This is a genomic window from Pseudomonas sp. R15(2017) (genome assembly GCF_002112685.1).
GTDB lineage: Bacteria > Pseudomonadota > Gammaproteobacteria > Pseudomonadales > Pseudomonadaceae > Aquipseudomonas > Aquipseudomonas glycinae.
The window spans coordinates 346,030-390,361 of the sequence record NZ_NEII01000006.1 but is presented as its reverse complement, the minus strand read 5'-3'; the positions used below and the strand labels follow the sequence as shown (position 1 = coordinate 390,361).

The 44,332-nt window shown below is 59.4% G+C and carries 42 protein-coding genes and 5 tRNA genes (1 of these 47 cut by a window edge); 16 read left to right on the top strand and 31 right to left on the bottom strand.

Going from position 1 to position 44,332, the window contains the following annotated elements:
- Positions 1-108 precede the first annotated feature (108 nt).
- Positions 109-933 (bottom strand): tRNA 2-thiocytidine(32) synthetase TtcA, encoded by an 825-nt coding sequence (gene ttcA, locus CAF77_RS15295; protein WP_011335493.1) that lies wholly within the window; start codon positions 931-933, stop codon positions 109-111.
- A 289-nt stretch (positions 934-1,222) separates the two neighbouring features.
- Between ttcA and CAF77_RS15290 the strand changes: the two genes are divergently transcribed.
- Both CAF77_RS15290 and CAF77_RS15285 read left to right on the top strand, forming a co-directional pair.
- Positions 1,223-1,825: a Yip1 family protein gene (locus tag CAF77_RS15290; RefSeq protein WP_007957761.1), complete on the top strand. Its 603-nt coding sequence runs from the start codon at positions 1,223-1,225 to the stop codon at positions 1,823-1,825.
- A gap of 158 nt (positions 1,826-1,983) precedes the next feature.
- Complete coding sequence (locus CAF77_RS15285; protein WP_007957760.1) at positions 1,984-2,478, top strand: SprT family zinc-dependent metalloprotease; 495 nt, start codon at positions 1,984-1,986, stop codon at positions 2,476-2,478.
- A 110-nt stretch (positions 2,479-2,588) separates the two neighbouring features.
- On the opposite strand, the gene CAF77_RS15280 is transcribed toward CAF77_RS15285, so the two are convergent.
- Together CAF77_RS15280 and CAF77_RS15275 are read right to left on the bottom strand one after the other, a co-directional pair.
- Entirely contained in the window at positions 2,589-3,770 is a 1,182-nt protein-coding gene (locus tag CAF77_RS15280; RefSeq protein ID WP_085654902.1) for a CaiB/BaiF CoA-transferase family protein, read from the bottom strand.
- A gap of 145 nt (positions 3,771-3,915) precedes the next feature.
- Complete coding sequence (locus tag CAF77_RS15275; RefSeq protein WP_064383574.1) at positions 3,916-5,250, bottom strand: dicarboxylate/amino acid:cation symporter; 1,335 nt, start codon at positions 5,248-5,250, stop codon at positions 3,916-3,918.
- A 353-nt stretch (positions 5,251-5,603) separates the two neighbouring features.
- Between CAF77_RS15275 and CAF77_RS15270 the strand changes: the two genes are divergently transcribed.
- Positions 5,604-6,602: an AraC family transcriptional regulator gene (locus CAF77_RS15270; RefSeq protein ID WP_085654900.1), complete on the top strand. Its 999-nt coding sequence runs from the start codon at positions 5,604-5,606 to the stop codon at positions 6,600-6,602.
- 234 nt (positions 6,603-6,836) lie between these two features.
- Here the strand turns inward: CAF77_RS15270 and CAF77_RS15265 are convergent, their stop codons facing one another.
- The 3 genes from CAF77_RS15265 to CAF77_RS15255 all read right to left on the bottom strand — a co-directional run bounded on the left by CAF77_RS15265 (position 6,837) and on the right by CAF77_RS15255 (position 9,567).
- Complete coding sequence (locus CAF77_RS15265; RefSeq protein ID WP_041475405.1) at positions 6,837-8,183, bottom strand: ATP-binding protein; 1,347 nt, start codon at positions 8,181-8,183, stop codon at positions 6,837-6,839.
- Positions 8,180-8,857: a response regulator transcription factor gene (locus CAF77_RS15260; protein WP_007957754.1), complete on the bottom strand. Its 678-nt coding sequence runs from the start codon at positions 8,855-8,857 to the stop codon at positions 8,180-8,182. The genes CAF77_RS15265 and CAF77_RS15260 overlap by 4 nt, the downstream gene beginning before the upstream one ends.
- A gap of 104 nt (positions 8,858-8,961) precedes the next feature.
- Positions 8,962-9,567, bottom strand: a complete 606-nt coding sequence (locus CAF77_RS15255) for a hypothetical protein (RefSeq protein ID WP_064383578.1) — start codon at positions 9,565-9,567, stop codon at positions 8,962-8,964.
- A 142-nt stretch (positions 9,568-9,709) separates the two neighbouring features.
- On the opposite strand from CAF77_RS15255, the gene CAF77_RS15250 reads away from it, so the two are divergent.
- Both CAF77_RS15250 and CAF77_RS15245 read left to right on the top strand, forming a co-directional pair.
- Positions 9,710-10,501, top strand: coding sequence for a dienelactone hydrolase family protein (locus CAF77_RS15250; protein ID WP_064383580.1), 792 nt, complete (start codon positions 9,710-9,712; stop codon positions 10,499-10,501).
- A 167-nt stretch (positions 10,502-10,668) separates the two neighbouring features.
- Positions 10,669-11,394: a 4'-phosphopantetheinyl transferase gene (locus CAF77_RS15245; RefSeq protein ID WP_064384158.1), complete on the top strand. Its 726-nt coding sequence runs from the start codon at positions 10,669-10,671 to the stop codon at positions 11,392-11,394.
- Positions 11,395-11,548: 154 nt separating this feature from the next.
- On the opposite strand, the gene CAF77_RS15240 is transcribed toward CAF77_RS15245, so the two are convergent.
- Both CAF77_RS15240 and CAF77_RS15235 read right to left on the bottom strand, forming a co-directional pair.
- The gene (locus tag CAF77_RS15240) at positions 11,549-13,159 is read right to left on the bottom strand and encodes an ATP-binding protein (protein WP_085654898.1); all 1,611 of its coding nucleotides are present in this window, start codon (positions 13,157-13,159) and stop codon (positions 11,549-11,551) included.
- Complete coding sequence (locus tag CAF77_RS15235; protein ID WP_085654895.1) at positions 13,156-13,878, bottom strand: response regulator; 723 nt, start codon at positions 13,876-13,878, stop codon at positions 13,156-13,158. The genes CAF77_RS15240 and CAF77_RS15235 overlap by 4 nt, the downstream gene beginning before the upstream one ends.
- Positions 13,879-14,613: 735 nt before the next feature.
- Here CAF77_RS15235 and CAF77_RS15230 point away from each other — a divergent pair.
- On the top strand, positions 14,614-17,508 hold the full coding sequence (locus CAF77_RS15230; RefSeq protein WP_085654893.1) for a ribonucleoside-diphosphate reductase subunit alpha: 2,895 nt from the start codon (positions 14,614-14,616) through the stop codon (positions 17,506-17,508).
- 216 nt (positions 17,509-17,724) lie between these two features.
- On the opposite strand, the gene CAF77_RS29520 is transcribed toward CAF77_RS15230, so the two are convergent.
- From CAF77_RS29520 to CAF77_RS15200, 7 genes are all read right to left on the bottom strand, one after another.
- Entirely contained in the window at positions 17,725-17,853 is a 129-nt protein-coding gene (locus tag CAF77_RS29520; protein WP_256576157.1) for a hypothetical protein, read from the bottom strand.
- A 335-nt stretch (positions 17,854-18,188) separates the two neighbouring features.
- Positions 18,189-19,502, bottom strand: coding sequence for a flagellar hook protein FlgE (flgE, locus tag CAF77_RS15225; RefSeq protein ID WP_064383586.1), 1,314 nt, complete (start codon positions 19,500-19,502; stop codon positions 18,189-18,191).
- 30 nt (positions 19,503-19,532) lie between these two features.
- A complete protein-coding gene (gene flgD / locus CAF77_RS15220; protein ID WP_064383587.1) occupies positions 19,533-20,261 on the bottom strand; it encodes a flagellar hook assembly protein FlgD in 729 nt (242 codons plus the stop codon).
- Positions 20,262-20,276: 15 nt separating this feature from the next.
- Complete coding sequence (gene flgC, locus CAF77_RS15215) at positions 20,277-20,720, bottom strand: flagellar basal body rod protein FlgC (RefSeq protein WP_007960329.1); 444 nt, start codon at positions 20,718-20,720, stop codon at positions 20,277-20,279.
- A 3-nt stretch (positions 20,721-20,723) separates the two neighbouring features.
- On the bottom strand, positions 20,724-21,131 hold the full coding sequence (gene flgB, locus CAF77_RS15210; RefSeq protein WP_007960328.1) for a flagellar basal body rod protein FlgB: 408 nt from the start codon (positions 21,129-21,131) through the stop codon (positions 20,724-20,726).
- Positions 21,132-21,367: 236 nt separating this feature from the next.
- Positions 21,368-22,195, bottom strand: a complete 828-nt coding sequence (gene cheR / locus CAF77_RS15205) for a protein-glutamate O-methyltransferase CheR (protein WP_007960327.1) — start codon at positions 22,193-22,195, stop codon at positions 21,368-21,370.
- 47 nt (positions 22,196-22,242) lie between these two features.
- Positions 22,243-23,175: a chemotaxis protein CheV gene (locus CAF77_RS15200; protein WP_011335509.1), complete on the bottom strand. Its 933-nt coding sequence runs from the start codon at positions 23,173-23,175 to the stop codon at positions 22,243-22,245.
- Between the two features lie 82 nt (positions 23,176-23,257).
- Between CAF77_RS15200 and flgA the strand changes: the two genes are divergently transcribed.
- From flgA to CAF77_RS15180, 4 genes are all read left to right on the top strand, one after another.
- Positions 23,258-24,019 (top strand): flagellar basal body P-ring formation chaperone FlgA, encoded by a 762-nt coding sequence (gene flgA / locus CAF77_RS15195; protein WP_085654891.1) that lies wholly within the window; start codon positions 23,258-23,260, stop codon positions 24,017-24,019.
- 206 nt (positions 24,020-24,225) lie between these two features.
- A complete protein-coding gene (gene flgM, locus CAF77_RS15190) occupies positions 24,226-24,552 on the top strand; it encodes a flagellar biosynthesis anti-sigma factor FlgM (protein WP_007960324.1) in 327 nt (108 codons plus the stop codon).
- A gap of 48 nt (positions 24,553-24,600) precedes the next feature.
- A complete protein-coding gene (locus CAF77_RS15185; RefSeq protein WP_011335511.1) occupies positions 24,601-25,068 on the top strand; it encodes a flagella synthesis protein FlgN in 468 nt (155 codons plus the stop codon).
- 95 nt (positions 25,069-25,163) lie between these two features.
- Positions 25,164-25,898 (top strand): flagellar brake protein, encoded by a 735-nt coding sequence (locus CAF77_RS15180; protein ID WP_085654889.1) that lies wholly within the window; start codon positions 25,164-25,166, stop codon positions 25,896-25,898.
- A gap of 59 nt (positions 25,899-25,957) precedes the next feature.
- On the opposite strand, the gene CAF77_RS15175 is transcribed toward CAF77_RS15180, so the two are convergent.
- From CAF77_RS15175 to CAF77_RS15160, 4 genes are all read right to left on the bottom strand, one after another.
- Positions 25,958-27,316, bottom strand: coding sequence for an MFS transporter (locus CAF77_RS15175; protein ID WP_085654887.1), 1,359 nt, complete (start codon positions 27,314-27,316; stop codon positions 25,958-25,960).
- Between the two features lie 68 nt (positions 27,317-27,384).
- Entirely contained in the window at positions 27,385-28,626 is a 1,242-nt protein-coding gene (locus tag CAF77_RS15170) for a glutamine synthetase family protein (RefSeq protein ID WP_170928962.1), read from the bottom strand.
- Between the two features lie 219 nt (positions 28,627-28,845).
- Entirely contained in the window at positions 28,846-29,538 is a 693-nt protein-coding gene (locus tag CAF77_RS15165; RefSeq protein ID WP_011335515.1) for a sensor histidine kinase KdpD, read from the bottom strand.
- Positions 29,535-31,139: a tetratricopeptide repeat-containing response regulator gene (locus tag CAF77_RS15160; RefSeq protein ID WP_064383597.1), complete on the bottom strand. Its 1,605-nt coding sequence runs from the start codon at positions 31,137-31,139 to the stop codon at positions 29,535-29,537. The genes CAF77_RS15165 and CAF77_RS15160 overlap by 4 nt, the downstream gene beginning before the upstream one ends.
- Before the next feature lie 215 nt (positions 31,140-31,354).
- On the opposite strand from CAF77_RS15160, the gene CAF77_RS15155 reads away from it, so the two are divergent.
- Positions 31,355-32,737, top strand: a complete 1,383-nt coding sequence (locus tag CAF77_RS15155; RefSeq protein WP_064383599.1) for a lysozyme inhibitor LprI family protein — start codon at positions 31,355-31,357, stop codon at positions 32,735-32,737.
- A gap of 81 nt (positions 32,738-32,818) precedes the next feature.
- Here the strand turns inward: CAF77_RS15155 and CAF77_RS15150 are convergent, their stop codons facing one another.
- The 3 genes from CAF77_RS15150 to CAF77_RS15140 are packed head-to-tail and all read right to left on the bottom strand — an operon-like array spanning position 32,819 to position 36,408.
- Complete coding sequence (locus tag CAF77_RS15150) at positions 32,819-34,453, bottom strand: GMC family oxidoreductase (protein ID WP_064383602.1); 1,635 nt, start codon at positions 34,451-34,453, stop codon at positions 32,819-32,821.
- Positions 34,450-35,004, bottom strand: coding sequence for a sugar dehydrogenase complex small subunit (locus CAF77_RS15145; RefSeq protein WP_064383604.1), 555 nt, complete (start codon positions 35,002-35,004; stop codon positions 34,450-34,452). The genes CAF77_RS15150 and CAF77_RS15145 overlap by 4 nt, the downstream gene beginning before the upstream one ends.
- 3 nt (positions 35,005-35,007) lie before the next feature.
- On the bottom strand, positions 35,008-36,408 hold the full coding sequence (locus CAF77_RS15140) for a cytochrome c (protein WP_064383605.1): 1,401 nt from the start codon (positions 36,406-36,408) through the stop codon (positions 35,008-35,010).
- A 363-nt stretch (positions 36,409-36,771) separates the two neighbouring features.
- Between CAF77_RS15140 and CAF77_RS15135 the strand changes: the two genes are divergently transcribed.
- Positions 36,772-38,412 (top strand): methyl-accepting chemotaxis protein, encoded by a 1,641-nt coding sequence (locus CAF77_RS15135; protein ID WP_064383607.1) that lies wholly within the window; start codon positions 36,772-36,774, stop codon positions 38,410-38,412.
- A gap of 55 nt (positions 38,413-38,467) precedes the next feature.
- Here CAF77_RS15135 and CAF77_RS15130 read toward each other — a convergent pair.
- Positions 38,468-38,544 (bottom strand) — tRNA-Arg (locus CAF77_RS15130).
- A 283-nt stretch (positions 38,545-38,827) separates the two neighbouring features.
- On the opposite strand from CAF77_RS15130, the gene CAF77_RS15120 reads away from it, so the two are divergent.
- A complete protein-coding gene (locus tag CAF77_RS15120; RefSeq protein WP_064383609.1) occupies positions 38,828-39,055 on the top strand; it encodes a hypothetical protein in 228 nt (75 codons plus the stop codon).
- A 20-nt stretch (positions 39,056-39,075) separates the two neighbouring features.
- The gene (locus tag CAF77_RS15115) at positions 39,076-39,255 is read left to right on the top strand and encodes a PA3371 family protein (protein WP_064383611.1); all 180 of its coding nucleotides are present in this window, start codon (positions 39,076-39,078) and stop codon (positions 39,253-39,255) included.
- Here the strand turns inward: CAF77_RS15115 and phnN are convergent.
- The gene (gene phnN / locus CAF77_RS15110) at positions 39,230-39,799 is read right to left on the bottom strand and encodes a phosphonate metabolism protein/1,5-bisphosphokinase (PRPP-forming) PhnN (RefSeq protein WP_085654885.1); all 570 of its coding nucleotides are present in this window, start codon (positions 39,797-39,799) and stop codon (positions 39,230-39,232) included. The genes CAF77_RS15115 and phnN overlap by 26 nt on opposite strands.
- A 389-nt stretch (positions 39,800-40,188) precedes the next feature.
- On the opposite strand from phnN, the gene CAF77_RS15105 reads away from it, so the two are divergent.
- The gene (locus CAF77_RS15105) at positions 40,189-40,515 is read left to right on the top strand and encodes an Arc family DNA-binding protein (protein WP_003178899.1); all 327 of its coding nucleotides are present in this window, start codon (positions 40,189-40,191) and stop codon (positions 40,513-40,515) included.
- Between the two features lie 116 nt (positions 40,516-40,631).
- Here the strand turns inward: CAF77_RS15105 and mgtE are convergent, their stop codons facing one another.
- Positions 40,632-42,074 carry a magnesium transporter gene (gene mgtE / locus CAF77_RS15100; RefSeq protein WP_064383614.1) on the bottom strand — a complete coding sequence of 481 codons (1,443 nt, stop codon included), beginning with the start codon at positions 42,072-42,074 and terminating at the stop codon, positions 40,632-40,634.
- A gap of 320 nt (positions 42,075-42,394) precedes the next feature.
- Here mgtE and CAF77_RS15095 point away from each other — a divergent pair, with 320 nt between their 5' ends.
- The gene (locus CAF77_RS15095) at positions 42,395-42,913 is read left to right on the top strand and encodes a cell envelope protein SmpA (RefSeq protein ID WP_085654883.1); all 519 of its coding nucleotides are present in this window, start codon (positions 42,395-42,397) and stop codon (positions 42,911-42,913) included.
- Between the two features lie 19 nt (positions 42,914-42,932).
- Here CAF77_RS15095 and CAF77_RS15090 read toward each other — a convergent pair.
- From CAF77_RS15090 to CAF77_RS15065, 6 genes are all read right to left on the bottom strand, one after another.
- Positions 42,933-43,009 (bottom strand) — tRNA-Arg (locus CAF77_RS15090).
- Between the two features lie 72 nt (positions 43,010-43,081).
- Positions 43,082-43,158, bottom strand: a tRNA-Arg gene (locus CAF77_RS15085).
- Between the two features lie 72 nt (positions 43,159-43,230).
- Positions 43,231-43,307 (bottom strand) — tRNA-Arg (locus CAF77_RS15080).
- A gap of 107 nt (positions 43,308-43,414) precedes the next feature.
- Positions 43,415-43,505, bottom strand: a tRNA-Ser gene (locus CAF77_RS15075).
- Between the two features lie 62 nt (positions 43,506-43,567).
- Positions 43,568-43,756: a carbon storage regulator CsrA gene (gene csrA / locus CAF77_RS15070; RefSeq protein WP_002554426.1), complete on the bottom strand. Its 189-nt coding sequence runs from the start codon at positions 43,754-43,756 to the stop codon at positions 43,568-43,570.
- 186 nt (positions 43,757-43,942) lie between these two features.
- On the bottom strand, positions 43,943-44,332 hold the end of the coding sequence (locus CAF77_RS15065) for an aspartate kinase (protein ID WP_085654881.1). Its footprint extends 852 nt past the window's final position; the window shows 390 of its 1,242 coding nt (coding positions 853-1,242); its start codon lies beyond the right edge, outside the window; it ends in the stop codon at positions 43,943-43,945.

Genomic DNA, 44,332 nt, shown 5'->3' with positions numbered 1-44,332 from the left:
TAAGCTTTGCCGGGTGGCATTCGCCCTCATGAAAAATCAGAGCGAATACCAACCCAATTTAAGGTTGCAGGGTTCCCCTGCAACATAGAATCTCCCACAGTGACGGTGTTACAGGTTCACCACATTGACGAAACGCGAAGCCGCCGTCTCGTCGATCTTCAGGCTGGTGAAGTCAAACAGGTTGCGGTCAGCCAGTTGCGACGGGATCACGTTCTGCAGGCTGCGGAAAATGCTTTCGGTGCGGCCCGGGGTCTTGCGTTCCCAGTCCTGGAGCATTTCCTTGACCACCTGACGTTGCAGATTTTCCTGGGAACCGCAGAGGTTGCACGGGATGATCGGGAATTGCTTGAAGTCCGAGTAGGCCTGGATGTCTTTCTCGTTGCAGTAGGCCAGCGGACGGATCACCACGTTGCGCCCGTCGTCGGCGCGCAGCTTCGGCGGCATGGCCTTGAGACTGCCGTTGAAGAACATGTTGAGGAAGAATGTCTCGACGATGTCGTCGCGATGATGACCGAGGGCCATTTTGGTCGCGCCGATTTCGTCGGCGAAGGTGTACAGCGTGCCGCGACGCAGGCGCGAGCACAGCGAGCAGGTGGTCTTGCCTTCCGGGATCAGTTCCTTGACTACCGAGTAGGTGTCCTTCTCGACGATGTGGTACTCGATGCCCAGCTCTTTCAGGTAGGCCGGCAGCACGTGCTCGGGGAAGCCCGGTTGCTTCTGGTCCATGTTCACGGCGACGATCTCGAACTTGATCGGTGCAACCTTCTGCAGGTGCATCAGCACGTCGAGCATGGTGTAGCTGTCCTTGCCCCCGGACAGGCAGACCATGACCTTGTCGCCGTCTTCGATCATGTTGAAGTCGGTGACGGCTTCGCCGGCCAGGCGGCGCAGGCGCTTTTGCAGTTTGTTCTGGTTGACCGTAAGAGTGCCCATGACGCGAAATCCGTGAGGTGTGACGAAAGGCGGGCATTTTACGCAAAAACACTTGGCTTGTGGCCACAGGTTGTCGCCCCCTCGAATGCCCGTTTGCACAGACCCCGACGCGATTACCCCGAAGTTTTACAGCGCGATTTGCTCTAAGCCCCTACCACCTGTGCGGTTAAGACCTTTCTATACTGCGACATAAGGTCGCACACAATCTGAAGACCTGTATTTGCTCGGCCGCATTGGCCCGTAGGCGCTCCGCTGGGGGGCGATGGCAATAACGAGAGGAGTGACTGGCATGATCCATCACGTAGTGGGACTTTTTACCCACCCCGATCAGGAATGGAAGGAAATCCGTGGCGACCAGGAAGAAAGCATCAGCCACATGTACCTGACGCACACGCTGATTCTGGCGGCGATCCCCGCTGTTTCGGCATTTATCGGCACGACTCAGGTCGGCTGGGTGATCGGCAACCGCGCACCGGTGATGCTCACCGTCGAAAGCGCGTTGTGGATGACGATCATGTCTTACCTGGCGATGCTCGGCGGGGTCGCGGTCATGGGTGCCTTCGTGCACTGGATGGCCCGCACGTATGACGCCAACCCGAGCCTGGCCCGTTGCGTGGCATTTGCCACCTACACCGCGACACCGTTGTTCGTCGGTGGGCTGGCGGCGCTTTATCCGCACATGTGGCTGGGGATGATCGTCGGCACGGCGGCCATCTGCTACACGGTGTACCTGTTGTATGTGGGGCTGCCGACCTTCATGAACATTCCGTCCGACGAGGGGTTCCTGTTTTCCAGCTCGGTGCTGGCGGTGGGTCTGGTGGTGCTGGTCGCCATCATGGCGTTTACCGTGATTGTCTGGGGACTGGGCGTGGGGCCCGTCTACACCAACTGACGACCGATCCAACCCGAGAAGAACAAGATCCGCCAACACAGGCCGCCGCAAGGCGGCCTTCTCATGCCTGGAATAAACGTCGCGACCATTCGGCAGTTTGGCGATACGCAACGCCGAAAGGTTGCGGCATACTCCAAATCTCTGGAGATCCATCAAGCATGCCCGAGCAACTCAATACCCGCGTCGAAGACTGTTTCCAACTCGCTGAATCCTTTTTCAAACGTCCCTTCAAACGCCCCGTGGTGAGCCTCAAGCTGCGCGGGCAAAAAGCCGGGGTCGCGCATCTGCACGAGAACCTGCTGCGCTTCAATCCGCAGCTGTACCGGGAAAACACCGAACATTTCCTCAAGCAGACCGTGGCCCACGAAGTCGCGCACCTGATCGCCCATCAGCTGTTCGGCGATCGCATCCAGCCCCACGGCGAGGAGTGGCAACTGATCATGCGCGGCGTTTACGAATTGCCGCCGGACCGTTGCCATACCTATGAAGTCAAACGCCGCAGCGTGACCCGCTACATCTATAAATGCCCGTGTGCGGATAGCGATTTCCCGTTTTCGGCGCAGCGTCACAGCCTGGTCAGGCAGGGGCGGCGATATTTGTGCCGGCGTTGCCGGAACACATTGGTGTTCAGTGGTGAAATGCGGGTGGAATAAGACCCCATCTCGTTCCCACGCTCTGCGTGGGAATGTATTCCGTGACGCTCTGCGTCACAGTGGACGCGGAGCGTCCATGGCGGCATTCCCACGCAGAGCGTGGGAACGAGCTACAAAACCACTTTCGCGGCACGCAGTTCGGCAATCCGCTCAGGGCTCAACCCCAACTCCGCCAACACCTGATCCGTATGCTGCCCCAGCGCCGCGCCGACATGCCGCGGCGCCGGCAATGCTTCGGAAAACTTCAGCGGACACGCGATCTGCGCCTGCACCGAGCCATCTCCACGCGGCACCTGCGTCACCAGTTCCCGCGCCTGCAATTGCGGATGCTGCACCGCCTCGCCCAGGTTCAACACCGGTTCGACACAGGCATCGATCCCGGCGAACAGCTCGCACAGTTCGGCAAAGTCATGCTTCTCGAACTCGACCTTCAAGTCGTCCTTGAGTGCCCGCTGCTGCTCGGGTTTGGGCGACAAACCCTGCGCCGCCAGTTCCGGCCGGCCCAGCGCCGCACACAATTGCTGCATGAAGGCCGGCTCCAGACTGCCCACCGACATCCAGCGCCCGTCGCGGGAGCGGTAGTAATCGTAGAAGCTGCCGCCATTGAGCATCTGATCTTCCCAGCGCGGCTCCTCGCCGCAGGCCAGATACCCGGCACCGGCCATGGCATTCAGGCTGAATGCACAGTCGGTCATGCTCACGTCCAGATGGGTGCCCTGCCCGGTTTGCTGACGGGAAATCACCGCTGCCAACAGGCCGATCACCCCGTGCAGCGAGCCGCCCGCGACATCCGCCACCTGCATGCCCAACGGCAACGGCCCGCTGTCGGCGCGCCCGGTGTAGCTGGAGAGCCCGGCCAGCGCCAGGTAGTTGATGTCGTGGCCGGCGCGATCCTTGTACGGTCCGGTCTGGCCGTAACCGGTGATCGACACGTAAATCAGCTTCGGATTGATCGCCTTCAGCGTCTCGTAACCCAGCCCCAGGCGCTCCATCACTCCGGGTCGGAATTGCTCCAGCACGATGTCGTAATCCACCAGCAACTGCTTCACCAGCTCCAGCGCCTCGGGCTGCTTGAGGTCCAGGGCCAGGCTGCGCTTGTTGCGATTGAGATAAGCGTGACTGGCCGAGACACCGTGATCGTGGGGCGGCAACACCCGCACCAGGTCGAGACGGGTCGGCGACTCGATGCGCAGCACTTCGGCGCCCATGTCCGCCAGCAGCAGCGAGGCGAACGGCCCCGGCAGCAGGGTCGAGAAATCCAGTATCTTCAGTGAGGCCAACGGTGCAGACATGGGCAATCTCCATCAACGATGCATGCAGCCTAGGCAGCCCTCGGCGATGGGGCAATTACCGGATGCATCAGTTGCGCTGACCGTTGCGCTCAAACAGCAGGCAAGAAAAAACCCGCTGAAGCGGGTTTTTCCATTCAAGCGATGCTTACTTCACATTGCTCGGGGTCGGGCCTTCGGCCACACCCAGGTCATCTTCTTCACGCTCGTCGGAGATACCGCGACCGCCCGAGGCCAGCTCGGATTGCAGCACGTCGGTGTCCAGCTCCTTGACCCACTTGGCCACAACGATGGTGGCAACGGCGTTGCCGACCAGGTTGGTCAGGGCACGGGCTTCGGACATGAAGCGGTCGATACCCAGGATCAGCGCCAGACCGGCCACCGGCAGGTGACCTACCGCCGACAGGGTGGCCGCCAGCACGATGAAGCCCGAACCGGTCACACCGGCTGCGCCTTTGGAGGACAGCAGCAACACCACCAGCAGGGTGATCTGATGAGTGATGTCCATGTGGGTGTCGGTCGCCTGAGCGATGAACACGGCCGCCATGGTCAGGTAGATTGCGGTGCCGTCGAGGTTGAACGAGTAGCCGGTCGGGATCACCAGACCCACCACCGATTTCTTCGCGCCCAGACGCTCCATCTTGATCAGCATGCGTGGCAGTACCGATTCCGAAGAGGAAGTACCCAGTACGATCAGCAGCTCTTCTCGGATGTAGCGGATCATCTTCAGCACGCTGAAGCCGTGCATGCGAGCGATACCGCCGAGCACGATCAGGATGAACGCCAGGCAAGTGATGTAGAAGCAGATCATCAATTGACCCAGCTGCACCAGCGAGCCGACACCGTAGGCACCGATGGTGAACGCCATCGCACCGAAGGCACCGATTGGCGCGAGCTTCATGATCATGTTGATGATGTTGAACATCACGTGGGCGAAGCGATCGATGAAGTCCAGGATCGGCTTGCCGTAGGCACCCAGGCGGTGCAGGGCGAAACCGAAGATCACCGAGAACATCAGCACTTGCAGGATGTCACCGGTGGCGAACGCGCCGACGATGGTGGTCGGGATCACGTTGAGCAGGAAGCCGACAACGCTCTGGTCTGCGCCTTGAGCAACATAGGTCGCGACTTTCGAGGCGTCGAGGGTGCTGACGTCGATGTGCATGCCGTTGCCCGGTTGCACGATGTTGACCACGATCAGGCCGACCAGCAGGGCGATGGTCGAAACGATTTCAAAGTACAGAAGTGCGTAACCGCCGGTCTTGCCGACCGATTTCATGTTCTGCATGCCGGCGATACCGCTGACCACGGTGCAGAAGATGATCGGGGCGATGATCATTTTGATCAGTTTGATGAACCCGTCACCCAGCGGCTTTACGGCCACGCCGAACTGCGGGTAGTAGTGGCCGAGCGCAATACCGATACAGATTGCGACGATCACCTGGAAATACAGGGATTTGTACAGTGGCTGACGAGTCGTCATTGCAAAGTTCCTCAAGAGTCCCGCGCGGCAACATCCATCTGTTGAACGCGACACCTGAATTGCGAACCCTCCTGCACTGGAGGGATTTGTTGTGTCGAACGGCGCTGTTCCGGACCGGCTCGGCGCACGCTTCTGTCGCTCTTATCGCAAACGTCGTGCCACTTTGGTGCAAATCGCTGCAAGCCTTTTGATATCAGGGGATACGGCATTTTCTGTGTCACCGTTCGGTTACTCAAGTGTGGCGGATTTCCGCCAACTCGCCCGACCTCGTCCTACAATTTGGCGGAAATCCGCCTTGTTACCGATCAAAGGCAGCCGCTACCATCGGTCGCCAGAGGAAGGATCTGCCGCTCATGCGCGAACGCACCATCGCCAGTCACTTTGCCCGCGCCGCCCTCGGTGGCGCGCGGCGCTCGGGTTACGACTATTCGGACCTGCTGCAGCAACTGGGCATCAGCCCCGAACTGCTCGACGAGCCGCGCGCGCGGATCGCCCCGGAACAATTCACCCAACTGATCCAGAACCTGTGGCTGGCCCTGGACGACGAATACCTGGGCTTCGGCAACGCGCCGAGCAAACCCGGCAGCTTTGCCATGATGTGCCACGCCATCATCCATTGCCGCAGCCTGGAGAAGGCTCTGCAACGCGGCTTATTGTTTTATAGCCTATTCCCCGAAGCCCCGCGCCTGACCCTGACCCATGAAGACGAATGGGTACGTCTGAGCCTCGACGATGCGCAATTGTGGGATCCGGATCACTTTCTCAGCGAGAGCCTGCTGGTGATCTGGCATCGCCTCGGCAGCTGGCTGATCGGCCAGCGGATTCGTCTGGAACAGGCGAGCTTCAGCTACCCGAAACCGGCGCACGGGGCGGAATACGATCTGCTGTTTTCCTGCCCGCTGGAATTTTCGGCAACGCAAAGCAGCCTGGTGTTTCACAGCCGTTATCTGCACATGCCGCTGTTGCAGGATGAACGCACCCTCAAGCATTTCCTCGAACGCTCCCCCGCCGACCTGCTGTCACGCCCGGACGACGGCAACAGCCTGAGCAGTCGGCTACGGCGCTTGCTCAGCCACGACAGCGCACGCTGGCCGGACCTCGAAGCCGTGGCCGCGCACCTGCACATCAGCCCGCAAACCCTGCGCCGGCATCTGCGCGAGGAAGGCACCAGTTTTCAGGAATTGAAGGATCAGTTGCGCCGGGACATCGCAATTTATCACCTGGGGCGGGCCGATCTGTCGTTGCAACAGATCGCCGAACAGCTCGGGTTTTCCGAGCCGTCGGCGTTTCACCGGGCGTTCAAGAAGTGGACGGGGCTGACGCCGGGGGCGTATCGGGCGCAGGAGCAGTGAGGCCAAAGATCAAAAGCCCCCTCACCCTAACCCTCCCGAAACGTCAGACCGCCCAGAGGGAGAGGGGACTGATTGGGGGATGCTCAATAAATACGCCGACCTGAAAGCTTGCTGTTGAATCCATATTCGATGCAAATCGCTCAGGTCGATCATTTTCTAGAGACACTTCGATCAGTTCCCTCTCCCTCTGGGAGAGGGTTAGGCGGGCGGCGTTCCGATGAGGGCCGATCGTTTTCACACCGCAGGAAAATGAATCCTGAACGCCGCCCCACCCATCGGTGAATCCCCCAGGGTCAACTTGGCGCTGTAGCTCTCGATGATGTCCTTGACCACCGCCAGCCCGATCCCCTGCCCCGGGTGCTGACGGTCCAGGCGTTCGCCGCGTTCGAGAATCCGTGCGCGCTGATCCGGCGGTACGCCGGGGCCGTCGTCTTCGATGCACAGTTCGATTCCGTCCAGACTTTCGCGCACGCTGATGCGCACTTCGCCCAGGCACAGGCGATAGGCGTTTTCCAGCAGGTTGCCCATCATCTCCAGCAAGGCGCCCTGCTCGATCGGCACATAACAGTGCTCCGGCAGATCGAAGGCGACGCGCACGTGTTTGTCGCGGTAGACCTTGTCGAGGGTGTCGCACAGGCTTTGCAGCACCGGGCGCAGGCGCACCTGATGGCGCACCAGACCGCTTTTGCGCAGGCTGGCGCGTTGCAACTGGTAGCCGATCTGCTGGCTCATGCGTTCGATCTGCGTCTGCAGCACCCATGCCTGGTCGCGATCTTCGGGGCGCTGGGCCATGTCTTCGCTTACGCCTTGCAACACCGCCAGCGGGGTTTTCAGGCTGTGGGCCAGATCGTCGAGGGAGTCGCGGTAACGGCTGCGCTGCTGACGTTCGCTGTGCAGCAGGCGGTTGAGGGAGCCGGTCAGGCGCAGCAGTTCGCGCGGGTGTTGTTCGCTGAGGCTTTCGAGGGTTCCGCCTTCGATTTCGTCGAGTTCCTGACTGAGCCGGCGCAAGGCTTTCAGGCCCCAGGTCAGGCCGATCCACAGCAATGCGAGCAGCACCAGCAACGCTGCGCCAAAACCGAGGTAGAGATTTTCCCGCAGCCCTTCGAGGGTGGTTTCGTATTCGCGCACCGGTTGCAGGGCCACGATACTGAAGGCCGCGCTCTTGCCACCAAGCAGTTTGACTTCAACGTCGTAGACGAAGAATTCCTGGCCGTTGGCTTCACGGATCCGCGCGAACTCGTTGCCGAGGCCGTCGTAACGCGGCGTGTAGTTGATCTTCTCTTCCTGGGTGCCCTTCGAGCGCCAGACCAGGTGCCCTTCACGGTCATAGATGTAGCCGAGCAGGCGATTGTCCGTGAGGTTGAAGCGCTCGTCGGGCAACTGTGCCGGCATCATCAGGCGGTTGTTTTCAACCCGCGCGGCGGAGATCAGCGTGGTGACATCGGACGCCAGCCGTTGCTCGATCGAGTCCTGCAGCGCCAGACTGAAAGCGCCCTGCATCGCCGGGAGCAACGCGAGCATGAACAACACCGCCAGGGTGGTGGCGGCGAGCATCAGCCGGACGCGAAGGGAACGGATCAAGTGCAGCGCTCATTGAACAGGTAACCGAGGCCGCGCACGGTGTCGATCGGCTTGAACCCGGCCGGGCCTTCGAGCTTGCGGCGCAAACGGCCGACCAGCACTTCGATCACGTTCGGATCGCGCTCGTCGTCATCCGGGTACAACTGCTCCATCAAGCGATCCTTGGGCACCACTTGCTGGTGATGGCGCATGAGGTATTCGAGAATCCGGTATTCGTAGGCGGTCAGCGCCAGCGGTTGCTCGTCGAGGGTCGCCTGCTTGCGATTCAGATCCAGCAACAGCGGGCCGGCGACGATGGTCGACTGGGTGAAACCGCTGGAGCGGCGCAGCAAGGCATTGAGCCGCGCTTCAAGCTCTTCGAACTGGAACGGCTTGACCACGTAATCGTCGGCGCCAGCGGCCAGGCCTTCGACCTTGTCCTGCCAGTTGCCGCGCGCGGTGAGGATCAGGATCGGAAACGTCTTGCCACCCGAGCGCAGCTGGCGGATCAGGTCAAGCCCACCCATGCCCGGCAGGCCAAGGTCGATCACCGCCAGGTCAAAGTTGAATTGCCCGGTCTGGTACAACGCCTCTTCGGCATTGGCCACGGACTCGACCACGTGACCGCTCTCCGTCAGGCGGGTTTGCAGGTGATGGCGCAACAGCGCTTCATCTTCGACAACCAACAGTTTCATGACGCTCTCCCGGGTAAATCGACAACTCCAAAGGCTTTCGCCTCACATGGCTACGCCGGGTCGCCCCTCGAAGGACGACCCGGCGCGGGCCTGACGCCAATCGCTTAGAAAGCGTAGTTGGCCGACAGGTAAGTCTGGGCGCTGCTGGTCAAGTCCAGCGAGCCTTGCTTGCTGCCGCCGCTCTCTTTCATCTCGGTGCTGGCGTTGCTGCGCAGGTAACGGTAACCGAGTTCGACCGAGGTGTTCTGCGAGACTTGCTGCAGCACACCGAACTGTCCGCCGACCGCGTAACCGATGTCGCTGTCGCGGCTGTAGCCCGGCGAATCCTGGGTCAACTTGGTCAGACCGGCCGTGGCACCGCCGAACAGCTTGGTGCTGCCGCCCACCGGGTAGAACAGATCGTAGCTGCCCAGCAGGTTTTCCTGGCGCAGTTTAATGCCATTGTGCGAGCCCGACACGTTGTCGTAGGTGGCGTAGTAGCGACCCTGGCTGTTTTGCTGACCCAGGCGCAGGCCGTAGGTGTTGTTGCCGTCGATGGCCGCAGTGGCGTCCGGGTGGTCGAGGTTGTCGTTCAGGGCGTTGGATTTTTTGATCTTGTCGCTGGTCTGGCCAAAGGTCAGGCCGGCGAAGTTGCTGGTGGTGTCGGCATGGGCCGCGATACTGGCGCTCATTACGGTAAAAGCCAGCAGCAGTTTATTTAAACGAGTCATGGAGTTTCCTCTTTCACAGTGCTGTTTGGGTATGGCGCAAGGTTACTGCCCCTCCCCTGTACCGCCCCTGAACGCTCTCTGAACCTGGCCTGAATGAAATGAACTAGGCTGTTTTGACCCTTTATTGTCAGGAGACCCGATCATGCGCCTGCTTCTAACCCTCGCCCTCCTTGTCTTCAGCGGCCTCAGCCAGGCTGCGATCAAGACCGAGGAAATCCCCTATCAGAGTGCTGACGGCACGAAGCTGATCGGTTACTACGCCTACGACGACGCGATCAAGGGCCCGCGCCCCGGCGTGGTGGTGGTGCATGAATGGTGGGGACTGAACGACTACGCCAAGCGTCGCGCCCGGGATCTCGCCGGGCTCGGCTACAGCGCGCTGGCCATCGACATGTACGGTGAAGGCAAGAACACCGAGCACCCGAAAGACGCGATGGCCTTCATGCAGGCGGCCACGCAGAACGCCGATGCAGCGAGCAAGCGCTTTCAGGCCGGGCTGGATCTGTTGAAGAAACAGCCGCAGACCGATAAGGATAAAATCGCCGCCATCGGTTACTGCTTCGGCGGTGGCGTGGTGCTGAATGCCGCGCGTCAGGGTGTGCCGCTGGCCGGCGTGGTGAGTTTCCACGGTGCGTTGGCCACCAAGACCCCGGCTGCGCCGGGCAGCGTGAAGGCGAAAATTCTCGTCGAACACGGCGCGTTGGACAGCATGGTCACCCCGGACAACGTCGCGGCGTTCAAGTCGGAAATGGACAAGGCCGGCGCCGACTATCAATTCGTCAGCCTCGACGGTGCCAAGCACGGCTTCAGCAATCCTGACGCGGATCGCCTGAGCCACGGCGATCACGGTGGCCCGGATATCGGCTACAACAAGGCCGCTGATGAAAAATCCTGGTCGGACATGCAGGCGTTCTTCAAGAAAATCTTTGGCTGAACCCCTGTTGCTGATCGTTCCCATGCTCCGCGTGGGAATGCATACAGTGACGCTCTGCGTCACACGGCGAAGGGACGCGGAGCGTCCCGGGCTGAATTCCCACGCAGAGCGTGGGAACGATCATGTCGGCACTATCCAGCCTGAAGACAACCCGGCAAAATGCCGACATGACTGCCAGCCCTTTCCTCCCCGCCTGCTGCACTCCGCTCGATGCCCATTGGCCGCTGCCGAAGGTATTGCCTGACACCGTGCTGTTGAGCACCCATTTCGACCCGTCGCAGCTGCTCGGCGATGACTTCCGCCGCAGCGCCATCGAGCCGCCGCCGAGCATTCAGCGTTCGGTGGCCAAGCGTCAGGCGGAATTTCTTGCCGGGCGGATTTGTGCACGGGCGGCGTTGCAGCAGCTGGAAGGCTCGAGCATTGTTCCGGCGATCGGCGAGGATCGCGCGCCCATTTGGCCGGCGCACATCTGCGGCTCGATCACCCACAGCACCGGCCGTGCAGCGGCGATTGTCGCCAACAGACAGCACTGGCGCGGACTGGGCATGGATCTGGAGAACCTGCTCAACGCCGAACGCGCCGAACGACTGGCCGGAGAGATCCTGACCCCACCGGAATTGCAGCGCATGGCCGCCGGCTCCCGGGATCAGATCGCGTTGTGGGTGACCCTGACCTTTTCGGTGAAAGAAAGCCTGTTCAAGGCGTTGTACCCGATCGTGCAGCAGCGCTTCTACTTCGAGCACGCCGAGGTGCTGGAATGGAATGAACAGGGTCAGGTGCGGCTGCGGCTGCTCACGGATCTGTCCAGCGAATGGCGCAACGGTACGGAGCTTGATGCGCAATTCGGTGTGCAGGACGGGCAGTTGCTGAGTCTGGTCAGCATTCCTGCCTGAAGTTTTTAGCGCCTGTTCGGGCCTCATCGCTGGCAAGCCAGCTCCCACAGGTTCGAAGGTGTACACAAAGTCTGAGTTCATCGCAGGCACTGTGGGAGCTGCGGTGCGACGATTCGACTTGCCAGCGATGAGGCCAGCGAAACCCACACAACCTTCAGCGCCGCTCCTGATTCCTCGGCCAACTCAGACTGAAACACGCGCCGCCCAGACTTTTGCTCTTGCCAATCAACGCCCGGCCGTCGTGCCAGTGGATGATCCGCCGCACGATCGACAGGCCCAGCCCGTGTCCGCCCGAGGCCCGGGTGCGACTGTCGTCCAGACGCAGGAACGGCGTGAAGATTTTCTCCCAGGCGGTTTCCGGCACGCCGGGGCCGTCGTCCTCGACATCCACCCGGCAACGCATCTGCCCGACCTGATAACTGACCGTGACCTTCGAACGCGCATGGCGCATGGCGTTGCTCACCAGATTCTGCAAGGCGCGGTGCAGGTAACGCGGCTCGGCCTCGACCCAGGCATCATCGCAATCCGCCGCCGACAGGCACAGACCGCGTTGCACCGTGACTTCGGCACGCAGAGGCGCCAGCTCTTCGATCACCTGATTGACCAGCGCATCCAGATCGATGCGCTGGAAGGTCAGCGCCGGTGAGCCCTGCTCCAGCCGGGCGTACGTGAGCATTTCGTCGACCAGCTTGTCGAGGTCCTCGATGTCGTGGTCCATGCCCTCGCGGTATTTTTCCAGCGCCTGCGGGGTGGTGGCCGAGCCGATCATCTCCAGCCCGAAACGCAGGCGCGCCACCGGCGTGCGCAGTTCGTGGGACACCGCGCGCACCAGTTCACGCTGAATGGCGAGCAACTGCTGCAAGTGCTCGGCCATGCCGTTGAACGCTGCCGCCAGCTTGCCCACCGAGTCGGCACCCCGGGCCGGCACCCGGGTTTCCAGACTGCCCTTGGCGATGCGCGTGGCCGCCGCTTCGAGCCCGCGCAAACGCCGTTCGAGCTGGCGCACCAATAAATAGACGATCAGGCCGATCAGGGTCAGGCCGAGGGCGGCGATCAAAACCAGCCATTCCGGCGGGTACGGGTTCATCTGATACAGCGGCCCGATTTCCAGTACCCACGGCGTGCCGACCATCCCGGCGAACACCCGGATCGAATCGCCGCCCTTGCCCAGCGCCATCACCGTATCGCCTTCGGATACCCGACGGCTCTGGTCTTCGTCCATGTCGGCATCGCTGACCGTAACCAGTCGCAAATCGAAACCGAAGCCTTTGTCCTCCTTCAATTGCGCCAGCCGTTTGGGCTGCTCGCCCACCGACACCCGCACCAGCTCATCGGCCAACAGGTAAATGGTCGCCCGGGCCAGTTGCTCGCTGATTTGCTGGACCTCGCCCACCAGCACGAGCTGCTCCTTGTCGCTGACCATCCGGTAGACCTTGGCCGCATGCGGCCCGGTCTGCTCCACCAGGGCCTGGCCGCGCTGCACGCGAGTGCGCTGGGTCAGGTCGAGATCGGTCTGAGCAAAGGTTTTCAGCGCCAGCGGGATCCCGAGCAGCCGCTCCCACACCAGCAAGGCGCGATGGCGCTCGGTCTCGTTCATCGGTTGCAGGTTGTCGGCCATCAGCGAAAACGTGCCGTGGGCCAGACGCTCGCGGTATTGCTCGCTGCGCACCTGGTTGAGCAGGTGCAGCGCCAGCACGCCGAGCACCGCCACCAGAATCAGCGCCGCGCACATGCCGCCATAGATGCGCAGGAAGATCGAATTCACAGCGGCAGTTCTACGCAGGCTTCCGGCACGAACAGGTAGCCTTTGCTGCGCACGGTCTTGATCAGGCGCGGGTGATCGGGGTCGTCGCCGATTTTCGGGCGGATGCGCGAGATGCGCACATCGATCGAGCGGTCCTGGCCGTCGTAACCGATGCCACGCAACGCGGTGAAGATTTCTTCCCGGGACAGGATCCGTCCGGCGTTGGACACCAGCAGCCAGAGCAGATCGAATTCGGCACTGGTCAACTCGATACCGCTGTCACTGAGCCACGCTTCGCGCAAGGCGTTGTCCACCACCAGCGGGCCGAATTGCAGCCGACGCGGATTGCCCGCTGCCGGCTCCGGTGTGTCACTGCGTCGCAGCAGCGCCTGGATACGCGCCAGCAGCAGCCGCGGGCGCACCGGTTTGCAGACGTAGTCGTCGGCACCGAGGTCGAGGCCGAGGATCTGGTCGGCATCATCGGTGCGCGCGGTGAGCATCAGGATCGGCCCGTCGTAGCGGTCGCGCACCTTGCGGCAAATACTCAGGCCGTCTTCGCCGGGGAGCATCAGGTCGAGGATCACCAGATCCGGCTGTTCCTTGATGATCCGCGCCGCCGCCAGCGCGCCGTTGCCTTCGATCTCCACGCGCAATCCGTTGGCTTGCAGGTATTCACGGGTCAGTTCGGCCAGACGCTGGTCGTCCTCGACTATCAATACCTGCCAGGCTTCTTGCTCCACGGGTGACCTCTGCTTGCCGATGCTGCCTATAAAGGAAGGATCCTCCCGTCTTTTTGTCATCTTTAAGGAGGATAAGAATGCGTGCGCATGGGCCGATTGTATAAACGGCGTACAGCCAGAACACAAGTCGGTAAATGCGTTCGGACAAGGCGGACTTTTGTGATAGGGTTCGCGCCCTTAAAAATCCGCTGAAGCGTTTTTCCCGACTGAAAAACAGTGACAAACGGTCTAGCTCAGCAGGTTAGCGGCCTACACGGGAATTCCTGGTTTCTTACACAATTTACGCACAGGTTTATCCACAGCTCGTACGTTGCAAGCCCCCTCGAAACGCATTATCTTGTAGCACGGCGCAAAGAGACCCCCTACATATAGGGTTTTCCGCTCTAAAGCCCAACCACATTTCAGACCTGAAACTCAAGTGCTTTATTGCCGGTTTCCGGTTGAACCAAGCAAGTTTTTCAAAGCCCAAACCGCACTTGCGGATGGCACCGTTTTTCAGGTTGGCAACGACCGGAACGGTACGGGTGTTGCAGTCGTTACTGTCACCCTGGAAGTAACCCGGCTCGAGCCTTGGCTCGCGGCCGAAAACTTCGGCAAGGATGCGGCGTCATTAGCCTTTTTCCTACTGATCCGAAGTTGTTATGCCCGACGCCCGTCGGTTGTAGTGCTTCGGACCAGAACGGTGAGCACCATGATGGTGCCCAAACAAACATAGAGAATGTGGAGATCACCCCCATGCAAACCGACACAACTCGCGAGAACCCGCAGGGCACCTTGCCGCAGGCCGCCGATTCGAATTCGGATCTGGCTGCCACCGCGCCTGGTCAACTGCGCGTGATCAAGCGTAATGGCACTGTCGTTCCTTACACCGATGACAAGATCACCGTCGCTATCACCAAAGCGTTTCTCGCAGTTGAGGGCGGCACCGCTGCCGCTTCGTCGCGAATCCACGACACCGTTGCCCGCCTGACCGAACAGGTCACCGCGACCTTCAAGCGTCGCATGCCATCGGGCGGCACCATCCACATCGAAGAAATCCAGGACCAGGTCGAACTGGCCCTGATGCGTGCCGGCGAGCAGAAAGTGGCTCGCGACTACGTGATCTATCGCGATGCCCGCTCCAAGGAGCGCGCCACCCGCACCACCGCCGAAGCTCCGGTACAGGCGCATCCGTCGATCCGCATCACCCGCGCCGACGGCAGCCTCGCGCCGCTGGACATGGGCCGCCTGAACACCATCGTCACCGAAGCCTGCGAAGGCCTGGCCGAAGTCGACGGCGACCTGATCCAGCGCGAAACCCTGAAGAACCTGTACGACGGCGTGGCCCTGAACGACGTCAACACCGCTCTGGTAATGACCGCCCGTACCCTGGTCGAGCGCGAGCCGAACTACTCGTTCGTGACCGCCCGCCTGCTGATGGACACCCTGCGTGCCGAAGGCCTGGGCTTCCTGGGCGTGGCCGAGAGCGCCACTCACCACGAAATGGCCGACCTGTACGCCAAGGCCCTGCCGGCCTACGTGGCCAAAGGTATCGAGTTCGAACTGCTGAACCCTGTGCTGGCCTCCTTCGACCTGGAAAAACTGGGCAAGGCGATCAACCACGAGCGCGACCAGCAATTCACCTACCTCGGCCTGCAGACCCTGTACGACCGTTACTTCATCCACAAGGATGGCGTGCGTTTCGAACTGCCGCAGATCTTCTTCATGCGCGTGGCCATGGGCCTGGCCATCGAAGAGAAGCAGAAAGAAGACCGTGCGATCGAGTTCTACAACCTGCTGTCCTCGTTCGACTACATGGCTTCGACTCCGACGCTGTTCAACGCCGGTACCCTGCGTCCTCAACTGTCGAGCTGCTACCTGACCACCGTGCCGGATGACCTGTCGGGCATCTACCACGCGATCCACGACAACGCCATGCTGTCGAAATTCGCCGGTGGCCTGGGCAACGACTGGACCCCGGTTCGTGCGCTGGGTTCGTACATCAAGGGCACCAACGGCAAGTCGCAAGGCGTGGTTCCGTTCCTGAAAGTAGTGAACGACACCGCCGTCGCCGTTAACCAGGGTGGCAAGCGCAAAGGCGCTGTGTGTGCCTACCTGGAAACCTGGCACATGGACATCGAAGAGTTCATCGAGCTGCGCAAGAACACCGGTGATGACCGTCGTCGTACCCACGACATGAACACCGCCAACTGGATTCCTGACCTGTTCATGAAGCGCGTCTTCGATGACGGCAAGTGGACCCTGTTCTCGCCATCCGAAGTTCCGGACCTGCACGACCTGACCGGCAAGGCCTTCGAAGAGCGCTACGAGTACTACGAAGCCCTGACCGAATACCCGGGCAAGATCAAGCTGTTCAAGACCATCCAGGCCAAAGACCTGTGGCGCAAGATGCTGTCGATGCTGTTCGAAACCGGCCACCCATGGCTGACTTTCAAGGATCCGTGCAACCTGCGTAGCCCGCAGCAGCATGTCGGCGTTGTTCACAGCTCGAACCTGTGCACCGAGATCACCTTGAACACCAACAAGGACGAGATCGCGGTCTGCAACCTGGGCTCGATCAACCTGCCGAACCACATCGTCGACGGCAAGTTGGACACCGCCAAGCTCAAGCGCACCATCGACGTCGCCGTGCGCATGCTCGACAACGTGATCGACATCAACTACTACTCGGTACCGCAGGCGAAGAACTCCAACTTCCGCCACCGTCCGGTCGGTCTGGGCATCATGGGCTTCCAGGACGCGCTGTACCTGCAGCACATCCCTTACGGTTCCGACGCTGCCGTCGAGTTCGCCGACAAGTCGATGGAAGCGGTCAGCTACTACGCAATCCAGGCGTCCTGCGACCTGGCCGACGAGCGCGGCTCGTACGAGACCTTCAAGGGTTCGCTGTGGTCCAAAGGCGTACTGCCACTGGACTCGCAACAGATCCTGATCGAAGCACGTGGCCAGAAGTACATCGACGTCGACCTGACCGAGTCCCTGGACTGGGCACCGGTTCGCGCCCGTGTACAGAAAGGCATCCGTAACTCGAACATCATGGCCATCGCACCGACCGCGACCATCGCCAACATCACCGGCGTATCGCAGTCGATCGAACCGACCTACCAGAACCTCTACGTGAAATCGAACCTGTCGGGCGAATTCACCGTGATCAACCCGTACCTGGTTCGCGACCTGAAGGCTCGCGGTCTGTGGGATTCGGTCATGATCAACGACCTGAAGTACTACGACGGTTCGGTTCAGCAGATCGAGCGCATCCCGCAAGAACTCAAAGAGCTCTACGCGACCGCGTTCGAAGTGGACACCAAGTGGATCGTTGACGCCGCCAGCCGTCGTCAGAAGTGGATCGACCAGGCCCAGTCGCTGAACCTGTACATCGCTGGTGCATCGGGCAAGAAACTGGACGTGACCTACCGCATGGCCTGGTACCGTGGCCTGAAAACCACCTACTACCTCCGTGCCCTGGCCGCGACCAGCACCGAGAAGTCGACCATCAACACCGGCAAGCTGAACGCTGTATCCAGCGGCGGCAACCACGGCGACGACTCGGTCCTGGCAGCCCCTGCCGGCCCGGCTCCAGTACCGAAGGCTTGCGCCATCGACGAGCCGGATTGCGAAGCTTGCCAATAAGCTGAGCTGAATAAGGCGTTGCGAAACGCCTGATCCGAGAAACCCCCGATAGACTTCTGGTTTGTCGGGGGTTTTCTTTTGCCCGCGCAAAAAGCAAAAGCAAAAGCCCCCTCACCCTAGCCCTCCCGAAACGTCGGACCGCCCAGAGGGAGAGGGAACTGACCGAGGTGTTTGGGGGAGGTACGCCGACGTGAAAGACCGAGCTGAACTCAAGCCTTAAAAAGCAAACATCCCGCGCCTGCCTTTGCCTTTGCCTTTGCCTTTGCCTTTGCCTTTGCCTTTGCCTTTGCCTTTGCCTCCACCACTCAACACGATGAGCGTTAGCTCGAGTACCGCTTTTGACATGCCGGCCCCATCGGAAGGCTGAGTGGAGGGATTTATCCGGGGGTGGGAGCGCAGCGACCGTGCGGCGCAGCCGCATGCATCGAGAGGAGGTGCAGCGAAGCAAACCGTAGGCGATGCCCCCGGATGAATCCCGTAACGAAGGAACACCGAGCCAAAGCGAGGTGCCGAACGCCGGGGCCCAGCGTTTTGGTTCCTTTTGGGCGTTTGCAAAAGGGACTCGCCGTAAGGGCGAAACCGCCAGCGGCAACACCCGCAGAAACGGATAAACACTCCAAACCGCAGCCAAAAAAAAGCCCCTCAAAAAGAGGGGCTCCCGTACAAAACCAAACCCAGAATCAGGTCATCTGAATAATGGTCTGCATAATGGTGCTCTGAGTCGAAATGGTCTTGGCATTCGCCTGATAGTTACTCTGCCCCTTGATCAGGTCCACCAGCTCATTGGTCAGGTTAACGTTGGACTCTTCCAGCGAGTTCGAAACAACCGAACCCAGCGTACCGGTTTCCGGTGCATCGTAGCCCGGGATACCCGAAGCGAAGGTTTCTTTCCAGCTGGTACCACCGATCGGCTGCAAGCCCTGCTCGTTGGTGAAGCTGGCCAGCGCAACCTGGCCGATAGCCTTACTCTGGTTGTTGCTGAAGTTGGCGAACAGCGTACCGGTACCGTCGATCGTCAGGTTGGTGATCTGGCCAGTGGCATAACCATCCTGCGTCGGGATCGAACGCGCGGTGTCAGCGTTGTATTGAGTGGTCTTGGCCATCGAAATGGTAATGCCGGCCGGGTTAGCCGAAGCACCGTTGGCCGTCCACACACCGTTGGTGACAGTGCCCGGTACCCAGCCAGTGAGCTTCAGGTCGCTGCTGATCACGGCAGGCGGAGTGCTGACCTGAGTCAGCTTGCCAGTGGAGTCAAAGGTCATGGTCGACGCGACAGGCGCAGTGACTTTCGGATCGCTGCCGGTAGCATCCGGGTTGCGACCGTCCACCAGGGTGTAGACCTTCCAGGTGTTGGCGCCGGTCTTCACCATGTACTGATCCATGACATGGGAGTTGCCCTGGCTGTCATAGATCGGAGTGCTGAACGACTTGGTGTAGGTCGCGAGGTTGGTCGGGTCGAACTTGCCGGCCACTGCTGTGTCGTCGATCACCGGAGCCGTCGAGTTCAGGTTGATGGTCGAGGTCACCAGCGAGGTGGACTTCGGCGCCAGGTTCGAGGTGTCGATCTTCAGATCGGTCAACACGCCGTTGATGATCTTGCCGTTGGAATCCACACCGTAGCCTTGCAGACGCGAGGTGTAGTCGGTGTTGGTAATGAAGCCGTCCTTGTCGACCTTGAACGTACCGGCACGGGTGTAGGAGATCGAACCGTTGTTGCTCAGGGTGAAGAAGCCCGAACCGTTGATCCCCATATCCAGCACGTTGCCAGTGTTGTTGATGTCGCCTTGGGTGAACTGCTGGGAAACGTTGGCCAGACGCACGCCGTTACCAATGACCTTGCTGCCGCTGCCCAGGCGAGTCGCCGAGTAGACGTCTTCGAATTCTGCACGGGACGATTTGAAACCGGCGGTCGCAACGTTGGCGATGTTGTTGCCGGTCACGTCCAGTTGCTTGTTGGCTGCATAGAGACCGCTAAGGCCGATATTGAAAGACATATTCCACTCCTTTGTGCCGGTTAGTCGGCTCTATATACCAATGGTTTGTACTTTGGACAGGGCGACCGTGCCCTTGCCGGACAGGTTGAGCATCAGCTCGCCGCCGGTCTGGCTGATCGTCACGCTGGTGACCGTGGCGGGCAGGTAGGTCGCCAGGTCGGTCGCGGTGCCGTTGATCGAGGCGTTGGCCTTGACGGTGTAGGTACCGGTTTTCACCAGGTTGCCGTCCTTGTCCTTGCCGTCCCAGGTGAAGCTCGCATTGCCGGCGGCGCGGCTGCCCAGGTCAATGGTGCGAATGGCGGTGCCGCTGCTGTCGGTGATGGTGACAGTACCGCCGGCAATCGACGACGGAACGGTGACCGAACCGGTCATGCCTTTGCTCGGATCGTCCAGCTGAACCGTATTGGTCTGCACAATCACATTGCGACCCACCAACGACGACGCCTGCAACGCTTGCGACGAGTTGTAGTTGCCGGCCAGCGAACTGACGGTGCTGTTGAGGGTGGTGATCCCCTCGAGGCTGCTGAACTGCGCCAACTGGGCAACGAATGCGCTGTTGTCCTGCGGGTCCAGCGGGTTCTGGTTCTTCAGCTGGGTCACCAGCAGTTGCAGGAACGCGTCCTTGCCCAGGGCCTGGCCGCCGGTCGAGCTGTTGGTGGCCGAAGCGATGCCGCCGGTGGTGGTGCTACTGGTCTTCTTCGAAGAGTTGGCCAGTATGTCGTTCATCGTCAGGCTGCTGGTGGTATCGGTAACACTCATGGCAGTCGCCCCTTATCACTGACCGAGGGTCAGTACCTTCTGCATCATGGTCTTGGCGGTGTTCATCATTTCGGCGTTGGTCTGGAACGACCGGCTCGCGGAAATCATGTCAGCCATTTCTTCCACCACGTTGACGTTCGGGTAGTAGACGTAGCCCTTGGCGTCGGCCGCCGGATGATTCGGCTCGTAGCGCGCTTCGAGGTTGCTCTGGTCTTCGACCACACCCATGACCTGCACGCCCTGACCGGCTGCGTCCTGGTTCTGGAACAGCGAATTGCTGCCGCCGCTCTGGCCGCCCTGGAACATGGTGGCGAACACCGGGTGACGGGCACGATAAGTCTGGTCGATGCTCGACGAGACGGTCTCGGCGTTGGCGATGTTCGAGGCCACGGTGTTGAGACGGGTGGTCTGGGCGCTCATGCCGCTGCCGGCAATGTTGAAAACGCTGGACAGGGACATGGATTACTCTCCGCGCAGGGCTGACACCAGCCCTTTGAATTTGCTGTTGAGCAGGGTGAAGCTGGCCTGGAAGCCGACCGCGTTTTCCGCGTAGTTCGACTGTTCCAGTTGGGCATCCACGGTGTTCTGGTCGATCGACGGCTGCATCGGCGTGCGATACATCAGCGACTCGTCGCCATTGCCCAGGCCTTCAGCTTCGATGTGACGGCTGTTGGTCATGTTCAGGGCGATGGTGCCGTTGGCGTTCTTCTGGCTCTGTGCTTCGAGCACTTTGGAGAACTCCAGATCCCGCGCCTTGTAATTCGGGGTGTCGGCGTTGGCGATGTTGTTGGCCAGCACTTCGGCACGCTGGGCGCGGAAGCCCAAAGCCTTTTCGTGAATGCCGAGCGCTTTATCGAAGCTGATGCTCATGTCGGGAACCTTCAGGTGACCGGATTTTTCGTAACAGGGGTATAGCAAGCGGCGTGCCAGTTTTAGAAAGCCCCGGATTACGGGGCTTTGCACGGAACCGGCAACGCGGCGATGCCAGAAAAGCGGCAACCGGTTTCCGCCGGATGCCGCTTTTCTGCCGCCTGCCACCGGCAAAACCTTCAGGCATGAAAAAACGGGAGCCCCTGAGGACTCCCGTTTCTTGTGTCGCCGGTGTTTCACTTCGCCTGGTAGATGATCCCCGGGCTGCACTGAACCATCTGGTAATGATCCGGCAGACCGTTCAGCGCTTCCGAAGCGCCAAGGAACAGATATCCGCCCGGCTTCAGCGTGCTGTGGATGCGCAACAGGATGTCTTTCTTCACCTCGGCGGAGAAGTAGATCAGCACGTTGCGGCAGAACACGATGTCGAACTTGCCAAGGCTTGCGTAGCTGTCGAGCAGGTTGAACGAGCGGAACTCCACCCGGTTCTTGATCGGCGCCTTGATCACCCAGCGCCCCGGCCCTTTCGGGTCGAAGTAACGCTGCAGACGATCGGCGGACAAGCCACGGCCAATCGCCAGGCTGTCGTACTCGCCGGTCTTGCAGTTGGTCAGCATGCTGCCGGACAGATCAGTGGCGACGATCTGCACGCCCATCTTCAACTGGCCGATGTTGGTCCGCTCGAACTCGTCGATCGACATCGACAGTGAATAGGGTTCCTGACCCGACGAGCAGGCCGCCGACCAGATCCGCAGACGCTGATTGGGAGCGGCCTTGATCGCTTCGGGCAGCACCTTGTTCTTCAAGACTTCAAACGGATAGGTGTCGCGAAACCACAGGGTTTCGTTGGTCGTCATGGCATCGACCACCTGCTCGCGCAAACCGCTGCGCGGCTGGGTCTGGATGCGCTGTACCAGCTCACCCAGGGACTTGATGCCTTGCTGCTCCATCAGTTTGTTGAGACGGCTCGACACCAGATATTGCTTGTTTTCACCGAGCAAAATGCCACAGGCTTTTTCCAGGAAGACCCGGAACTGTTCGAAATCCAAATTACCCGTAGACAAATGATGCCGCCTCTTAAATCGTGTTGAACGCCGAGGGCAGAAGGCCCTTAGCTGATATCTGCTGCTTTGATCCGGTCGACTACCCGGGATGCCAGGTCATCAGGACGGAACTTGGCCAGGAAGTCATCGGCACCGACTTTCTTGACCATCGCCTGATTGAACACACCCGACAACGAAGTATGCAGGATGATATGAAGCTTTTGCATGCGAGGGTCGCTGCGGATCTCGGCCGTCAGGGTATACCCGTCCATCTCCGGCATTTCGATGTCGGAGATCATCATCAGGAACTCTTCTTCCGGCTTCTTGCCCTCGTCGACCAGCTTGCGCAGGTAATCCAGCGCCTGCCTGCCGTCGTTCAACGCCACCACCTCGACGCCTACCGTCTGCAGGCAACGCGTCACCTGCTTGCGCGCCACCGACGAGTCATCGACCGTCAGCACCCGCAGCGACAACGCCTTGCTCTGGGTCTCGACATCCACCACGCCGACCGAAATCGCTTCCGGCGTCGGCGCGACTTCCGCCAGCACCTTCTCGACGTCGATGATTTCGACTAACTGATTGTCGACCCGAGTCACAGCGGTCAGGTAATGATCGCGTCCGGTACCCTTGGGCGGCGGATGAATCTCTTCCCAGTTCATGTTCACGATACGTTCCACCGAGCGCACCAGGAAACCCTGGGTCTTGGTGTTGTATTCCGTGATGATCACGAACGGACTGTTCTTGTCTTTCAAAGCACCGGAGCCGGTCGCCATCGCCAGATCAAGGATCGGAATGGTCGCCCCCCGGATATTCGCCACCCCGCACACGACAGGACTGGACTTGGGCATCAGCGTCAGTTGCGGGCACTGCAGCACTTCCCGAACCTTGAACACGTTGATCCCGTAGAGCTGCTGGCCGTCGAGACGGAACAACAACAGCTCCAGGCGATTCTGCCCCACCAGTTGCGTGCGCTGGTTCACCGAATCCATTACACCAGCCATGCCCAGACTCCTACACCAACGCCAAGTGTTGTTGCGACGCACATTCATTGCTAAACGGCACGGCGCTTGCTTTTTAACTCGTATGAACGCTCAAACGACATTTTTCCGACGCCTGACATCTCCCCTCCGCAGAGGGCTTTGCGCCATGTCCGCCGTTTGCCTGTTTTTCGCTGGCAGCCCTGCCATTGCTGATGCGGTTACCTTGCCTGACATGCTTATCGGCGTCACTCAGGGCTTTCTTGAATTCACCGTAGAAGACTATCTGGCTACCAGTCAAACGGAAGGCCGTTATGAAATCGAGGTCAACCAGCTCGATCCGCGCATGCGCATGCCTATGTGCGACAAGGAATTGACAGCGACACTGGAGAGTCCGGCACGTCCTTTGGGCCGTGTCACGGTGAAGGTCCGCTGCGAAGGCACCTCCCCCTGGACGGTGTTCGTGCCCGCTCAAGTCCGCCTGTTTCGCGAGATTGTCACCACCACGCGGCCACTCAAGCGCGCCGGCATCATCGAGCCGCAGGACGTGACCTTGCGCGAGCGCGACGTCAGCACGATCAACCAGGGTTTCCTGACGTCGGTGGATGAAGCCATCGGACAGAAATTGACCCGACCAACGGTCGCCGATCAAGTCATTACCCTGGTGCATCTGGAACAGGCGGAAGTGGTTCGCAAGGGCGACCAGGTGGTGATCACCGCCCGCAGTGGCACCCTCGCCGTGCGCATGCCGGGTGAAGCCCTGGCCAACGGCGGCCTCAAGGAACAGATTCGCGTGAAAAACCTCAATTCCCAGCGGGTCATCAAAGCGCAGGTTGTGGCGCCTGGCCAGGTGGAAGTGGCGATGTGACCGCAGGCGTGAGCGGGAATATGAGCGGATATTTGAAAAGCCCCTGAGCGTTTGGCAGAAAACTGGCGCTGACCCGAGCTGTTCCCTAAACTGTGCCGCAGCAGGATCTGCAACGGCGCATGCAAGCTCATTGCTAAATGAGCCTAAAGTTTTCCAGGGGATGGCCGAGAACATGGCAAGCGTCCAAATTCCCAGAGGTTTTTAACATGGTCATCGATTTCAGCCGTTTGAACAGCTCCTCGTCACTTACGGGCAGTACACGTACCAGCAACGCCAAGGAAACCGCCGAAACCGGCACCTCCGCGCCGCTGAATACCCCGGCCGAACAGGCCAGTACCGCAAAAAGCGGGGAATCGGTACACCTCAGCAATGAGGCTCAACAGTTGCAGAAGGTCACTGACAAGCTGCGCGATCAGCCTGCCGTCGACAAAGCCCGTGTGGCCGAATTGAAAGCAGCGATTGCCGATGGCAGCTATAAAGTCGACAGCAACCGTGTAGCCAGCAAACTGCTCAACTTCGAAGCCCAGCGCTAGGCCTCGGTCTGCGCCAGGCTTTTGGACGCTTAAAACCCAAGGCCAGCCATGCACGACACTAATTTATTGCAACTGATCATCGACGACTTTGCTCCAGCTCAACAATTGCTGGAGTTACTGCAAACCGAGTCCCTCGCCTTGCACGGTCGCGACATGCCTCTGCTGGAAGAAATTCTGGCGAACAAGCAGGCATTGATCATTCTGCTCGAACAGCATGGCCGCAAACGCAGCGAAATTCTCGCCAGCCTCAACCTGTCGATCGACCGCGCCGGCCTGGAACAACTGGCCAGCCAGTCGAGCATCGGCGACCAGTTGCTGAGCCAGAGTGATGTCCTGACCGACCTGATCGCCCAGTGCCAGGCAGCGAATGCCAGGAATGGCCAATCGATCGTCATGCAGCAGGCCGCCACGGCCAATCAGTTGAAAATCCTCACCGGCGGCGAGCCTCCCGCGCTCTACGATGCCAGTGGCACCTTCTCCAAACTGCAGAAACCACGCGCGCTCAGCCAGGCGTGATGCTTTCTTCCATGCTTGCGCCCTATCAACGTGCGAAACATGCTGGCAAAATACTGGCCAGCCGTAGTCAAATTTTGTCTGGAGATTGATTTAACGTGTCCAACGATGACGCTCCGCAGCCCCCAAAGGTGCTCACCACGCCCCTGGAGATCTCCAGCAACCTGCGCCAGCTGCAAGAGAGCCATGATCCTCTGATCATCACCTTCCACGAGCGCAGCCAGCGCTTCCAGAGCTACCTGATCAAGGTTGACCGGGAAGCCGCCACGATTGCCCTGGACGAAATGATCCCGCGCGATGGCGAACGCTTCCTGCTCGCGGGCGAGCCGTTCAAGGTCGAAGGTTTCCATGACGGCGTGCGCATTGCCTGGGAATGCAACGGTACGCTGGACATCAAGGACTCCGACGGTGACCGCTTTTATATTGGCGAGATGCCAACCGAAGTGGTTTATCACCAGCGCCGCAATGCCTTCCGAGCCGCTTTGAAACTGACCGACCTTGTCAGCGTCGAACTGGGTGGCGAAAAGCTCAAGTCGCCTATCGGCGGCAAACTGCTGGATATCTCTGCCACCGGTTGCAAGCTGCGTTTCGAAGGCGACATCACCGACCGCCTGCAACTGGGCCAGGTCTATGATCGCCTGATCGCCGCGCCGTTGTTCGGCAACCAGCCGACCTCGGTCGAACTGCGTTACCTGCACTTCGAAGAAAAACTCAACATCACCTTCGCCGGCCTGCGCTTTCACAACATCAGCGGCCCGGCGGCCCGCAACGTCGAGCGTTTCGTTTATCAACTGCAACGCGAAGCGCGTCGGTTCGATAAAGACGACCTCTGATCGGCAAGCATAAAAAACGGGCAGTCACTGCGGTGACTGCCCGTTTTTTTATGCCCGAATCAAGGCCTGGCGGTGCTGATGTCCGGCCCCTCGCCCTCGACTGTCGAGTCGGTTGGCGCGACAGGTTCTGGCTCAGGCTCAGGCTCTGGAGCGACCGTATTCTGCATCTGCTCCTGCACCACTTGCTCATCGACCCGCGGGTCAAGCGCCGCCACCAGCGGTGAACTGGACATGCTGTCCGGCATCGCCACGTGATGCAGCGGCGCATCGTCGACCTGGTGCAGATTGGTCACGGCTTTCGGCCGGATCCGCCACACCAGCACCAGCGCGAAAAAGGTGAAGAATGCATACAGACTCTGCGGCCCGAACAGCTTCATCAACACCCCCGCCGCCAGCGGGCCGACGCTGGCACCCACGCCGTACGTGACCAGCAACATCGCCGTCAGCGACACCCGGCGCTCGCCTTCGACGTGATCGTTAGAGAACGCCACCGCCAACGGATACAGACAAAACTGCACCAGCGAACACAAGAAGCCGACCACGAACAACACCTCCAACGGCACCTGCGGCAGGATCGCCAGCGGTAATGCAGCAACCGCCAGGAACAGCGCAAAGCAACGGATCAACAGCGCCCGGTCATAGCGGTCGGACAACCAGCCCAACGGCCACTGCACCACCAGCCCGGCAAAGATGCAGCTACCCATGAACAGACCGACCTGCTCGGTGGACAGCCCTTGCTGCGAGGCATACAACGGCGCCAGACCGTAGAACGAACCGATGATCAGCCCTGCCCCGAGCACCGTACTCAGCGACTGCGGCACGCGCTTGATAAAGAAGCGCGGCTCCATCGGCGCCGGATGCAGCGGCGCCGGGTGAATCCGTCGGGTCAGCGCCACCGGCACCAGACACAGGGCAAAACACAATGCGACCAGCATCAGCAGTTCCAGGCCAAGGCCCGGGTGCATGACCAGAATCAACTGACCGAGCACCAGCCCCAGATACGACGCGATCATGTAGCCACTGAACACCAGACCGCGCTGATTGGCGTCGGCCTGCTCGTTCAGCCAACTCTCGATGACCATGTACTGGCACATCATGCCGAGGCCGACGATGGTCCGCAGCACCAGCCACGCCGGCAACCAGTCCACCAGGCCATGACCGAGCACCGCCGCACCGACGATCCCGGCACACGCCGAGTAGGCGCGGATATGCCCGACCCGGGCAATCAAGCGGTGACCGATCTTGCCGCCCAGCACCAGACCAAAATAGTTGGCGGCCATCAACGCACCGACCCACAATCCGTCGACATGGTCGGCAGCCAGACGCAAAGCCAGATAAGTAGAAAGAAGGCCCGAGCCGATCAACATCATCAGCGAGGCGAAATACAGCGCTCGAAAGGATTTCCAGATTTGGCGCATCGGCGTTCCGAGCGGCTCCTTGCAGTAAGTATCGGGCTATCAAACGATAGCCCGACGGCGACATTTCGTCAGGCCTGGGCTGCTAGAACACGGCGTTCCCAGGGAGTGATTTCATCAAAGAAGCTGGTCAACTCCATGGTCTTCGAAGCGATGTAGCCTTCGATGAACTCCGTGCCGAACAGTTCCTTTGCAAGCTGGCTGCGTTTCAGACGTTCGAGCGCCGCATGCAAGGTACACGGCAGCGAAAGATTGTCCGGCACTTCGAACTCGCCCTGAATCGCTTCGCTTGGTTCGAGTTCATGCTCGATGCCGTACAAGCCGGCGGCCAGGCTCGCGGCAATCGCCAGGTACGGGTTGGCATCGGCCCCCGGCAAACGGTTCTCGACCCGACGCGCGACCGGCGAACTGGCCGGAATACGCAGTCCGGCAGCGCGGTTGTCGTGGGACCAGCAGGCATTGTTCGGCGATGCAAACGGATGGCACAGGCGCTGGTAGGAATTGACGTTCGGCGCAAACAACGCGGTGAAATCAGCCATGCCCGCCTGCTGCCCGCCAATGAAGTGGCGGAACCTCGCGGTCGGCTGACCGTCGGCGTCACTGAACACATTCTTGCCACTGCCGATCTCGACGATGCTCTGGTGAATGTGCATCGAACTGCCCGGCGTGTGCGCCAGCGGCTTGGCCATGCACACCACGGTCAGGCCGTGCTTGAGCGCGACTTCCTTGAGCAGGTGCTTGAACAGGAAGGTCTGGTCGGCCAGCAACAGCGGATCACCGTGCAGCAAGTTGATCTCGAACTGGCTGACGCCCATTTCGTGCATGAAGGTATCGCGCGGCAGACCGAGGGCGGCCATGCATTTATAGACTTCACTGAAGAACGGTCGCAGACCGTTGTTGGAACTGACGCTGAACGCCGAATGACCGTCCTCGCGACGCCCGTCGAGACCGACGGGCGGCTGGAACGGCTGGGTCGGGTCGGTGTTCGGCGCGAACACAAAGAATTCAAGTTCGGTCGCCACCACCGGCGCCAGACCGAGGGCTGCGTAGCGGGCAATGACCTTCTTGAGCTGGCCACGGGTCGACAGGTTGGAGCTCTCGCCGGTCAGCTCGTCGGCATCGCAGATTGCAAAGGCCCTTGGCTCTTCGCTCCATGGCAACGGATGGATCTGTGCAGGATCGGCCACCAGCGCCAGATCGCCGTCATCGCTGCCATAGAATTTGGCGGCGGGATAGCCGCCCATGATGCATTGCAGCAGCACCCCTCGGGCCAACTGCAAACGCCGCCCTTCGAGGAAGCCCTCGGCGGTCATTACCTTGCCCCGTGGCACGCCGTTCAAATCCGGCGTGACACATTCAATCTCATCAATGCCCGTCAATCGCTGCGCGAGTGAACGCTGGCCATCGGTTGTCATGACGCAATCCTTGTTATTGTGCGAGCCGCGAACGGCGACCCGGACAAAATAGGCTTCGGCTGTTCGGAATATCAAGCAGCAGCCAACAAAAAGAATTCCGGTCGATGAATCGGTGATTCAGGGCAGGTAAATACTGAACACACCGCCACCCAACGGGCCGCCATTACGGATCTCGGTCCGACCGCCAACACCGTTGCGCTGATGCAGCGCGGCGATGCGTCCGGCGAAGTACAGACCGAGGCCGGTGCTGCCACTGCTGTGGTTGATGCCCTGCACGTAATCGGACTGACGTTCGAGCATTTCGGCCGGGTAACCGTCGCCGTCATCGTTGATGCTCAGCACCAATTGCCCGGCTTCGTCGCTGACGGTGATCAGCAGCGATTCGCGGGCGTAGCGGATCGCGTTGTTGATGCAATTGCCCAGCACCGAGGCGATCAGTTCGCGATCGAAGAAGCCCAGGGGACTGAGCGGATCGACTTCGTAAGTGGCGATGATTCCACGGCTGGCGAACACGTCCTGATGCGCCGCCAGTTGTGCCTCGATGAAGTCGTCCAGCTCGTGATAAGCCGGCTGCAACGGCATCTGATTGACCCCAAGCTTGTACAGCCCTAGCAGCTGCACCAGCATGCCGTTGAGATGGGCGAACTCGAAGTCGATCACGCCCTGCTCCGGCCCTTGGCGCTGGGCCTCGGGCAGGCGCGCCAGCCATTGGCTGTGGGCCTGCATCAGCATCGCCAGAGAGTTCTTCATGTCGTGCACGGTGGAGGCGATCACCGTGGAAAAATCCAGTGCCTGCTCGTCTTGGTTCATTCGCCAAACGCCTTGCTTTTCAGCTTCTGATAACGCGGATAACGCGCGTCGGTATCGGGCATCATGCCCACCAGTTTCAGGCAGGCCCGGCATTCTTCCAGCTCCGCCGACGGCACATTGGTGTCGGTGCCGTGCAGCAGCGACTGGGCCATGTTCAGCGCGATACTGATGTTTTTCGGTTGCATCTTCAGCGCCTTGCGGAATACCTCGCGGGCCTCCACCAGATTGCCGGTCTTGTACACGCGCACGCCCTGACGGTTGAGGTCGGCGGCAGCGTTGCTGGAGCTGAGGATAGTCGGGTCGTCGGTGAGCTTGGCGATGTCTTTCATCACCGTCGGGTCATCGCCGTAGATTTCCGCACAACTCTTGAGCATCGAGGTGCCCGCCTCGGCCTGGCCGAGCATCTGCAATTGCTTGGCCACCAGCAACGCCGCCTCGGGGCTCATGAACTGCTCCATGCCGTCGAGGCGCATCAGCGCTTGCTCGGTGAGTTTTTCGGCGGTTTCGGCATCGTTGAGCAACAGGCTCGTGGCCTTCATCAGACGCGCGCGAATCTGCAGGCCCGGATCGGTCGGGTTTTCCTTGGCCACGGCGCTGAGGGTGGTATTGATCTCCAGCCGCGTTCGGGTGTCGAGCCCGCGTTCGCTGCCTTTGCTGATCAGCGCGTGGGCCAGGCCGAGATTGCTTTCCGGATCCTTGAACCGCGATTGCGCGCCCTGATTCACCGCCTGGCGATAAGCCCGGGAAGCCGTCTCGAAATCTTCGTTGGCCATCGCCAGCTTGCCCAGCAACGCCTGACGGCGCACCGCCAGCGGCGACAGTCGAATGGCTTCTTCCAATACCTGTTGAGCACCTTTGGTATCGCCTTCGGCGACCAGCACATCGGCCATCCCGTCGTACAACGCCGGCATCATCGGGAAAACCTTCAGGGCTTTTTCGTAAACGCCCTTGGCCTGACTGACCTGCCCGCGCTTGAACAGCAACTTGCCCAACCCGGCAAACGCCCACGGCAATGGCCGGTCGGCGATGATGCTGTCGTAGAGGCGCTCGAGCGCTTCGTTCTGGTTCATGTCGCGCAAGGCATCGGCGCGATAGCGCAGACACAGCGGCGAATAACGGATGTCCTGTTTGCACAGGGCGATGCAAGCGTTGAGCACCTCGACCGGTTTACCACGGTCGAGGGCTTGCAGAATCGGCTTGAGCAGGGTCTTGCGCTGCTCCAGACGCTCTAGGCGCTGAGCCAGGCCAGAGCGGTTGAACGGTTTGGTCAGGTACGCGTCCGGCTCGTGCTCCAGGGCACTGAGCACCATCGCCTGACTGGTCTCGGCCGTGACCATCACGAACACCGCTTCGTGACTGATCAGCTTCTCCATCATCAGGTCTTCCAGCACCTGCTGACCGTTCTTCTTGCCGTCACCGAGGTGGAAGTCCTGGAGGATAAAATCGTAGGACTTCTGCGCGCACATTTTCAGCGCCTGCTCACCGGTGTCGGCGGTGTCCACATCCTTGACGCCCAACTCGCGCAACATCGAACGCACGGAACTGCGGAAATCCGAGAAATCATCGACGATCAGAAAACTCTTTTGGTGATACGACAGCATCGAGGATTTCCAGGCAATTGAAGAAGATGGACCATTTCCAGGCGCGCAGATGATAGCTGCCGGCCAAATGCTATCAAGCGATTTCGCGCGACTCTGTAGTCACCGAACGGGTTATCGGCCGGATCAGCGATTCTCTTGAAGCGGGGGTTAAAGATTCGTTGCGCAAGGATTACCCTGCGCGGCGGTTCACACTTTCCAACGGCAAAGGATTCATCGTGTACATCAAGGGACGCTACATCGTGTCGGCCTGTGCGCTGCTGTTTTTTCAGCAGGCAGTGGCGAGCGGAATGGACTGCACAAAGGCGGCGAGTGCTGTGGAGAAGGCGATTTGCGCGGACAAGCCTTTGTATGAGGTGGATGCGCAGATGGGGGCGGCTTATCGGAAGCTGATGAATGCTGCCCCGGCGCAGGCCGAAGTGAAAAACGCCCAGCGCCAGTGGCTGAAGGAGCGTGATCGATGTGGCGAGGAGGTCAGTTGCCTGAACCAGCGTTATCAGGATCGTTTGCAGGTCTTGCACGCTCAGTGGATCGACGCGGTGGCCTACAAGCCGGACGACATTGATAAACAGGTCATGGAGGATCTGCAGCAACGGATTCGGGAGATGAGCAAGGAGAACCCGGAGTTTGCGCTGGAGCGAGCGCTGGATTCTCTCTCAACCGACGACGGCGAAACTTCGTTCTCCGGTGATCCCAGCGACGACAACACTTACGATCAGACCTTGTTTCCCAAAAGCATTCCCAAGGGTGTAACCCCGAATGAATGGAAGGCGCTTAAAGCTTCCGGTCTTGACGCTGATGCCGAGCAGGGCCAGGCGAATTACTCATTGATAGACCTTAACGGCGACGGTCAACGGGATCTGATCGTTTCAACCTACACCGGTGGTACAGGCCTCTTCAGCTTCTATGAAACCTTCCGTCGCGATGGAGAACGGTTCACCAGAAGACTGGCGCCCTATGATCCGGACGCCAGCGCCGGCAGCTCGTTGTTCTCCACCAATGATCGAGGCGCCAACCAATCGGCAGCCTGGATCAAATCTCATGGAAGGATGTATCTCGCCTATCGCAACGGGTCATACGGTGTCGATCAGATCTACCTGCTCAATCCCCTGAAGATCAACAGCCAAATACCAACAGTGACGGTTCAGTATGACTACAAGTTGATCGTGCCGAGCAATCAATACTCCGAGGAAAGCAGTACCAGCTACGTACTGGACCCAGTCTTGCGAAAAACTCTCATAAAAGCCCTGACCCAATCGGGTGCGGGTAAACCTCAACAACCCAGCCAACACAAAGGCCCCCTCTGCCCCATTCCTGCATCGGGCTCGGGTGACGATGATTATTACAGTTACGGCGCAGGTTACTACGCAGTAGAAACCGTCATGGACTTGCCAGTTTTCATCGACAACGAGTGCTTCATCGCAAGGCTGAACAATTGGTTTGGTAGTTACAGCGAGAAAGACGGATTGCCCGCCTTGCTGACTTTGCGCAAGCCTGGGTCTCAGGATCCCGAACGGGGCTTCTCAGTCAACGGCCGCCGACATTTCATGAACGTCACAACCTCGATTGGAAAGGCAGAGGGTGGAGCTGAAATTTTCTAGCCTTTCCTCCTGCAAGATTGAAAGACACAAAAAAGCCCCACCAGACACCTCTGCGTGGGGCTTTGTACTTCGGGGCGCTTCTCAGACCTCCGCCACCAACACATCGGCAATCCGGATGCTCAACGCCGCACCTGTCAGCGTCGGGTTCACGCAGGAGGACGATGGCATGACGCTCGTGCCTGCGATGAACAGGTTGGAATGGTCGTGACTGCGGCAATCGCGGTCCACCACCGAGTCTTTCGGGTCATCGCCCATGATGGTGGTGCCCATGATGTGCTGCCGATTCTGGAAGCCCGTGTCGGTGCTGAGGATGTCGGCGTCGAGCAGTTTCGCAAACTGTTTGAAGTCTTCCAGCGCCTTCTCTTTACCGGCGTGCCAGTAGTCGGGAACGCTGTAGTAGATCTCGGGAACCGGCAAGCCGATGGCGTCGAACTTGGTCTTGCTCGGGGTAACCCGATTCTCCGGCAGTGGCAGGGTTTCGAAGTCGACAGCCCAGTTCAGGGAGCGCGCCGATTGCAGGCGGATCTGCTCATCGAGCTTCGAGCCCAGGACACCTTTGGCGATCAGGTTCGAGGTGATTTGCGACGTCGGCACGGTGTTGCGCACCTTGATCTTGTAGCTCGGGTAATCGTTGCGAAACGCGCCATCGCGGCTGTTCAGATAGACCAGCAATTGCGTCGGCCCTTCGCCCGGCCACATGTCCTCCTTGGTCATGACGTTCATGCTGATGCCGGTGTGATCCATCAGGTTACGCCCGACCTGATCCGACGAGTTGGCGATCCCGTTCGGGTACTTTTCCGAGGTCGACATCAACAGCAGCTTCGGCGACTCGATACCGTAAGCCGCCAGCACAAAAGCCCGTGCGGTCAGTTTGTGTTTGGACTTGTCGGGGCGCATGTACCAGATCGCAGTGATCTTGCCGTCATCGCCCGCCTCGATCTTGTAGACGACAGAGTTGTCCAGCACCTTGGCGCCATGGCGCTCGGCCTCATCGATGTGCATCGAACCGTCGTACTTGGCGGCAATCGGACACACCGGGTTGCAGTTGTTGTTGCCAGCGCAGGGAGGCCGCTTGCCATAGGGGCGGGTCGCCCGGCCATTCGGCTCGAGGATCGGGTTATACCCGCCCTTGCCGAGCAATTCGGAAAGGCGCTTGAACATGTAGCTCGGTTTCAGGCCTTCCATCGGATAGGGAATCGAGCGCGGCGGATAAGCGTCCCCGCCCTGCCCGCTTTCGTCCTGGCCGTCGACGCCGGAAACGCCCAGTTCGATTTCAGCCCGAGCGTAATACGGTTCGAGTTCGTCATAACTGATCGGCCAGTCGCGACCACGGCCATACAGCGACTTGAGACGAAAATCGTTGGGCAGCATGCGCCACAGCGAGGAACCGAAATGCCAGGTGGTGCCACCTACCACACGCAGATAAGAGGTGTTGTATTTCACCGGCCCTACCTGCTGCAAATAGTCGCCATAAGTAGAGGGCGCGTGGGGCAGGCTCGGATAAGGCGACCCGGCGCCCTGCAGCTTGGCATTGGCCAGCGAGAGTTTCACCGGAGCATTGCGGAATGTTTCCACCACATCACGGCGATTCACCCGAGGCCCGGCCTCGAGCACGATCACCGACTTGTTCGCTTTGGCCAGGCCCGTGGCGATCAGACCGCCCATGACACCAGAACCGATGATCACCACATCGGCATCGAATTGATCGCTGCTCATACTGTCGAGTCCTGAATGACTGCTGGTTTGGGACCCCATGAATCCGGGCCGCCACCGTAGGTTGGAATGATGAGAATGCCGTGAGTGGGCTGATACATCATGGCGAGGGAATAGCTGATCAGCTCGGCATCCGCCGGCTCACCGACAATGCCCAGATACCAGGCGGAAATGATGCTGGTGGCCGTGGCCCGCAGCGATGGATCCGGATTCGGCTGCGCCAGGTATTCATCGACATGCCGGTAGCCCTGAGTGCTGATCAATTGCTTCAGGGCAATCACGTTGGTCGAGAAATTCGGTGCGCGCTTGTCCAGCGCAGCGTAGTAACGACCGGCCAGAACCGGATTGACCGCACGGCTGACCAGAAACTGCGACAGCGCAATGAAATCGTCACTCGAAACCTGGGCTGCCAGCACCGACTGCCAGGGCAGCGCACTGCCGATCATCGCGGCCAGGCCCAGCGTCACGGAACCGCGCAACAGATTGCGGCGAGTGAGCCCCGCCGAGCTTTCGGTTTGATTTTTTACGTGTTTGTGCGTCATTGAAGTGTCCATTGCTCAGGCCTCCTTGCGCCGACGTGCAATCAAGGCCCATGCGCCCAGACCGATCAACAAGCACACGAGAATGATGACCGGGATCGTAAACTTCGCCATCACTGCCAGTGGCGCCTGGGGCCCACCGTTGCGTACCTGTGCCACATCGGCGGCGGTGACAACCGCGTCGGCATTGCCGTAGCGCGACAGCACGTAGTTGCTGACATCGGCAATCTGCTGGTCGTTCAGGCGGTCGGTGAACAGCGCGTCAGGGCCGAAACCCGGCATGTCGATGGCCACACCGTCGACTTCACGATGCACGCCATACACGATGGCCGCGATCAGGTTGTCGCTGCGACTGGTGGCAGTGTTGTGAAAAAGCGATGGGTATTCCCTTGTGCCCTGACCGTTCGGCTGATGGCAGTTGGCGCAAGTGCCACTGAAAACGTGCCAGCCCGGGTTGTCCCCGGGTTTGCCTCCGCGCAGCGTCAATTCGTCGACCGAAGCCTGACCGTACTCGTGCCGGGCCTTGCTCTCCCCGGTCTTGATCGGCGTGGTCTGCAGCAGGTAGGCCGCGATGGCTTTGAGATCCACATCGCTCAGATGCTGCAGACTGTTCTCCACCGCCTCGGCCATCGGCCCCGCCGCCTGAGCCTTGCCCTCGACGTGTCCGGTACGCAGATAGGCCACGATCTCGTCACTTGACCAGGCCCCGATGCCGCTGACTTTGTCGGAGGTGATATTGGGGGCATACCAACTGCCCAGCGATCCGCCGGCCAACGGTTTTGCGCTGTCGGCCGCCATCAGGACATTGCGCGGCGTGTGGCAGGTGTCGCAGTGAGCCAGGCCGTTGACCAGATAGTCGCCGCGATTGACCTCGGCGGACTTGGCCGGATCCGGCGTGAAGCGTGTTTTGCTGTGGAACAGCGCGTTCCAGCCAATCATCGATGCACGGATATTGAACGGGAAATCCAGTGCGGTTTTCTGGTTCGGCGTATCGACCGGCGTCACTTCGTGCATGAAGTAGTCGTAGAGCGCAGCAATGTCGCTGTCGGTCATCTTCGAATAAGAGGTGTAGGGCATCGCTGGGTAAAGCCGAGTGCCATCGGCCGCCACCCCGTCACGCACCGCGCGGGCGAATTGCTCTGAGGTGTAATTGCCGATACCCGCCGTTTTCGAAGGCGTGATGTTGGTCGAGTAGATCGTGCCCATCGGCGAACTGAGCGGATAGCCGCCCGCAAAAGCCTCGCCGCCTGGCGCCGTGTGGCAAGCCACACAGTCAGCCGCTACCGCCAGACGCTTGCCCACCGACGCGGTGCTGTCGAGCCCCTCGCCATGCGCTGCCCCGGCCGTGGCGATCAACAGCGTCACCCATCCGGCAAAGGCGTACCCCTTGCATTTCCCTTTATCAATGCGACGCGACATGAGTCCTACCCTAGGCTGCTTCGTTCTTTTTTTCACGGTTCTGGAAATCACGAACACAGTGTCCTCGTCATCTTGAGCGACAAGAACGAAGAGGTACGATGTCGTACGTATTTTTTGGAATATTCCACACAATGTAACACTTGGCAATAAATAGAAAAGGCCAAGTGCCATCTTTTGTATGTATGTGCTGAGTGCTCTAAACCGATAGTTACAAGGGATTTCATGCAGAATATATTTACGTGAGAAACAACTGGTAACCCTACAGTTGTGGTCTCCGCAGCCGAAAGATGTACGACGACACGCCATTTTCTTACGAGCTGCACTCGATATTGTCCCGACCCCACACGTCAGCAGGATGCCCTTATGAGTTGGTTGAATGACGCAAGACTTTCCACGAAATTGATCACGGCCTTCGCCGCGTGCGCCTTCATCACCCTGGGGGTGGGCCTGCTGGGAAGCCGGGGAGTGACCGAGCTATCGGCGAGCCTCAGATCGGTGTTCGGCAACAACCTTGTCGCTGTCGCCAACATCGCGCAGACCAAAATCAAGGCCGTCGGACAGACCCGTGACATGTATCGGCTTTACGTCGCCACTGCGGCCAATCTGCCACAGAGCACCAAAGACGAATTCCTCGCCTCGATGAGCGCGAACCAGTTGGCGAGTGAAAAAGCCTTTGCCGAATATCGAAAAACCAAGCTTGCCGACGACGAACGTGCAGCAGGTGACCGAATGGAAAAAGCCTGGCCCGTTTACCAGGCGATCGTGCAAAGGTATCTGGCCCTGATGAAGGCCGGGGACCTGGAAAACGGCCGCGAATTGCTGCTCGGCGATCTGCAGAAAAACTACCGCGTCGTCATGGACGAATTGACCATCATGACCAACTCCAACGATATGCAAGTCAGCGAAGCCGCAAAGCGATCGGTTCTGACGGAGTCGTCCGCCAAGACGTCGCTGTACATCGGCATCGTGCTGGCCTTCGTCGCTGCGATTTTGCTCGGCCTGTTCATCAGCCGACTGATCAGCCGCCCCATCTCCAAAGCCGTTGAAAGCGCCCGAAGCATCGCTGGGGGAGACCTGACTCAAAACATCGTCAGCACCGGCCGCGACGAGGCCGGTCAGTTGCTCACGGCCCTGGCCGAGATGCAGGGCAGTCTGAAAGGCACTATTCAGCAGATCGCCAACGCGGCAGATCAACTGGCTTCAGCTGCCGAAGAACTCACCGCCGTCACCGACAACGGAAGCCGTGGTCTGATCCGTCAGAACGACGAGATCCAGCAGGCAGCGACCGCTGTCACGGAAATGACCTCCGCCGTGGAGGAAGTCGCGCGCAATGCGGTATCCACCTCCGAGGCCTCCCAGACCACCAGCCGGGAAGCCAGCAATGGACGCGATCAAGCGCGAAACGCCGTTGCCGCGATCAACCATGCAACCACGGAAATCGCCACCTCCACCACCATGGTCAAGGACCTGGCGGAGAAAGTTCGAGACATCGGCAAGGTGCTGGATGTGATCCGGGGAATTGCTGAGCAAACCAATCTTCTGGCGCTTAACGCCGCCATCGAGGCTGCACGCGCGGGTGAGCAAGGTCGAGGTTTCGCCGTGGTCGCCGACGAGGTACGAGCCCTGGCGGCAAGGACCCAGGCTTCGACGGGGGAAATCGAAGGCATGATCAACGACGTGCGTAACAGTGCAGACGAAGCCGTCGGCGCCATGGGGAAAAGCCAGGCGCTGGTCAGCGAAACCCAGTCACTGGCGCAAGCGACCGGCCAGGCACTGGAGCTGATTGCCGACGGCATTTCGCAGATCAATGATCGCAACCTCGTCATCGCCACGGCCTCGGAAGAACAGGCACACGTCGCTCGCGAAGTGGATCGTAATCTGGTGAACATCCAGGATCTGTCCACCCAAACGGCGGCAGGTGCGCATCAGACCAGCGCTTCGACCCAGGAACTGTCCAACCTGGCGGCGTCCTTCAACACGATGGTCAGTCGCTTCCGCTTATAAAATGGCGACAACAAAAAGCCCCGCCAGATCACTCTGCGCGGGGCTTTTCAATAGATGGTGTCCCAGGGCAGGTTCGAACTGCCAACCTTCCCCTTAGGAGGGGGATGCTCTATCCAATTGAGCTACTGGGACACAGGGCTGTCGGTGCGACAGACGGCGTGCATGTTAACGGTCGGGCCCTGATTTGTCATGTCGTCCGCAGGGCTTTTTAAGTGTAGGCAGGCGTCTTGCAAGGGTGCCGGACGTTTTACCGTGCAATTTGCATCTCCGCAAAACGCCATCATTGCAGAATGCAATGCGCCCTCTTCTAAAAATCCATTTAAATGCTTGTTTTTAAAGGACTTAACAGCAGTTAGACTATTGGCACGGCGGCTGCTTTACCGGTTCTATAAAAGAACATTCGGAGACTCGTCTCATGAACAGCGCCCTCGTCCTCGCAAACGTAATCGCACTGGCTGTTCTCGTGGGCTTTCACTTCCTCCCCGAGGACAACGAGAAAGTGGCCGGGCGCATGCCACATTACCTGCAAGTGCAGAAAACGCCCCAATGGGCGGTATTGAGCGATCAGCGCTCCGCCCCGCAAGCGGTCAGCGAGTCTGAACAGGTGTTGCCGGCGCAGTCGACTGAACGTCTGGTTTTTTGAAATATCTTCAGGAGTACAGCATGTCCAAGTCAGCCGCAGGATTTCTGATCCTCGCCTTATTGAGTGGCCTCGGGCACTTTTCGCTGTTCGAGGAAACCGAAATATCCCTGCCTCTGATCGGGTGCGGCGTGTTTTCGACGCTGTTCGTATTGGCGCTGGTGGCCGGGCGCAAGATCAAGTTTGATCCTGTACTGCGCTGACCCTGACCAGCTTCAGCAGCTGATTGACCGCATCCGCCAGGTCACCCGAATTGTCGATCAGATGCACAGGGCTGTCAGTTGAACGCCGGTCCTTGAACAGCGCGTTACGGGCGAGTCTCGCATCGATCTGTTCAAGCGTCTCCCGGCCACGCCGGAGCAGACGCTCCCGCAAGACGTTATCTCGCACCGTCAACAACACCGGCACCAGCGTCGGGTAGCTTTCCAGCGCTTGCCGAAGGTTCGCCCGAGAGCCGTTCACCAGGACGTGTTTCCCGGCTTTCAACCATTGGTCCATTTCCACCGGAATCCCGTAGGCGAGACCATTGGCCTCCCACGCCAGCGAAAACTCGCCGGCGCGCTGACGTTGCTCGAACTCCTGAGGCGTCACGCCGATCGCATCCTCGCCCACGGATTCAGCCGAACGGGTAATCACTCGCCTGATGATTTCGCAGTTCAACGCCCGCAAGGGTTCACGCGCAGCCTCGATCAGACTGTCCTTGCCGGAGCCGGAAGGCCCCATAAGGTAAATCAGCCTGCCATCCATCCTGAAAACGCCCTCCGGCGGGCATTTGCCCCTAGTAAATCGGCCATTTGCCACTATCCTGTACAAGGTAAGGAACAACGATTCAACCCGCATAGCATGCACGTTCTGAAGCCCTCGGGCATCAGTCAACGTGTTTCAGGACGCGGTCAGCAATACGGACTGATGCTTTCTTTTCAAACCAGTCCGCATTTCTGATAATTGGTGCTGGCATTACGCCTTTACCCGGATCAATATTTGTCACAGAATTGACGCCAATGATCTGGCAATTTTGAGGCATGATGCGCGCCTCTTAACAATTCAGGTTGAACCATTTGGCGCGGATGCTTGTCCTACCACACATCCTGCGGCCAATCCCGAGAACCGCTCCCCTGAACTAACCGGTTAAATATATGCGCCCATTGAAACAGGCAATTTATTCCAGCCGTACGGCTGACAAGTTCGTCGTACGTCTGCCAGACGGAATGCGTGAACGCATTGCCGAGGTGGCTCGCAATCATCATCGCAGCATGAACTCCGAGATCATTGCGCGCCTTGAGCAGAGTCTTATTCAGGAAGGTGCACTGGGCGAAGAGCTGAGCATGCGCCTGGACAGCCCGGAGCTGTCGCTGCATGAGCGCGAGCTGCTGCAACGCTTCCGTCAACTCTCCCACCGCCAGCAGAACGCGCTGGTTTCTCTGATCGCCCACGACGCCGAAATGGCCGCAGACGCATCCTGAGTCAAACCGAACATCTCAAGCCAGCATGAATGCTGGCTTTTTTTTGCCCGCAATTGGGGCTTCTCACAGACAAAAAACAGCCCGCCAATTGGCGGGCTGTTTTTTTATGCAGTCGTTCAGAGCAGGAAAATCGTCGCCAACCCGAGGAAGATGAAGAAGCCACCACTGTCAGTCATGGCCGTGATCATCACACTTGCACCCATCGCCGGATCGCGGCCCATCTTCGCCAGAGTCATCGGGATCAACACCCCCATCAAAGCGGCAAGTAGCAGGTTCAACGTCATGGCAGCGGTCATCACCACGCCCAGCGACCAGCTGCCATACAGCAAGTAAGCCACCACACCGATCACCCCACCCCAGACCAGGCCATTGATCAACGCCACGGCCAGCTCTTTGCGCATCAGGCGCGAGGTGTTGCCAGTGCTGACCTGATCGAGCGCCATGGCACGAACGATCATGGTGATCGTCTGGTTGCCGGAGTTGCCGCCAATGCCCGCCACGATCGGCATCAGCGCCGCCAGGGCCACCAGCTTCTCGATCGAACCTTCGAACAGACCGATCACCCGCGATGCGACGAATGCCGTGATCAGATTGATTGCCAGCCACGCCCAACGGTTGCGCAGGGATTTCCAGACCGAAGCAAAAATGTCTTCCTCTTCACGCAGACCGGCCATGTTGAGAACTTCGCTTTCGCTCTCCTCACGAATCAGGTCGACCATTTCATCGATGGTCAGACGGCCGATCAGCTTGCCGTTCTTGTCGACCACAGGGGCCGAGATCAAGTCGTAACGTTCGAACGCCTGAGCGGCGTCGTAGGCGTCTTCATCCGGGTGAAAACTCACCGGATCACTGGCCATGACTTCGGAAACCTGTTTCTCCGGATCATTGACCAGCAAACGCTTGATTGGCAGCACGCCCTTGAGCACGCCGTCGTAGTCGACCACGAATAGTTTGTCGGTATGGCCCGGCAGCTCTTTCAGGCGACGCAGGTAACGCAGAACCACTTCGAGACTGACATCCTCACGGATGGTCACCATCTCGAAGTCCATCAGCGCGCCGACCTGCTCCTCGTCATAGGAGAGCGCCGAACGCACACGCTCGCGTTGCTGCTGATCCAGAGTCTCCATCAGCTCATGGACGACGTCTCGCGGCAGCTCGGAGGCCAGGTCAGCAAGTTCGTCGGCATCCATGTCCCTGGCCGCAGCCAGGAGCTCATGATCGTCCATGTCGGCGATCAGCGTTTCACGGACGGAATCGGATACTTCGAGAAGAATGTCGCCGTCGCGATCGGCCTTGACCAGTTGCCAGAGCGTCAGACGATCGTCCAGCGGCAGGGCTTCAAGAATGTAGGCGACGTCGGCGGAGTGCAGATCATCGAGCTTGCGTTGCAACTCGACGAGGTTTTGCCGGTGGACCAGGTTCTCGACCCGGTCATGATGCGGGCCTTCCTGGCGATGAGTCAGGTCTTCGACGACCCGCTGGCGCTGCAGCAGCTCGACCACCTGAGCCAGGCGATCCTGCAGGCTTTCCTGTGTTTTCTTTACTTCGATTTCGGACATAGGCGAACTCCACTCCCAGCAGCGGGGCACGCCGGAAGGATCAATCAGTCAATTCATGATTGGTGAAACGGGTTACTGAATAACTACTGGGTAAGTCCATGGAGGTTTTCCATAAGCCCCGGCGGGGCTGACGGGCGCAATGATACACCGCCTGACGGTTTTAAACGTTAAAAAATCGTGGCTGAAACAAGCGCTTGCGAGACAAAGCTGAGCGCTGTCCTGATCCTTCACAGTGCGACGACTCATCCTGAAAAGAAAACACACCGCCAGTGAAAAAACTGCCGGCTACGCTTGAACAGGATCGTCATGGAGGACGCCGAATGCCATCGAAAACATCCCGACTCATGCTGACCACTCTGCTCTGCCTGCCCACCATCGGGAGCACAACCACACTTCATCGCTGCGAAGCTTCTGATGGCAGCGTCACGTTCACCACATTGAGCTGTGCGAACGATGAACACCTTTCATTGCAGGAAGTGCACCCCTATTCGCCCGGCTCGACCGTGACACTGATACCCGAAGCCCGGCACGAAGAAACATCGGGTATGAATATCAGAAAAAGAGAAATGGCCGTCGTCGGTCGCACTCACGATAAATGTGGAGATCTGATCGACGCGCGACAGAAGCGCGAGGCAATCATCAATCAACGAATCATCGCCGGCATGAACCAACAGGATGTGGAAAGCGCCCTCGGCAAACCCGACAAGGTAAGCATCCGCAATTCGGCAACGAGTTATCGTTACGACCTCAAGCGAGGCCGCAGTGCTCAAATCGATTTTGATGAGAAAGGATGCGTGACGGGAAAAGCCAAATCCCGGACAGCAAAAAGCCCGCGTTAAACGCGGGCTTTTCGGTATATGGTGCACTCGACAGGATTCGAACCTGTGACCGCTCGGTTCGTAGCCGAGTACTCTATCCAGCTGAGCTACGAGTGCAATTTGTGTTTTTAGACCAGACCACAACTGGCTGTAACCAAGTCATTTGCATTGCTGCAACTGACTCTTAAATGGTGCACTCGACAGGATTCGAACCTGTGACCGCTCGGTTCGTAGCCGAGTACTCTATCCAGCTGAGCTACGAGTGCATTCTGTGTTTTTAGACCAGATCACAACTGGTTGAAGCCGAGTCATTTACATCGCTGCAATTGACTCTTAAATGGTGCACTCGACAGGATTCGAACCTGTGACCGCTCGGTTCGTAGCCGAGTACTCTATCCAGCTGAGCTACGAGTGCATTTGTTGCGCCGCATTATAGCCCGTCTAATCTCTATTCCAACCACTTTTTCTATAAATTTCAACAACTTACAGAAAAAGCCAGATTACAACGTACTAAGCAAATAATGGCGGAGAACGGGGGATTCGAACCCCCGACACCCTTTTGAGGTGTACTCCCTTAGCAGGGGAGCGCCTTCGGCCACTCGGCCAGCTCTCCGCAACACGGGGCGTATATTAACCACCTTCTTCCCCGTTTGCAAACATAAAAATCGATAAAAATTAATGGCTTGGTTCTTCGTCCTTCTCTTTCTTTATACGCAGATAGATTTCTTCACGGTGCACGGCCACCTCTTTCGGGGCGTTGACGCCGATACGCACTTGATTTCCTTTAACGCCGAGCACGGTCACGGTGATTTCGCCATCACCGATAATCAGGCTTTCTGCGCACCGACGAGTCAGAATCAGCATACCTTTCTCCTCACGCGAATCATTTCAGGGACAACAGTCTGCAAAAAAAAGGCACCCGACCTACAACCGGAGCGATCGTAGCCCTACATGCCTGAGTATTGACCAGCGCGAGCAAAAGAACAGTTCGGGGCTCGCGCCATTCAAAAAATAAAGGGCGCGGTCAGACCGCGCCCTTCAGACAACGCATCACTCGCCCTGACGGGCCGGAGCGTCGAGTTCGAAAGCCGTGTGCAGGGCGCGCACGGCCAGTTCCAGGTACTTCTCTTCGATCACCACGGAAACCTTGATTTCCGAGGTCGAGATCATCTGGATGTTGATGCTTTCTTTTGCCAGGGACTCAAACATGCGGCTGGCCACGCCTGCGTGGGAACGCATGCCGACGCCGACGATCGAGACCTTGGCAATCTTGGTATCGCCAACCACTTCACGGGCACCGATCTCGCGAGCGGTGTTTTCCAGCACGGTTTGCGCGGACTGGTAGTCGTTGCGGTGCACGGTGAAGGTGAAGTCGGTGGTGTTATCGTGCGCGACGTTCTGCACGATCATGTCGACTTCGATGTTCGCGGCACTGATCGG

Coding starts and splice junctions, on each gene's coding strand:
- CAF77_RS15250 (WP_064383580.1), top strand. CDS start 9,710: ATGCGCCTGCTTCTAACCCTCGCCCTCCTTGTCTTCAGCGGCCTCAGC.
- CAF77_RS15200 (WP_011335509.1), bottom strand. CDS start 23,175: ATGGCTGGTGTAATGGATTCGGTGAACCAGCGCACGCAACTGGTGGGG.
- flgB (WP_007960328.1), bottom strand. CDS start 21,131: ATGAGCATCAGCTTCGATAAAGCGCTCGGCATTCACGAAAAGGCTTTG.
- CAF77_RS15165 (WP_011335515.1), bottom strand. CDS start 29,538: ATGAACCAAGACGAGCAGGCACTGGATTTTTCCACGGTGATCGCCTCC.
- CAF77_RS15115 (WP_064383611.1), top strand. CDS start 39,076: ATGTCCAAGTCAGCCGCAGGATTTCTGATCCTCGCCTTATTGAGTGGC.
- CAF77_RS15290 (WP_007957761.1), top strand. CDS start 1,223: ATGATCCATCACGTAGTGGGACTTTTTACCCACCCCGATCAGGAATGG.
- CAF77_RS15185 (WP_011335511.1), top strand. CDS start 24,601: ATGCACGACACTAATTTATTGCAACTGATCATCGACGACTTTGCTCCA.
- CAF77_RS15230 (WP_085654893.1), top strand. CDS start 14,614: ATGCAAACCGACACAACTCGCGAGAACCCGCAGGGCACCTTGCCGCAG.
- CAF77_RS15280 (WP_085654902.1), bottom strand. CDS start 3,770: ATGTCTGCACCGTTGGCCTCACTGAAGATACTGGATTTCTCGACCCTG.
- CAF77_RS15255 (WP_064383578.1), bottom strand. CDS start 9,567: ATGACTCGTTTAAATAAACTGCTGCTGGCTTTTACCGTAATGAGCGCC.
- flgC (WP_007960329.1), bottom strand. CDS start 20,720: ATGTCCCTGTCCAGCGTTTTCAACATTGCCGGCAGCGGCATGAGCGCC.
- CAF77_RS15145 (WP_064383604.1), bottom strand. CDS start 35,004: ATGGACACTTCAATGACGCACAAACACGTAAAAAATCAAACCGAAAGC.
- CAF77_RS15175 (WP_085654887.1), bottom strand. CDS start 27,316: ATGCGCCAAATCTGGAAATCCTTTCGAGCGCTGTATTTCGCCTCGCTG.
- CAF77_RS15120 (WP_064383609.1), top strand. CDS start 38,828: ATGAACAGCGCCCTCGTCCTCGCAAACGTAATCGCACTGGCTGTTCTC.
- flgA (WP_085654891.1), top strand. CDS start 23,258: ATGAACGCTCAAACGACATTTTTCCGACGCCTGACATCTCCCCTCCGC.
- CAF77_RS15170 (WP_170928962.1), bottom strand. CDS start 28,626: ATGACCGCCGAGGGCTTCCTCGAAGGGCGGCGTTTGCAGTTGGCCCGA.
- phnN (WP_085654885.1), bottom strand. CDS start 39,799: ATGGATGGCAGGCTGATTTACCTTATGGGGCCTTCCGGCTCCGGCAAG.
- CAF77_RS15260 (WP_007957754.1), bottom strand. CDS start 8,857: ATGAAACTGTTGGTTGTCGAAGATGAAGCGCTGTTGCGCCATCACCTG.
- CAF77_RS15150 (WP_064383602.1), bottom strand. CDS start 34,453: ATGAGCAGCGATCAATTCGATGCCGATGTGGTGATCATCGGTTCTGGT.
- flgM (WP_007960324.1), top strand. CDS start 24,226: ATGGTCATCGATTTCAGCCGTTTGAACAGCTCCTCGTCACTTACGGGC.
- flgE (WP_064383586.1), bottom strand. CDS start 19,502: ATGTCTTTCAATATCGGCCTTAGCGGTCTCTATGCAGCCAACAAGCAA.
- CAF77_RS15135 (WP_064383607.1), top strand. CDS start 36,772: ATGAGTTGGTTGAATGACGCAAGACTTTCCACGAAATTGATCACGGCC.
- mgtE (WP_064383614.1), bottom strand. CDS start 42,074: ATGTCCGAAATCGAAGTAAAGAAAACACAGGAAAGCCTGCAGGATCGC.
- CAF77_RS15285 (WP_007957760.1), top strand. CDS start 1,984: ATGCCCGAGCAACTCAATACCCGCGTCGAAGACTGTTTCCAACTCGCT.
- CAF77_RS29520 (WP_256576157.1), bottom strand. CDS start 17,853: ATGTCAAAAGCGGTACTCGAGCTAACGCTCATCGTGTTGAGTGGTGGA.
- CAF77_RS15245 (WP_064384158.1), top strand. CDS start 10,669: ATGACTGCCAGCCCTTTCCTCCCCGCCTGCTGCACTCCGCTCGATGCC.
- flgD (WP_064383587.1), bottom strand. CDS start 20,261: ATGAGTGTTACCGATACCACCAGCAGCCTGACGATGAACGACATACTG.
- CAF77_RS15105 (WP_003178899.1), top strand. CDS start 40,189: ATGCGCCCATTGAAACAGGCAATTTATTCCAGCCGTACGGCTGACAAG.
- CAF77_RS15095 (WP_085654883.1), top strand. CDS start 42,395: ATGCCATCGAAAACATCCCGACTCATGCTGACCACTCTGCTCTGCCTG.
- ttcA (WP_011335493.1), bottom strand. CDS start 933: ATGGGCACTCTTACGGTCAACCAGAACAAACTGCAAAAGCGCCTGCGC.
- CAF77_RS15270 (WP_085654900.1), top strand. CDS start 5,604: ATGCGCGAACGCACCATCGCCAGTCACTTTGCCCGCGCCGCCCTCGGT.
- CAF77_RS15140 (WP_064383605.1), bottom strand. CDS start 36,408: ATGTCGCGTCGCATTGATAAAGGGAAATGCAAGGGGTACGCCTTTGCC.
- CAF77_RS15275 (WP_064383574.1), bottom strand. CDS start 5,250: ATGACGACTCGTCAGCCACTGTACAAATCCCTGTATTTCCAGGTGATC.
- csrA (WP_002554426.1), bottom strand. CDS start 43,756: ATGCTGATTCTGACTCGTCGGTGCGCAGAAAGCCTGATTATCGGTGAT.
- CAF77_RS15160 (WP_064383597.1), bottom strand. CDS start 31,139: ATGCTGTCGTATCACCAAAAGAGTTTTCTGATCGTCGATGATTTCTCG.